Origin of the sequence: Pseudovibrio ascidiaceicola, assembly GCF_900114245.1 — a bacterium.
Taxonomy (GTDB): Bacteria; Pseudomonadota; Alphaproteobacteria; order Rhizobiales; family Stappiaceae; genus Pseudovibrio; species Pseudovibrio ascidiaceicola.
This window is the reverse complement of the sequence record NZ_FOSK01000005.1, coordinates 287,218-344,888: the sequence shown is the minus strand read 5'-3', so window position 1 is coordinate 344,888 and position 57,671 is coordinate 287,218. Positions and strand designations below refer to the sequence as shown.

43 protein-coding genes (2 of these 43 only partly in view) are annotated in these 57,671 nt (G+C 50.7%); 24 read left to right on the top strand and 19 right to left on the bottom strand.

Annotated features, from left to right (window positions below; all coding sequences use genetic code 11):
• From hmgA to BM231_RS11950, 4 genes are all read left to right on the top strand, one after another.
• Positions 1-455, top strand: partial view of a homogentisate 1,2-dioxygenase gene (gene hmgA / locus BM231_RS11965; RefSeq protein WP_093519617.1) — the 3' portion only. The gene continues 910 nt to the left of window position 1, outside the view; the window shows 455 of its 1,365 coding nt (coding positions 911-1,365); its start codon lies beyond the left edge, outside the window; its stop codon occupies positions 453-455.
• A 112-nt stretch (positions 456-567) separates the two neighbouring features.
• The gene (locus tag BM231_RS11960) at positions 568-2,094 is read left to right on the top strand and encodes a Fic family protein (RefSeq protein ID WP_093519615.1); all 1,527 of its coding nucleotides are present in this window, start codon (positions 568-570) and stop codon (positions 2,092-2,094) included.
• A gap of 322 nt (positions 2,095-2,416) precedes the next feature.
• Positions 2,417-9,979 (top strand): type I polyketide synthase, encoded by a 7,563-nt coding sequence (locus BM231_RS11955; RefSeq protein ID WP_093519613.1) that lies wholly within the window; start codon positions 2,417-2,419, stop codon positions 9,977-9,979.
• Positions 9,979-11,340 (top strand): aminotransferase class I/II-fold pyridoxal phosphate-dependent enzyme, encoded by a 1,362-nt coding sequence (locus BM231_RS11950; RefSeq protein WP_093519611.1) that lies wholly within the window; start codon positions 9,979-9,981, stop codon positions 11,338-11,340. Before BM231_RS11955 ends, BM231_RS11950 begins: the two co-directional genes overlap by 1 nt.
• 17 nt (positions 11,341-11,357) lie before the next feature.
• Here the strand turns inward: BM231_RS11950 and BM231_RS11945 are convergent, their stop codons facing one another.
• Positions 11,358-12,125, bottom strand: a complete 768-nt coding sequence (locus BM231_RS11945) for an SDR family NAD(P)-dependent oxidoreductase (RefSeq protein ID WP_093519750.1) — start codon at positions 12,123-12,125, stop codon at positions 11,358-11,360.
• Between the two features lie 244 nt (positions 12,126-12,369).
• Here BM231_RS11945 and BM231_RS11940 point away from each other — a divergent pair, with 244 nt between their 5' ends.
• From BM231_RS11940 to BM231_RS11910, 7 genes are all read left to right on the top strand, one after another.
• Positions 12,370-13,551 carry a polysaccharide biosynthesis/export family protein gene (locus BM231_RS11940; protein WP_093519609.1) on the top strand — a complete coding sequence of 394 codons (1,182 nt, stop codon included), beginning with the start codon at positions 12,370-12,372 and terminating at the stop codon, positions 13,549-13,551.
• A 175-nt stretch (positions 13,552-13,726) separates the two neighbouring features.
• Positions 13,727-15,100 (top strand): KpsE/RkpR family capsule polysaccharide export protein, encoded by a 1,374-nt coding sequence (locus BM231_RS11935; protein ID WP_093519607.1) that lies wholly within the window; start codon positions 13,727-13,729, stop codon positions 15,098-15,100.
• Positions 15,101-15,110: 10 nt separating this feature from the next.
• Positions 15,111-15,878 (top strand): ABC transporter permease, encoded by a 768-nt coding sequence (locus tag BM231_RS11930; protein WP_063310520.1) that lies wholly within the window; start codon positions 15,111-15,113, stop codon positions 15,876-15,878.
• A complete protein-coding gene (locus BM231_RS11925; RefSeq protein ID WP_063310521.1) occupies positions 15,878-16,534 on the top strand; it encodes an ABC transporter ATP-binding protein in 657 nt (218 codons plus the stop codon). Before BM231_RS11930 ends, BM231_RS11925 begins: the two co-directional genes overlap by 1 nt.
• A 16-nt stretch (positions 16,535-16,550) precedes the next feature.
• Positions 16,551-17,855 carry a capsule biosynthesis protein gene (locus BM231_RS11920; protein ID WP_093519605.1) on the top strand — a complete coding sequence of 435 codons (1,305 nt, stop codon included), beginning with the start codon at positions 16,551-16,553 and terminating at the stop codon, positions 17,853-17,855.
• Positions 17,852-19,150, top strand: a complete 1,299-nt coding sequence (locus BM231_RS11915; protein WP_093519603.1) for a capsular biosynthesis protein — start codon at positions 17,852-17,854, stop codon at positions 19,148-19,150. The genes BM231_RS11920 and BM231_RS11915 overlap by 4 nt, the downstream gene beginning before the upstream one ends.
• A 33-nt stretch (positions 19,151-19,183) precedes the next feature.
• Positions 19,184-19,930 carry a formyltransferase family protein gene (locus BM231_RS11910; protein ID WP_093519601.1) on the top strand — a complete coding sequence of 249 codons (747 nt, stop codon included), beginning with the start codon at positions 19,184-19,186 and terminating at the stop codon, positions 19,928-19,930.
• 24 nt (positions 19,931-19,954) lie between these two features.
• On the opposite strand, the gene BM231_RS11905 is transcribed toward BM231_RS11910, so the two are convergent.
• Both BM231_RS11905 and BM231_RS11900 read right to left on the bottom strand, forming a co-directional pair.
• The gene (locus BM231_RS11905) at positions 19,955-20,887 is read right to left on the bottom strand and encodes a DMT family transporter (RefSeq protein ID WP_093519599.1); all 933 of its coding nucleotides are present in this window, start codon (positions 20,885-20,887) and stop codon (positions 19,955-19,957) included.
• Positions 20,888-21,100: 213 nt separating this feature from the next.
• Entirely contained in the window at positions 21,101-21,370 is a 270-nt protein-coding gene (locus BM231_RS11900) for a DUF2798 domain-containing protein (RefSeq protein WP_093519597.1), read from the bottom strand.
• A gap of 257 nt (positions 21,371-21,627) precedes the next feature.
• Between BM231_RS11900 and BM231_RS11895 the strand changes: the two genes are divergently transcribed.
• The 4 genes from BM231_RS11895 to BM231_RS11880 all read left to right on the top strand — a co-directional run bounded on the left by BM231_RS11895 (position 21,628) and on the right by BM231_RS11880 (position 25,538).
• Positions 21,628-22,998, top strand: coding sequence for a cytochrome P450 (locus BM231_RS11895; protein WP_093519595.1), 1,371 nt, complete (start codon positions 21,628-21,630; stop codon positions 22,996-22,998).
• Between the two features lie 92 nt (positions 22,999-23,090).
• On the top strand, positions 23,091-23,603 hold the full coding sequence (locus BM231_RS11890) for a GNAT family N-acetyltransferase (RefSeq protein WP_093519593.1): 513 nt from the start codon (positions 23,091-23,093) through the stop codon (positions 23,601-23,603).
• Between the two features lie 190 nt (positions 23,604-23,793).
• Entirely contained in the window at positions 23,794-24,480 is a 687-nt protein-coding gene (locus BM231_RS11885) for an MOSC domain-containing protein (RefSeq protein WP_093519591.1), read from the top strand.
• A gap of 92 nt (positions 24,481-24,572) precedes the next feature.
• On the top strand, positions 24,573-25,538 hold the full coding sequence (locus BM231_RS11880; protein WP_093519589.1) for an ADP-ribosylglycohydrolase family protein: 966 nt from the start codon (positions 24,573-24,575) through the stop codon (positions 25,536-25,538).
• 20 nt (positions 25,539-25,558) lie between these two features.
• Here BM231_RS11880 and BM231_RS11875 read toward each other — a convergent pair whose 3' ends face one another.
• Positions 25,559-26,176: a GNAT family N-acetyltransferase gene (locus BM231_RS11875; RefSeq protein WP_093519587.1), complete on the bottom strand. Its 618-nt coding sequence runs from the start codon at positions 26,174-26,176 to the stop codon at positions 25,559-25,561.
• A gap of 311 nt (positions 26,177-26,487) precedes the next feature.
• Here BM231_RS11875 and BM231_RS11870 point away from each other — a divergent pair, with 311 nt between their 5' ends.
• The gene (locus tag BM231_RS11870) at positions 26,488-27,870 is read left to right on the top strand and encodes a flavin monoamine oxidase family protein (protein ID WP_093519748.1); all 1,383 of its coding nucleotides are present in this window, start codon (positions 26,488-26,490) and stop codon (positions 27,868-27,870) included.
• 106 nt (positions 27,871-27,976) lie between these two features.
• On the opposite strand, the gene BM231_RS11865 is transcribed toward BM231_RS11870, so the two are convergent.
• The 6 genes from BM231_RS11865 to BM231_RS11840 all read right to left on the bottom strand — a co-directional run bounded on the left by BM231_RS11865 (position 27,977) and on the right by BM231_RS11840 (position 36,587).
• On the bottom strand, positions 27,977-29,206 hold the full coding sequence (locus BM231_RS11865; protein ID WP_093519746.1) for an HAD family hydrolase: 1,230 nt from the start codon (positions 29,204-29,206) through the stop codon (positions 27,977-27,979).
• Positions 29,207-29,249: 43 nt separating this feature from the next.
• A complete protein-coding gene (locus BM231_RS11860; RefSeq protein ID WP_093519585.1) occupies positions 29,250-30,311 on the bottom strand; it encodes a LacI family DNA-binding transcriptional regulator in 1,062 nt (353 codons plus the stop codon).
• 5 nt (positions 30,312-30,316) lie between these two features.
• Complete coding sequence (locus BM231_RS11855; protein ID WP_093519583.1) at positions 30,317-32,419, bottom strand: ABC transporter ATP-binding protein; 2,103 nt, start codon at positions 32,417-32,419, stop codon at positions 30,317-30,319.
• An 11-nt stretch (positions 32,420-32,430) separates the two neighbouring features.
• Positions 32,431-33,555: an ABC transporter permease gene (locus BM231_RS11850; RefSeq protein WP_093519581.1), complete on the bottom strand. Its 1,125-nt coding sequence runs from the start codon at positions 33,553-33,555 to the stop codon at positions 32,431-32,433.
• Positions 33,555-34,559, bottom strand: coding sequence for an ABC transporter permease (locus tag BM231_RS11845; protein WP_167550295.1), 1,005 nt, complete (start codon positions 34,557-34,559; stop codon positions 33,555-33,557). Before BM231_RS11845 ends, BM231_RS11850 begins: the two co-directional genes overlap by 1 nt.
• A 72-nt stretch (positions 34,560-34,631) precedes the next feature.
• Positions 34,632-36,587, bottom strand: coding sequence for an ABC transporter substrate-binding protein (locus BM231_RS11840; RefSeq protein WP_093519579.1), 1,956 nt, complete (start codon positions 36,585-36,587; stop codon positions 34,632-34,634).
• A gap of 393 nt (positions 36,588-36,980) precedes the next feature.
• Between BM231_RS11840 and BM231_RS11835 the strand changes: the two genes are divergently transcribed.
• The 5 genes from BM231_RS11835 to BM231_RS11815 all read left to right on the top strand — a co-directional run bounded on the left by BM231_RS11835 (position 36,981) and on the right by BM231_RS11815 (position 44,830).
• Positions 36,981-38,009, top strand: coding sequence for a LacI family DNA-binding transcriptional regulator (locus tag BM231_RS11835; RefSeq protein ID WP_093519577.1), 1,029 nt, complete (start codon positions 36,981-36,983; stop codon positions 38,007-38,009).
• A gap of 11 nt (positions 38,010-38,020) precedes the next feature.
• Positions 38,021-40,528: a glycoside hydrolase family 95 protein gene (locus tag BM231_RS11830; protein ID WP_093519575.1), complete on the top strand. Its 2,508-nt coding sequence runs from the start codon at positions 38,021-38,023 to the stop codon at positions 40,526-40,528.
• A gap of 326 nt (positions 40,529-40,854) precedes the next feature.
• The gene (locus BM231_RS11825; protein ID WP_093519573.1) at positions 40,855-41,637 is read left to right on the top strand and encodes a ThuA domain-containing protein; all 783 of its coding nucleotides are present in this window, start codon (positions 40,855-40,857) and stop codon (positions 41,635-41,637) included.
• Positions 41,637-42,707 carry a Gfo/Idh/MocA family protein gene (locus BM231_RS11820; protein WP_093519571.1) on the top strand — a complete coding sequence of 357 codons (1,071 nt, stop codon included), beginning with the start codon at positions 41,637-41,639 and terminating at the stop codon, positions 42,705-42,707. Before BM231_RS11825 ends, BM231_RS11820 begins: the two co-directional genes overlap by 1 nt.
• 434 nt (positions 42,708-43,141) lie before the next feature.
• Positions 43,142-44,830, top strand: a complete 1,689-nt coding sequence (locus BM231_RS11815) for a putative bifunctional diguanylate cyclase/phosphodiesterase (RefSeq protein WP_093519569.1) — start codon at positions 43,142-43,144, stop codon at positions 44,828-44,830.
• On the opposite strand, the gene BM231_RS11810 is transcribed toward BM231_RS11815, so the two are convergent.
• Entirely contained in the window at positions 44,827-45,561 is a 735-nt protein-coding gene (locus BM231_RS11810; protein WP_093519567.1) for an MBL fold metallo-hydrolase, read from the bottom strand. The two genes, BM231_RS11815 and BM231_RS11810, sit on opposite strands and share 4 nt — an antisense overlap.
• Positions 45,562-45,644: 83 nt before the next feature.
• Positions 45,645-46,535, bottom strand: a complete 891-nt coding sequence (locus BM231_RS11805) for a DMT family transporter (protein ID WP_063310540.1) — start codon at positions 46,533-46,535, stop codon at positions 45,645-45,647.
• A 416-nt stretch (positions 46,536-46,951) separates the two neighbouring features.
• Between BM231_RS11805 and BM231_RS11800 the strand changes: the two genes are divergently transcribed.
• Both BM231_RS11800 and BM231_RS11795 read left to right on the top strand, forming a co-directional pair.
• On the top strand, positions 46,952-47,302 hold the full coding sequence (locus BM231_RS11800; protein ID WP_093519565.1) for an ArsR/SmtB family transcription factor: 351 nt from the start codon (positions 46,952-46,954) through the stop codon (positions 47,300-47,302).
• On the top strand, positions 47,286-47,747 hold the full coding sequence (locus tag BM231_RS11795; RefSeq protein WP_208860294.1) for an SRPBCC family protein: 462 nt from the start codon (positions 47,286-47,288) through the stop codon (positions 47,745-47,747). Before BM231_RS11800 ends, BM231_RS11795 begins: the two co-directional genes overlap by 17 nt.
• A 159-nt stretch (positions 47,748-47,906) precedes the next feature.
• Here the strand turns inward: BM231_RS11795 and BM231_RS11790 are convergent, their stop codons facing one another.
• Positions 47,907-48,806: an alpha/beta hydrolase family protein gene (locus tag BM231_RS11790; protein WP_093519561.1), complete on the bottom strand. Its 900-nt coding sequence runs from the start codon at positions 48,804-48,806 to the stop codon at positions 47,907-47,909.
• A gap of 181 nt (positions 48,807-48,987) precedes the next feature.
• Between BM231_RS11790 and BM231_RS11785 the strand changes: the two genes are divergently transcribed.
• Positions 48,988-50,607 (top strand): alkaline phosphatase family protein, encoded by a 1,620-nt coding sequence (locus BM231_RS11785; protein ID WP_093519559.1) that lies wholly within the window; start codon positions 48,988-48,990, stop codon positions 50,605-50,607.
• A gap of 34 nt (positions 50,608-50,641) precedes the next feature.
• On the opposite strand, the gene BM231_RS11780 is transcribed toward BM231_RS11785, so the two are convergent.
• From BM231_RS11780 to BM231_RS11755, 6 genes are all read right to left on the bottom strand, one after another.
• Positions 50,642-51,661 carry an alpha/beta hydrolase family protein gene (locus BM231_RS11780; protein WP_093519742.1) on the bottom strand — a complete coding sequence of 340 codons (1,020 nt, stop codon included), beginning with the start codon at positions 51,659-51,661 and terminating at the stop codon, positions 50,642-50,644.
• Positions 51,662-51,769: 108 nt separating this feature from the next.
• Positions 51,770-53,095 (bottom strand): methyl-accepting chemotaxis protein, encoded by a 1,326-nt coding sequence (locus BM231_RS11775; RefSeq protein WP_208860293.1) that lies wholly within the window; start codon positions 53,093-53,095, stop codon positions 51,770-51,772.
• Positions 53,073-53,597, bottom strand: a complete 525-nt coding sequence (locus BM231_RS11770) for a PAS domain-containing protein (RefSeq protein WP_057462945.1) — start codon at positions 53,595-53,597, stop codon at positions 53,073-53,075. Before BM231_RS11770 ends, BM231_RS11775 begins: the two co-directional genes overlap by 23 nt.
• Before the next feature lie 366 nt (positions 53,598-53,963).
• Positions 53,964-56,360 (bottom strand): methyl-accepting chemotaxis protein, encoded by a 2,397-nt coding sequence (locus tag BM231_RS11765; RefSeq protein WP_208860292.1) that lies wholly within the window; start codon positions 56,358-56,360, stop codon positions 53,964-53,966.
• 228 nt (positions 56,361-56,588) lie between these two features.
• On the bottom strand, positions 56,589-57,047 hold the full coding sequence (locus BM231_RS11760; protein ID WP_093519557.1) for an acyl-CoA thioesterase: 459 nt from the start codon (positions 57,045-57,047) through the stop codon (positions 56,589-56,591).
• A gap of 28 nt (positions 57,048-57,075) precedes the next feature.
• Positions 57,076-57,671, bottom strand: the 3' portion of a protein-coding gene (locus tag BM231_RS11755) for an iron-containing alcohol dehydrogenase (RefSeq protein WP_093519555.1). Its footprint extends 562 nt past the window's final position; the window shows 596 of its 1,158 coding nt (coding positions 563-1,158); its start codon lies beyond the right edge, outside the window; the stop codon is at positions 57,076-57,078.

The window sequence follows — 57,671 nt, the reverse complement described above, 5'->3', positions numbered from 1 at the left end:
GTTTCGACCACCCGGATCCATCAATCTTCACCGTCCTCACAGCCCCCACAGCGGAGGAAGGGACGGCCAACATCGACTTCGTGATTTTCCCACCTCGCTGGCTGCCACAGGAAGATACCTTCCGCCCACCGTGGTACCATAAAAACATCATGTCAGAATTGATGGGCAATATTTACGGTCAGTACGATGCTAAACCACATGGCTTTGTTCCCGGCGGCATCAGCCTCCACAACTGCATGTTGCCCCATGGTCCTGATCAGGAAGCTTTTGAGAAAGCCTCCCACAACGGCTGGGACCCAGTAAAACTGCAAGACACCATGAGCTTTATGTTCGAAACGCGCTTTCCGCAACAACTCACAGAATTTGCAGGCAAAGAGGCTCCACTACAAGACGATTATGTGGATTGCTGGTCAGGTTTAGAGCGTAAGTTTGATGGCACAGCTGGCCTGAAATAACGCTTTTTCAGGAATCCTGTCAGCTTTTCAGGATTCACGCTGAAAATGACAGGTATTCACAGAACGGGCTTACTGCGCTATATTTCGTGACAGTTTTTCATGGAGACGGCGCATGAATAAGCCTTTTTCACAGGCTGTAACAGTTTTTCACGAACGCTGGCTTCCTGTGCCCGCAACTCCAGCAGGCTATTCAGCACTTATTGATGCATACGACCTGAGAGTGCCGATCCCGCATATTCTATGTGCCATTGGAGACCGCCACAAGATCATAGAGCAAGACGGCTGGCGGATCTTCACACCTCGTCATGCACCAGAACCAAATTTACTAGGTCACCTCACCTTTGCCCTAAAAAACGAAGGGTTGGACCTTGCGGCATTGAAACGCCTGTTTCTTGCGTGTGGGCCAGAGCCTATCGAAGAGTTGGTAAAGTTACGCCCAACCGGTCGCTATACAAGACGCATCTGGTTTCTCTACGAATGGCTTTTGGGTGAGCAACTGAATTTACCAGATGTTGAAACTGGTGCGTATGTGGATGCGCTTGATACAACAAAGCAATTTGGCGGCAGTTCAACACCTTCACCGCGCCACCGCGTACGCAACAACTTGCCGGGCACACCTCAATTCTGCCCTCTCATCTTTCGCAATAAAGACCTGGAGGCTTTTCAGCAGGCCAAACTGCATGAAAAAGCGATGGATGCTGCGGCATCGGTCCCCAAAGACTTGCTCGCCCGCACAGCAGCCTTCCTGCTTCTCAAGGACAGCAAATCCAGCTTTGCCATTGAAGGCGAGCGCCCTGCCCATGACCGCATCCAACGTTGGGGCCGCGCCATTGCTGACGCCGGAAAAACACCACTGAGTATTGAGGAGTTTCTCCGCCTTCAGCGGGTTGTGATCGGCGATGACCGTTTCGTACATATGGGTTTACGAGAGGAAGGTGGCTTTGTCGGCATGCATGATCGCGAGACCCGCATGCCAGTACCGGACCATATCAGCGCTAAACCGGAAGACCTGAGAAGTCTGATGAATGGTATGATCGATTTTGCACAAGACTACGCCAAGCATCTGGATCCAGTTCTGGCTGCTGCTGTTCTCGCCTTCGGTTTTGTTTATGTGCACCCATTTGAAGATGGCAACGGAAGGTTGCATCGCTACCTCATCCACCACGCACTTGCACAACGCGGCTTTAACCCACCCGGCGTCGTCTTCCCGGTCTCCTCCGTCATTTTGGAGCGAATCGATACTTACAAACAGGTGCTGGAAGACTACTCCTCCCGCCTCCTTGGCAAGATTGACTGGCAACCCACTGCTCATGGCAACCTGACCGTGACAAACGAAACAGCTGACTTCTACCGATTCTTTGACGCCACCGCCCACGCAGAATTCCTCTACGCCTGTGTAAAACGTACGGTTGAACACGACTTACCGGAAGAAGCCCGCTTCTTACAAAACCACGACCGCTTTCAGCAAGAGCTAAACCAAGTCATAGACATGCCCGCCCGCCTTGCTGACCTACTCTTCCGATTCCTGAATCAAAATAACGGAAAACTCTCCCACCGAGCTAAAGTAAAAGAGTTCGCTGCGCTGACAGATGAAGAAACAAAGAGGATTGAGGAGATTTATAAACTTTCTTTTGAATAAAAACCCAAGAAAGCTTCCCTTCGGTTAAACGATGAAAATAAAATTCTCGCCAAATATAGAAAAGCTAAATTAAATTCATCTATAAAAAGAGCAACACAGAAAAAGCTGACAGTTCATTTTTTCATAAAATTCAACATAACCAAACTGACCACTTATTTAGAAGAAACGAAATCTCCTCCCCAATATTGAATGATATCAAAATATCTGTTGATGCGTTCTTTTTTGAAAGTACATTCGCGTCTAGGTTATATATGGAACTTTAAGTTTAAATACAGGCATCACAATTCTAGATGCTAACCCCTGTTTGAGTGAGTTTTGCTGCGTGTTGGAAATTGTAGGTCTATCAGTTCGTGTACCCGGAGCTTCCAACAAAGAAGCACTATGGCATCTGCTGAAATCAGGACAGAACAGCATTTCCGAAATTCCTTCTGATCGCTGGTCACACTTCAGATATCTGCATCCACGTACTTCAGAGGCAGGCAAGGCATATACTTTTAAAGCAGGTGTTCTCGACAATCTATGGGACTTTGATCCCACCGCTTTTGGCATTTCTCCGCGAGAAGCCGAGCAAATGGATCCTCAGCAACGTATCTTATTACAGCTCACTTGGGAAGCGATTGAAGACGCAGGCATCTCACCAGACACCATAGCCGGTGATCATGTAGGCGTCTATGTTGGGGCATCTGCGCTGGATTATGCCAACGAAAGCCTGTTCGATCCTAATGTAGCGACCGGTCACTTTATGACTGGCAATACACTTTCTATTATTTCAAACCGCCTTTCTTACATTTTCGACCTTAAAGGCCCAAGTTTTACTGTCGACACCGCTTGTTCGTCTTCTCTGGTTGCACTCCACGAAGCTTACCGTGCGTTAAACTCTGGCAGAATTGACTGCGCCATCGTCGCAGGTGTCAACGTACTTGCCAGCCCATTTCCCTTCGTAGGCTTCGCACAGGCAACTATGCTGTCTCCAGATGGGCAGTGCAAAGCCTTTGACGCGAATGGGAATGGTTATGTTCGCTCTGAAGGCGGCGTTGCACTTGTCATAAAAAGGAAAGATGCTCCACGCTGGAAAGGGCAGCGGTCTCATGCTGATATTGTTGCAGTCGACGTAAATTCAGATGGTCGTACCGTAGGCATGTCGCTTCCATCAGATGTAGAACAGGCAAACCTTCTCGATCGTGTCTACAAGGCACATGGAATCGACCCTAATCAGCTTGCATTTGTCGAAGCGCATGGCACCGGAACCCGTGTCGGCGATCCAGCAGAAGCCGGGTCAATCGGTCGTACTATTGCGCAGAAACGACGCGCACCGCTCCCAATTGGCTCAGTCAAAACCAATGTAGGTCATCTGGAACCAGCTTCAGGACTTGTCGGTCTGGCGAAGTCAGTACTAGCGCTTCAGAATGACCATTTCCCGGCAAGTCTTCACTTTAACGAACCGAACCCAGATATCGACTTCGACGCACTTAACATTCAAGTCGCAAGCGAAGGTGTGGAGCTGCCACGTGGGGAGAACCCAAGGTTTGCCGGGGTGAACTCATTTGGCTTTGGCGGAACGAATGCACACGTCATCCTCAAAGACCCAGAAATCAAGACAGATAATGTCGCACAACTCACTCAGCCGAAGGTCGCAAGCTCATTGTTCTTATCAGCGCCAACAAAGGAAGCGCTGGTTGAGCTTGCAAGCGGTTATGCGCGTGATGGGGTTCTGACAGAGCAAAGCAAACTGAAGATTTGTGCAGCAGCTTTTCATCGCAAACGAATTTTTCCGGAAAAAGCAGTGTTTTCTGGCACTGATGTTGAAGCTCTTAAAACGACCTTGTCTGACTTTGCATCTGGTCAGAAAAATGCAAACGTCATTTACTCCAATAAAGCAACAAGTCTGGGCAAGTGCGCCTTCGCGTTTTCTGGTAACGGGGCGCAATGGGCTGGAATGGGCCGAGACGCCTATGCTGCAAACCAAACCTTCAAAGTTGCTTTTGAGAAGGTTGATGAGCTCTTCACAAACCTTTCTGGTTGGTCCCTAAAAACCGAACTGTTCAGTGAGACACTTGAAGATGCTCTTAAAAAGACGAGCATTGCGCAGCCACTGTTGTTCGCAGTCCAGATTGCTCTTTGTCAGGCCCTTGAAGATTACGCATTAAAACCAGACATGGTTCTGGGTCACAGTATCGGCGAAGTTGCAGCAGCACATGTCGCGGGTGCTCTCACGTTGGACGCTGCTGTAGCGCTGGTCTATCACCGGTCAGCAGAACAGGAAGTCGTTGCAGGCCATGGGACCATGGCAGCGCTCGTCCTCCCCGCTGATGAAGCCCGACAGCTTGTCTCTAAAAGTGGATTTGACTCCCTTGAAGTCGCGGCAGAGAACAGTCCGAAATCTGTCAGCCTATCTGGCACAAAAGAAGACGTTGACGGGTTTGCAAAGTTTGCACGGGCCAATCATGTCGCCTTCAGAAAAGTTGCGCTGAATTACCCATTTCACAGCCAGCTTATTGAGCCCGTTGAGCATCCATTCCGTAACGCTGTCGGGACTGTGACCGCGACATCTACGCAGGTTCCATTTATTTCTACGGTTTCCGGCGCAATCTCAGATGGCAAGGATCTCAATGCGGACTATTGGTGGCGGAATCTTCGCAAGCCAGTATTGTTCTCCAAGGCCGTTGCGACAGCCCTTGATCTTGGTGCTGAAACGATTATTGAGATTGGTCCAAAGCCAATTCTGCAGAGCTACTTACGCCAGGTTGCTGCCGAAAAAGGCGGGAAAGGATCTGTTCTTTCCAGCCTTTCGAACGAACAACTTGGTGGGACAGATCCTGTTATCAACCTCGTCGCTCGTGCATTTATTGCTGGCATCAATGTTGATACGGATAAACTCTTTGGAAAGAACCCGGATGAGCTGGTTAATCTGGTCCCACTCCCATGGCAGAATAAAAGCTTCCGCTTTGAGAATAGCGACGAAGCCAATATGGGCATATTCAGGGGTGGAGATCATCCGCTTTTAGGTTGGCGTCCGAACGCTACCTATAACGTTTGGACCACTCATCTGGACCGCTTTACAGTTCCATTCTTGGAAGATCATGTCATCAACGGACAAATGATTTTTCCCGGCGCAGGCTATGTTGAAATGGCTCTTGCTGCCGGTTCCACTCTTTATGGAAGTAACGCAGTAGAGCTGCGGTCTATGGATATTTTGCAGGCACTCGTATTAAGCGACGAATATCTGACCGAAGTTCAAACCGAAATCTCTGAGGAAACAGGGACTGTTAAAATTTCCAGCCGTATGCGGCTGAGTGGGGATGATTGGACGCTGCATGCCGTAGGCAGAGTTGCAAAACTGGAAACTCCTGCACCAAACATTCAACTCAACTTTGAATCAGCGCAACTCATCAACACAGGTGAGGAGATTTACACGGCGGCACTCACATACGGACTTGAATTTGGGCCACGTTTCCAACGCACTCAAAACGTCTCTCAGGTAGATGCGGGTACATTTATCGTCCACCTGTCTGCACTTGAAGATGACGAGCAGGTTTCATCCTTCGGCATTCATCCAGCTGAACTTGATGGATGTTTCCATGGCCTGCTCTCCCTGTTCAGAGAGACAACATCCCAAAACAGTCGCCCAAAAGCCTATGTTCCAATTTTCTTTGATAAGGTTCGCCAGTATCAAACAGGCACATCTCCAGCATATGTTCGAATTCAGGTAAAGCGTGCCTCTGAACTCTCTATTTTGGCAGATTTCCAGATTTTCGATGAAGATGACAACGTCATTATTGCGATTTCCGGAGGCCGCTTCCGTGCAACCGAACTGGGTCGTAAAGATAACCCGTCTGACCTGATCTATCGCGTCGAAGCAGAACTGCAGCGGAACCCTGCAACCACAGTTGCTAAACTCAACCATAGCTTCCCGGCAATTGAAGACTACGTTGCTGAAAAGTTCCGTACTGTTGAAGATGAAGCTGAGCGTGAAGCGTATTTGCTACTCAATGCGGCAGCTCAACGAACAGCATTTGATATTATCTCAAAGTTTGCGGATGGCGAACAGACTGTTTCTGTTGAGGACTTACCAAATAATCATCGTCGGTATTTCGTCACTCTTTTGACGATCCTTCAGGAAGCCGGGGCCGCGACAGAATGTGGGATAAACCGCTTTGAATTGAACAGCGATTTTGAGCTTCCTGATTTCGATCTGCTGGTTGAGAGTGTACTGGAAGAAAGCCCGCAAGATATCGCTGCTGCAACCATTCTTGCAACCACACGCAAATTCGTTCTCGATAGCCTTGACCATGATAGTTTTCAGGACAACGGTTTCGAACATTCCAGTGCGATGCTCGAGCAATACTGGTACTCCTCTCCGGAAGCACAAATACGCAGCCAAAGCATCTCTGAATGGCTCAGAACCGCGCTTGGAAACTGGGACACAGACACACCGCTTCATGTACTGGATCTAAGCGGCTCAGGGCTGAATCTGGCAAAAGATATTCAGCAGATACTGCCTAGCCAAGTAACAAAGGTTTCGATCGCTGACAGCAATCACAAAAGCGCCGCGCGTTTGTCTGCCAGTGTTCTGGATGAGCCAAACATCGCTGTATTTGATACGAGCAATCTGGACAGTAACCACACTTGGGATGCCGCGTTAGAACAGGGACCATTCGATGTAATTGTATCATCCGGTCTTCTTCACGAAGCATGTCAGAGCGAGGCAAACCTTTTCGAAAAGCTCGGACAATCACTGACAGAAGGCGGTCAGTTCCTTGCGATGGAGCCACTTTCAGATGTTTTCCATGATGTTGCTTTTGGTTTGTCTGAAGACTGGTTTGCCGGCTCAATTTCCGACGAGTATCCAGTCGGTCCGCTGAAAACAAGCAATGACTGGCTGGATCAGTTTACCTCAACATCATTTAATGCTCCAATCGCAATTGAGGCACTCAAAGAAGGTGCATCAATTGTTTTGCTGAATGCGACTGCAAAACCTGTAGACGTAAGTCAGCAGCTTGATCCAACGGCCGATTTGCCTGAGAGCAAGGCTATGGTCATTCTGGCGGGTAATTCTAAGCTGGAACAGGAAATTGCGCAGGCCATTCAGAATGATGAACGCTTGTCCTCCTGCAACATCAAGGTTCTGGATGCGGATAGTGACCAGTTCGACCTCAATGAAGCGAATGGCTGGAAGTCCGCTCTTGCAGGTTCTGCCTTCCTTGATGCTGAGCTGAAGACCATCATTCACTTGTATGGTCTGGCCGAGGCAGGTGACGCACCTGTCGACCAGGTCATGAAGCGCTGTGCAACTTGTGTTGGCCTCGTAAAGGCTTATCCGGGCTTAGCTGGTCAACTCGCACTTGTTGCTCCAGGCGGCAGCGGTCATAACGCTGAGCAAGAAGCACCAGCCCAGAGTGCCGCATGGACTTTTGCACGTGTTCTTGGCAATGAAGCTCCTGAACTGACACCACTTGCCCTTGATGTTTGCATCGACAAAGGCGCCCAAGGCGTTGCCTCTGACATTTTGGAGGCTGTTTTCTACCAGAACATGGAGAATGAACTCCATCAGCCGCAAAAGAGCCGAGTGGTTTCGCGTGTTAAATCCGGGTTTGGCCAATCCACCTGGAAACCTGCAGAGAATGTTGAGCTGAACTTCTCAGAGGCAGGTTCCCTCAACCATTTAAACTGGCGTGGGCAGCAACGTATTGAGCCCTCTGAGGACCATGTTGAGATTAAAGTCGCCGCGACTGGTTTGAACTTCCGTGATGTTATGTGGACTTTGGGCATGCTTCCAGAAGAAGCGCTTGAAGATGGCTATGGTGGACCAAATCTCGGCTTGGAAATTTCAGGTACTGTTACACGTGTTGGCAAGAATGCCGGTGATCTGGCAGTTGGTGACAAAGTGGTTGCATTTACGTCTGGTGGATACTCTTCCTATGTAACCTGTCCAAAGTTTGCAGTGGCGAAACTTGACCAAAGTCAGGATCTTGTCTCTGCTGCGACTTACCCAGTTGCATTCCTGACCGCTTATTACTCGCTCATCCATCTTGGTGAACTCAAAGAAGATCAGTGGGTCCTTATCCACGGGGGCGCAGGTGGCGTTGGCCTTGCTGCACTGCAAATTGCAAAGCATATCGGCGCAAGAGTCATTGCAACCGCCGGGTCTGAAGAAAAACGAGAGATCCTCCGCCTGCTCGGCGCTGATCACATTCTTGATTCCCGCAGTTTGCAGTTCCCAGACAAAGTCATGGAACTCACCGATGGAAAAGGCGTACATTCAGTCTTGAACTCTCTTGCTGGCGAAGCGATGGAAGCAAGCATCAACATTGTACGCCCGTTTGGCCGCTTCCTTGAGCTTGGCAAACGAGACTATTATGCCAACACCAAGATCGGTTTGCGTCCGTTCCGTCGCAATGTTTCTTACTTCGGTATCGATCTGGATCAGATCCTGCTGCATGATAGTGATCTGGCACGCAAGCTCATTGAAGATGTCTTTGAGCTGATTAAGGACGGCACTTTCACACCATTGCCTCACCGCGTGTTTGAAGGGCGTAATGTGCAGGATGCCTTCCGGCTCATGCAACGGTCCGGACACATCGGCAAGATCCTGATTACCCCGCCAAAGCCTGAGGAAGTGAAGGTTCCGCAGGAACGCACCTCTCTCAAGTTCGCTCAGGATGGTCATCATGTGGTGATCGGTGGTCTTGGTGGCTTTGGCTTGGAAATCTGCCGCTGGTTGGCTGACAATGGTGCACGGCGCATTACACTGACAAGCCGGTCTGCAAAGGTGAGCGAGCAACACGAAAAGCTTTTTGAGGCCTTGGCAGAAAAAGGCGTAACTGTCTCCGCGGTGAGCTGCGATGTCACGGATAGAACAGCTGTTCACGGCTTGCTGAGCGAACTGCGCCAGTCCGCACCACTCAAGAGCATCACCCATGCTGCGATGGTGTTGGATGATGGCATTATCCAACAACTGGATGAAAAACGGTTCCGTAAAGTTCTGGAACCAAAAATTCAGGGCGCTAGTCTGCTGGATGAGTTAACCCGCCAGGACGAGCTGGACCAGTTTATCCTGTTTTCCTCAGCAACTACTCTCATCGGGAACCCAGGTCAATCTCATTACGTAGCCGCCAACGGATATCTTGAAGGACTTGCAAGAGCCCGACGGAAAGCTGGCAAGCCAGCAATTGCTGTCGGCTGGGGTGCAATCGGCGATGTGGGTTTCCTTGCCAGAAATGCTGAGGTCTCCGATAAACTGTCCAGGCATCTGGGCGAGGCAACCATTAAAGCTCGTGAAGGTCTGGATATCCTCAAGCTTGCCATGGAGCAGGATGATGGGTCTGCGCCAGGCGCTGTGGTTCATATTGGCCGTTTTGCATGGGCGGCAGCTCACCAGTCTCTATCATTGCTGAGCAAGCCTCTCTTCCGCGAAATCGTGGGACGAAGTGATACGGATGGAGACAGCGACGGTTCTACCGATATTCTGTCTCTCATTGAGGGCAAGTCGGATACAGAGGCCAAAGAGATTGTCGCTCATATCCTTGCCGGTGAAATTGGACGCATCCTCCGCCTTCCGGCAGAAGACATCTCTCATCAACGCCCACTTGCGGAGTTTGGAATGGATTCCTTGATGGGTCTGGAACTCAGAATGGGAATTCAAAAACGCTTCAATCTGGAGATTCCGCTGGTATCTATCTCAGGCGGAACGTGTTTGGATGACTTTGCTGCACAGATCCTACAAAAACTTCGCAAACGCGAGGGTGGAGAGGCTTCTGCTGAGGAGGGATCTCACAGCGTTCTTGCCAGCCAACACCTTTCCGATGATCTGGATGACGCTCAAAAATCAACTGTTCGCGAAATCCTCGATACTCATCAGGACAAAACTGCAAGACTTTTGAATTAATGGCCAAATCAGACAAGAAAAAACTAAGCAAAGATGATCGATTGAATGCTTTGAGCGCTGTCAGGCGCTCAAAGTCTGCGCTTCCAAAGCAAAAGGCTACAAAACCTCAAGCTGCTGAAGCAATCGCTCCCAAATTTGCAGACCTTCCGGGGTTTAAGGAAATTCGCCTTCAGAAGGCAGCAGCTGATCTGTTGCAGATCAACAATCCTTTTTTCCGTGCCCATGACGCACGTGCTGGGGCAACGACGCTGATTGACGGAGAAACTTATCTTAATTTCTCCTCCTACGATTATCTGGGTCTGAATGGGCACGAGAAGGTTCAGGAAGCTGCCAAAACAGCTGTCGACCACTATGGCATTTCAGCCAGTGCCAGCCGGGTTGTTGCTGGCGAGCGCGTGATTCATACTGAGCTGGAAGAGCTCATTGCTCGGATGCACGGCGTTGAAAGTTCTGTCGCTTTTGTCAGTGGCCATGCAACCAACGTCACCAGCATCGGCCAACTGATGCAGCCGGATGACTTGATCATTCACGACAGCTACATTCACAACAGCATCGTCACGGGAGCAAAGCTCTCCGGTGCTGTTCGCCAGTCCTTCCCTCATAACAATTTTGAGGCTCTGGAAAACATTCTGGAGCTCCGCGCCCATAAACATCCACGTACACTGATCGTGGTTGAAGGCGTTTACTCGATGGACGGAGACTATCCGGATCTTCCACGTCTGATTGAGATTAAAAAGAAATACGGTGCCTGGCTCATGGTCGATGAGGCGCACTCTATCGGCATTCTCGGAGAGACAGGCCGCGGCCTCGCCGAGCATTTTCAGGTTGACCCAAGAGATGTCGATATCTGGATGGGCACGTTTTCCAAAACATTGGCAGGGTGCGGCGGTTACATCGCAGGCTGTAGTGATTTGGTTGACTACCTCAAACTCACAGCTTCTGGCTTCGTGTTCAGTGTTGGTATTGCGCCCCCAATCGCAGCTGCGGTTTGTGAGGCCATCCGTTTGATGGAAGCAGAGCCTCACCGGGTACAGGCAGCACAGTCAAACGGGCAATATTTCCTTGAAAAGGCTCAGACCGCAGGTCTTGATACTGGTGTCAGTCAAGGCTGCGCGGTTGTCCCGATCATGATGGGCGACTCTTTGAAGGCAACTGTTTTGGCTGCGCGCCTGCTTGATCGTGGGCTCAATGTATTGCCAATTATCTATCCGGCAGTTCCAGAAAAATCAGCTCGTCTGCGCTTCTTCATCACCTCAGAACATACAGAAGAGCAACTGGATCAGGCGATCGAGCTGGTGAATGATGAAATAGCGAATTACGATAGTAATCCTATTTCAATTCAACAAGTTATGTCAGCCTAGTAAACAAGACGAATAAATCAGCGCTGATAATTGAAGCGCTGATTTGCCAACCGACGCAATTTCCACGGCAGCAGTTTCCCAATACGAATACTCAGAGCCAGCTGCCACGGGAACGCATAAAATGCCTTTTTCCGTGCAACTGCTTTTTTGATTGAAGCAGCAGCTTGCTCGGCTGTGTATTCATAAGGGCGCCAGCTTCTGAACTGATCGGCCATCGGCGTCAGAATATATCCCGGACAGATCACGGATACCGACACCCCCCACTTATAAAGGTGGTCCCGCATCGCTTCACCATACGCGATCACCCCCGCTTTTGAGGCCCCATAGGCAGGCCCATCAGATATCGGCTGCATTCCTGCCAAGGAGCTGATCAATGCAATTCGACCGCTTTTGCGCTGCTGCATATATGGTGCGACCGCTGTCAAAACATTGACAGCTCCCCCAAGATTCGTCGCAATCTGAGCATGTGCTGTCTCTGCCGTCTCGACGGCCCCATCAACCTCATGTGACCCCGTGATACCTGCATTAGAGATGACTAAATCCAGCGGAGTCTGTTGCTCCAACTCCTGAACCCAACTTTGAAGAGCCACCGCATCGCAAACATCAAGCGCTTTCCAGAACACCTGGCTCCCGCCTCGCTCAACCTCACGCACAGTCTCAAGCAACCGCTCCTCATTTCTCCCTGTAAGACAGAGAGTTACGCCTTCACCCGCGTAGGAAACAGCCAAAGCTCTTCCAAGACCGGAGCTTGCACCAGTGATGAGAATCGATCTAGCGATGGACATAAAAAAGGGGCTCCAAACAACACGAATTTCATTCGTTTTGGCAAACAGATAGTTAACGCGCAACTAAGTTTTCTAAGCACTCACACAGAGTATGACTTTCTCCAGAGAAAACAACAGGCCGTTGAACTTGTTTCGGACACTAAATTTGAATTCTATCTCAGATTGAGATATTAATCCCTCTATTAAGGCTGGATATTTTTGTCGTGCGTATTTTTGATCCGGCAGCAAAGTGGATAGAAGTTTTATGAAATTATTTCCCAATTCGACCCAGTTACGGTCGATCCAAGGATCTTCAGGTTTTTCTAAATCCCTCGCTGTCATTGCTCCCATTTTAGGCATTTTGTCCGGCTGCGCTGCATTGCCTTCTGCTGGTCCTGTATCTTCAGAAATCCAAGCGGCATCTTCTGAACGACGCACAGAACCTTTTGACTACCATCTAATCGATCTCGACGATTCGGTTGTATCAGTGCTTTCAGCTTATCAACCAAACGGGTTGTCAAAAGTCTTCACGGGTGGGAAATGGGCGCCAAAGCATATCGTTGGCGTTGGCGATACTGTTTCAGTCGTCGTCTGGGAACAAGGCAATGATCGGCTATTTACACCGAATGGACAAGCCGGGGGTGTCGAACTAGGCCCATTTATGGTGAACCAAAGTGGTGCAATTACAATACCATATGTAGGTAAGGTAAATGCACGCGGAAAATCTGTCGAGCGGCTACAAGAAGCGCTCCAGGTTGCGCTTGACCGCAAAGCAACCAATCCTCAAGTCATTGTTACACTGAAGCAAAATGCTAGCAGCTTGGTCACCGTGAATGGCGCAGTAAAGAAGCCTGGCCAATATCCATTAGATCTAAGCGGGAAACGCTTACTTGATGTGGTGGCAAACGCAGGCGGCAACGCTTCACCTGCGACTGAGAGCTACGTATCTATTTCACGCAACGGACGCCAAGCAAAGCAATTGCTCAGCACGGTTTTCCAGAGCAACGAGGAAAATGTTTATGTCCGTCCGGGAGATAGAATTTTCGTAACGCACGACCCTCAAACCTTCACAGCATTTGGTGCAGTCCCGAAAGTAGGAGAATATCCTATCCAGGCGTCGAATGTTTCACTCGTTGAAGCATTGGGTCGTATCGGCGGACTAGATCAGAACGCAGCAAATTCTCAGGGCCTCTTTGTCTTCCGTTATGAAGATCCTCAAGTGATCTCTCAACTCAAGTCTGAGTATGCTGGAGCAAGTTCAGGCAAGGTTCCTGTGATTTACCGCTTGAATATGAGAGATGCACGTTCCTACTTCAAAGGCCAACTTTTCTCTCTCCGTGATAAGGACGTAGTCTATGTTTCTAGCGCTTACGGCGCCGAGCTTAACAAGTTCATCAGAATCTTAAGCGGTACGTTAGCCATCGGTAAAACAGCAAGCACCTTCTAAATTTGAGGTTATCTGAACACATAAACGATCTAGCTATTGTTATGGAGCCAAAATGCACTTCTCAATTCGGCTAGCCGTGATATGATTCGATCAAACTTTGCTGTTTTCATTTTAAAAAGTTTGGCGCACGCTTCACGCGACGATTAGTTAACGATTAAAAAGGTGATGAACCGGCATGGAAAAAGGGACAACGGCAAAAGTTGCAGAAATCCGTCCTGCACCGCCGAAGGCTTCCAGCAACAAGTTACCTTCACAAGATTTAAATGCTACAAAAGCAGCAGTGCCTGCACCAAAGCCGAAGTCTCCTCTCAAAAAAGTCGCATCAGTTGTTGCGCTTCCAATTGAGAAGAAATGGCAGGAAGCAGACACAAGTGCAAAAAACCTTTTCAACCTGCGTGGTTTAAGACCTCAGCAGTTAAGACGAAAAATTCTGGCTCTTTCATTCGCACTTATGGTTCTTCTTCCGAGCCTTCTTGGAGCGACATATTTCCTATTAATTGCATCGGATCGTTATTCGTCGACAATTGGCTTCTCAGTGCGCGGAATGGACGGCTCATCTGCTGGGGGAGACTTCTTAGGAGCTTTAACTGGTTTAGCCAGCGTGGGTACCACAACCACTGACTCCTTTATCCTGATGGATTATCTGGAAGGTCGAGAAGTCGTTGAGCGTCTGTCCAAAGACGAAGGTATATTGAGTCATCTCAGCGAGGATAGTGTCGATTTCATCTATCGCCTTGATCAAAGTATGCCAATTGAAGAACTCGTCGAATATTGGCAGTCAATGATTACCACGAGCTTCGACAATACATCGAGTATCATCGAAGTAGAGGTCCAAGCATTTTCGCCAGAAATGACTGAACGTATTGCATCGCGTGTTCTCTCATACGGCTCTGAGCTTGTGAATACTCTTTCTCAAAACGCGCGCCGTGACGCCGTAAAATTTGCAGAAGAAGAAGTCCGTCGTGCGGAGTTGAGATTGAAAATGATACGTATGCGCATGAAGAATTTTCGTAGCGCAGAAAGTTCCATTGATCCGACCAAAAACGCTGAAGTACAAATTGAACTCATAGCAGGTCTCGAAAAGCAACTTCTGGACACAAGGTCACGTTTAGCCACACTTGTTGGGACAATCGACGAAAGCTCGCCAACAATCCGGCAGTTACGGAAGCAAGAAGAAGTTTTAATCAAGCAAATTTTGAACAAACGCGACGAAATCAGCGGAAGAAACCCAACGCCACTGCAGCAAGCAACTGAAGGGGCGGATCGCCTGTCTTCATTGTCTGCATTGTTAGCGAATTACGAAGAGTTAGTTGTAGAGCAGGAGTTTGCCCAACAGGCGTATACTGCTGCGCTTGCTGGCTTAGAGCGTTCTCGAGCTGAAGCAGATCGCCAACAAAGATATCTCGCTGTTTTCAAACCGCCTTCAAAGCCACAAGAAGCAATTTATCCAAGACGCTTGATCAATTCACTCATTCTATTTCTTGGGTTACTCGCCATCTGGGCACTTGTTACTGTTATAGCTTACTCAATCCGCGACCACTTGAAATAGTTTAGAGAGCATGGACGGCGTTATCACTACACAAGCACGGGTTATCGCTGCGTTAGTCCTTCGTGAAACAAGAACAGCGTTCGGCGATACTCAATTGGGGTATCTTTGGGCGATTGTTAATCCAGCTCTCAGCACGCTTGTTCTGGTGCTTATATTTTCAAGTATCGGAAAATCTCCAGCTTTTGGAACCAGCTTCGCGCTCTTCTTCGCGACAGGCATTTTGCCATTTCAAACATACTCAAAGCTCTCAAGCTCTCTCATGACAGCGATAAACGCAAGCCGTGGCCTACTGAGCTATCCACTTGTGAACGAAACTGATATTCTTATCTCTAAATACATCTTAATTGTGCTGACGTATCTCATGATTATTATTGTGTTTTTCACGATGATAATTTGGGGTGATGATGCGTCAACGCCGGTGCGGATTGAGCAGTGTGCGACGGCATTTTTGGTACTTAGCTTCCTTGGGCTGGGAGCAGGGACAACGAATGCTGTATTATTCAGACTTTGGCCAACCTGGAAGCAGTTAGAATCTATAATAAGTAAGCCACTTTTCTTTCTTTCTGGCATTTTTTATGTACCAAGTGACTTTCCAACCCATGTCGTTAAGTTGCTCGCGTGGAACCCTATTCTTCACGGAATAGAGTGGTTTCGAGAAGGCTACTATGGAAACTACGACAGTGTTGTTTTGAGTAAATCCTATCTTCTCACTTGCACTATAGTTCTTCTTTTATTTGGCTTGTTCGGAGAACGATTATATCGAAAGAAGTCAATCTAATGATAGAATTTCTAGATGTGCGGAAAACATACCGTCTTAAAGGTGTGACCAAGACCATATTAAGAGGCATCACCACACGTTTTCCTAGTGGGAGAAATGTTGGTATCCTTGGACATAATGGAGCTGGTAAGTCTACATTCATGCGCCTGATTGCGGGAGCGGAATTGCCTGATAGTGGTCGAATAAAACGCAATGTTAAAGTGTCCTGGCCACTTGGTTTCGGCGGCGGGTTTTCCGGGAATATGACTGGTATTGAAAACGTCCGTTTCGTTGCACGTATGTATGGTGAAGATACCGAACGGATGGTCGACTTCGTGGAAGAGTTTTCCGAGCTTGGACCGTCTATGACACTTCCGATACGGACATACTCAAGCGGAATGAAGGCACGTTTGGCGTTTGGTGTCAGTATGGCTGTGAATTTTGAATGTTATTTAATTGATGAAATTACAGCTGTGGGAGATGCGCGATTTAAGCGTAAGTGTGATGAGGTTTTTGAGACCAAACTTAAGCACGCGAACATCATTATGATCTCGCACTCCGAAGCCACGATCAAGAAACTCTGCGACTCAGCATGCCTGCTGCATGAAGGTGAGTTGACAATGTATGACTCTGTCGATGAAGCGCTTGCTCAGCATCGGGAAAATCAGCTTAAGTAGCTGAGTGATAGGCGCTATGACAGTTCGATCAGTTCTTATTTTACAGTCACATCCTTCTGCCTTTTGTCGGGCGCTTGTTGAAGAGTTTGAAGCCCATAACGTCAAGTATACCATTGTTAATTTTTCGCTCAGTGATTGGTATTTTCGCGTTGGGTTGGGTGCGCAAGCCTATTGGGGGCGGTTGAAGAACTGGCAAAGTAGGCTGGAGCGGTTGATTGATGAGAATGGCATCACGGACATTCTCTATTATGCAGATCGGCGGCCATACCATCGGATTGCGCATGATGTGGCGATGCAGCGGGGCATAAACACGTTTGCCTATGAATTTGGTTATATGCGTCCGGATTGGATTACCCTGGAGCGTGGTGGCATGGGGGTGTATTCGCACTTCCCGAATGACCCGGCAAAGATAAAACAAAGCGCAGCTAACTTACCAGAACTGAAACCAACCAGCCATTTTCCGCATGCGTTTTTGCAGGAAGCGACCAATGAAGTCATCTGCAACCTGATTCCAATCTTCTTCCCGTACCTGTTTCCGTTTTACCAGCGAGACCGCTACTATCATCCGTTGCGAGATTATTTCAGCTACATTCCACGTCTGATGCGCCAGAAACGGCTTGGACAAGAAGCGGACGAGGCGGTCAACACGCTAATCCAGGAGCAGGCCGAGTATTTTGTCGTCCCCATGCAGATGCAGGGCGATTATCAAATCAGGCACCACTCGCACTACAAGCACCTGTCGGGCTTCATTCGCGAGCTTTACAGTACGTTTTCCCAAAGTGCCTCAGCTGAGAGCAAGCTGGTGTTCAAACTGCACCCGTTTGACAACAACGTTGAGAACTGGCCGAAGGTCATTCGCGAAATTGCGGCAGAGTTCGGTTGCTTGGAGCGCACAATCATTATTGATGGTGGCAATCTAAATCAGTTGCTCAGGCACTCGCGCGGGTGCGTGCTGGTGAACAGCACGGTCGGCATGGAAGCGCTGAAGAGCGGTGTACCGGTGAAAGCCATGGGTATTGCTGTCTATGATATTGCCGGATTGACGGACCAGCGTTCTCTGGACGACTTTTGGAGGGAACCAGCTCTACCCGATGCTGACCTTTATCACGATCTGGAAAAGCTTATGGGGCATACCATTCAAGTGCATGGAAGCTTTTTCAATTCCGAAGGTCGCAAGATCGCGGCGCAAGAGTTTGTAAAGCGCATTCTGGAGGATGGCGTCAACGGACATGGTGCGTTTGTTGAAACGCCGCCGCGTCTGGAACAAGCGAAGGCTGCCGGCGTTCCTATCCCGGCAAATTGTTACTGGAGTGACAAATGACTTCAGAAAACAAGCGCTGCATTTTGCTACTGCAAGGTCCACTTTCCAAATACTATGCCCGTACCGCACACCACTTGGAAGAGCTGGGCGCAAAGACGCTTAAGGTGCATTTTTGCGGCAGCGACGTCCATGATTGGGAGCAGACAGAAACCATCCACTTTTCTGAGCCTGCTGAGAACTGGGCACTTTTTCTGGAAGCCCTGATTGTTGCGCATGGGGTCACGGATATCCTGCTTCATGGAGATCGGCGCTACTACCACAAAGTCGCCATCGGCGTTGCAAAACGGTTGGACGTCACCATCATTGCGACCGAGCTTGGCTATTTGCGTCCGGATTGGATGACTGTCGAGTATGGCGGCTGTTCTGCGCTTTCGCATTTCCCGCAGAACAAGCAGGAACTAATGGAGTTGGATACACAACAGGCGGAAGATACTTCCGCTGTGCTTTATCCTGGCAGCTATAAGCAGATTGTGCTGCAAGAGCTCGGTTTCACGCTTTATAACGCAGTTCATGCCCGTAAGTTTCCTCATTACCACAACCATCGCACAGAATCTCGTGTGCAGGTTTATGGCGGCTGGCTTAAAGCACGCCTACAGGCCAAAACTCGGAAGCAAGAGGCAGATGTCATTTGGGATCAGTTGCAGCAAAGCGGCACACCTTATTATCTCTTTGCCTTGCAGCTGAACGGGGATTTTCAGATCCGGGATCATTCTCCCTTTGCCAGCATCTATGAGGCAATTGAGAAGGTCATCGCCTCCTTTGCTAAGAATGCGCCTGAAAAGACACTGCTGCTGTTCAAGAGCCATCCACTGGAATATCGCTTCAAGGAATTGTCGCGAGCGATTGTTCAGGCCAGCCGTAAGCATGGTGTTGAGGAACGCACGCAGCTTATTCACGGGCAGACGATCAAAGCGCTTGCTGAACCATCCCTCGGGATGCTGACCATCAACAGTTCAGCAGGCATTGAGGCTCTTGAATATGGTGTGCCAACCTGCTGCATTTTGCCAACGATTTACGACATGGAAGGTCTGACGCATCAGGGCGACTGGGAGACATTTTGGCACTCAGCAACACCGCCGGAGCCAGATGTGTACCGTAAGTTTATTGATGCGCTAAAAACCACCATTCAGGTACGCGGATCACTATACAATGCAGCTGGTCTCGAAGCTGCAGCAAAGGGGACAGCAGAAAAGATCCTCTCCACCTCCTACGCAGAGCAACGCCTGAAACGAGTTGAACCGCCAAGGATGGAAAAAGCACGGAAAATGGGCGTTACCTACGACTACTTTATGTAGTTGACGACCACTTTATGCAATTGGGGAGTATGCATGCAGATCTGTCTTGTTTCCAACGCCAGCGTTTACACTGACGCTGCTTTACATTCATTGCTGGCGTATCCAGAAATCCAGATCTGTGGTCTTGTGAAGTGCACGGCGGTGGCGGGCAAGCGCAACGACTGGCGCGCATATAAGGACCTTTTTCTCCGTTCAGGTCCGCTTTATGCGGGGTATCTGGGCGCTGTAACAAAGCCAGCTTACCGGATGCCACATGTCCCCAAATGGAAGAGCATGCGGACCTGGGCTCGCAGCCTGCAATGTCCTGTTCTACCGACAAATGACGCCAGCGCGCCTCAGACCCTCGACTTTATCGAGTGCTGCAAGCCGGATTTGATCCTCACGGTTCATCTGGGGCAAATTTTAAATGCGGCATTTTACGAGCGTTTTGCTGACAAGACATACAACATTCATCCCGGTAAACTGCCGATCTACAAAGGGCCGGATCCGGTCTTTCATGCGATCTTAGAAAATGAGCAGGCTTTCACCCTCAGTCTGCATGAGAGCATTCAGAAAATTGACGCTGGCAAGGTGCTGGCAGAAACGACTGTGGTGCCGGAAAAGAGAACCCTTTTCCGCACCAATCTGGACCTTTTCCGAAAGACAGGGAAGCTCGTGGCCTCCCATTTTCTCGGCAAGAACGACTGCCCGCCGGCGCCGGATGACCGGGCTCCGCGGTATCGCAGCTGGCCCAGCAATGGTGATGTTCTGAGGTTTCTGGCCCGCGGCAACAGACTTTAATTCTCCAGCCGTGCGAACAAGGCATTAGTCCGCGCGCGCAGCCACTTCCTCTGAGGTCTCAGGTTCAGGCCCGGTTTCCTTCTCAGCCGCACGGATACGTTGGCGAGATAGCGAGAACAGGCCAGCACCCACCACGATGATCGCACCGAGAATGGTACTCCAGATTGGCAGGTCGGAGAACACGAGGAATCCGATCGGGATCGACCAGACCAGCTGAAGGTAGTTGAACGGCTGAATGTCGCTTGCCTGCGCCAGCGAAAGTGCCTTCATCAGCAGGAAGTGTGCGGACGTGCCCGTTGCGCAAATGCCAAGCAGCAGCGCCCATTCCACTTCATCAAACGCCATCATGTGTTGAGAGCCGATGATGGTGGAGAGAACTGTACCCACGATGCCAACATAAAGGAAAGACGTGAGCGCGCTGTCATCCTGGCTCGCAACCCGCGTAAACAGCTGGTACAGCGCGAAGCTGACCGAGGCAGCCAGCGCCACTACAGCGCCCCAACCACCGATATTGCCATCCGGCTGCAGCATCACCAGTAAGCCCGCCATACCGCAAAACATTGCCAGAATGCGGCGCCAGCCAACCGTCTCACCAAGGAAGAGAGCCGCAAGCCCTGTCACGATCAACGGATGAGCTTGAAAAATTGCGGTCACATCGGCCAGTCCAAGCATGCTGAAGGCGAAAGTGATCAGGCAAATTTCAGCAAACAGCAGAAGGCCGCGAACAATCTGAAGCACCGGACGTTTGGTGCGCACCACATTATAGAGCCCTTGTTCGCTGATCATGGCCCAGCCAACCGCAATCACCAGCAACACCCAGAAGCGAACCATCATGATGAACCAGACCGGATGGTCTGACACGAGCTGCTTGGTGATCGCATCCTGCATCGCAAAGATCAGCGTAGACAGGATCGTAAGCGCGATACCCATGTTTCGCTTGCTGAGGAACTGAGCCATTTTTTGTCCTTGTTAGCAGCACAAATCCGCTTACCGAGGCGAACCAGAAAGCGAATGCAAAGGGAGGAAATGTGCTGAAAAGAATTCTTGGATGCCAATCGACATCAATAATGCACGTATACGGTGATGCATCACAAAGCAAATGCAAAAAGCAAGGGACACTCCTTTTTGCATCACAGTTAGGTCAGGTAACCTGCTTTTCGAATGGCGGGCTCAGCAGCCCTCCGTCACTTCCTGAAGTTCGACAGGCTCATCACATACTTTTACAAGCTTCGACAGCAGGGCGATCACCAAGGGAAAGACCAGCGAGCTGATAACAACGGCAAGCGCGAAGGCAACAGAAAATGACTTGAACCACAGCGCCATAAAGTTTTCGACAAACCCGAGGTTCAGCACCAGCATGGCAAAAGACATCAAAATGCTCATGAAGAACGAAATACTGATACGCAACAGGTAGCCATAGGTTCGTGGGGAAACATTCATGCACTTATCTCTTTTTTATTTGAGGTCAAACTATATGAAATCAAGTCAAACTGTCAAGATGTCGTAGTGCATGGCAGTTATGCAGCGCCGGAGTTTTATCCTCTCACCAAAACCACCAGTAATTGCATTGTATTTTCAATATGATCCGAAGTTAATTTCAGCGAATTATTAAAGCCACGGAGACTACACTCGCGGATCGGGTCATTTCCCGCGAGGACCCTCGATGTGACCATCATGATGCAATCGAGTCAGGCTCTATGGATACAAACAACAGCTTATATCGCCCTCCGGCACCTCACCCATACACTGAAGGCACGGGGGACTTTGACGGCGTTGAAACAAACCTCCTTAAACACCTCCCAGAAGAACTTTACAAAGCAGATATCGTTGACATTTCCACGTCAGAGCAACCCAACTTCCTGATCAACGACCCAGACCTCATCTCCGTTATTTTTGAAGAGAAACCCGAGATCTTCGTTAAAGCTGAGGGGATGATTGAGTTGCTGCGCCCGTTGCTGGGCGATCATCCGATTGTGACGAGCAACAACCGGTGTGTGGACCAGCGAGATATGATCCGTCCCATCGGCACCATGCGCACCCAGCAGGTCAACTTTGAGCACATCCAGAATTCAATCAATCGGTTCGGGGACTATTGCGAAGAAATTCAAAATGAAAACCGGGTGATAGACTTGTCTTTGCTGCTCAGACGCCTGAATGCAGACATCGCTTACAGAATGTTGTTTTCAAATGAGCTGCCCACAGATGTGTTCAACGAGATCAATTCCCATGCCCGTGATTTCGAGACCCGCATCTCGCAGGTGATCCGTGAGACCGCAGAGCAAGGCGTAGCCTGGCAATTGCCCAAGTTACCGCAAACGGCCATGTATGCAGCCCAGCAATTGCGTTATCTGGTCAGTATGCTCATTGATGGCAACATCCAGCACAACAGCTTTTCCCATCACAGCTTCTTGCATAAGTTCCTCATCGCCCGCTCCCCAGAAACCAACATCCCCTTCACCCGCAAGCAAATCGTAGACCACGTCGCCACTATTCTGAACAGTCAGGAGTTGGCCGCTGCAGCTTTGATGTGGGCGTTTTTCGTTCTATCTCAATGTCCTGAGGCCAAACAAAAGATCCGCGAAGAGGTCTGCAAAGTGGGTGGGCATGATGACATCCAGTTTGAACAGCTTTCACGCCTCAGATACACCCGCAATGTCTTCCGCGAGATCCTACGGCTTTACCCGCCTATTCCGCACCTGACCCGTCGCGCCAGCAGACCAATCAAGCTGGGCAAACTAGCCTTGGAAGAAGGCGCACAAATTACTGTGTCTCCATGGATTGTGCATCGACATCAGCAATACTGGTTCAACCCGGACCGTTTTGATCCTGAACGCTACATGCGCAAAGACCAGCACATCATCATGAAGAGCTTCCTGCCCTTTGGTCGTGGCCTGCGCATGTGCACCGGGGCCAGCTCTGCCATTCTTCAGGGAACGCTCATTCTGGCCAGCCTCGTCAAAAAATTCGACATCGAAATCCTCAACGCCGACAAGGTGGAGCCAGAAGGCGTCCTGTTCCTTGCACCAACACGCCCCATCGTCTGCAAAGTCACGCCACTACGGAGTTAAGCCACATTTCAATATCATATCCGCTCGACGCCAGTCCTCAATCGGTGCTAGTGCATTGATCTGCTGATTTGGACCGACATGTGAGGGTGGTTATGTCTGTTGAGTTGAAGCCGATGACATTGGCCGATGTGCCTGTGCTGACAAACTTGTTTCAGCTCTACCTCTATGACATGTCCAAATACATGCACTGGCCGGTTTCTGCAGCGGGTGGGTTTGAGTTTGATGAGAACATCGTGCTTGCTTACTTCCACGAGGCGGGCCACCATCCCTATTTCATAATGCAGGCTGGTGAGATCGCAGGTTTTGCGCTGGTGCGACAGTATCCTTATGACGCCACGCTGATCGACATGGGCCAATTCTTCGTGCTTGGAAAGTTCACACGACTAGGATTGGGACAAGAGGCCCTGAAAGAATGCCTGAAGCTGCATCCGGGAGACTGGCAAGTTCGCGTGCTGCCCAAGAATACTGGAGCATTGGCATTCTGGACAAAGACAATCTCCGAGCTGACCAACGCAACCCACAGGACCTGTTCTGGCGACTATCAAGGAACAGAGATGACCTTCCTCCACTTCTCCAGCCAAAACGCTCTTGCCTCAAGCACGTAGCGAACGACAGACTGCTATCACCTGATCAGGTTCAATGATGCACGAAGAGCAAGTCAGCGAGGTAGGGCTTCCGTGTAGATCAGAACGACAACTGGTGTTGATATTCCAATGACAACCCAATCTTCGTCTTGACGTGATGTCCCTAAGATCTCGTTATATTGGCCTTTAAAACCCGAACACGGGGCTTACTTTGAAAATTCAGTCACTATGGCACTACCCGATCAAGTCACTGCTTGGAGAAGCGCTTAATAAACTCGACCTTAATGAAAGAGGTGTGGTTGGCGATAGGCATTTCGCGATTGCTGATGACCAAGGAAAATTTGGAAGTGGCAAGAACACGCGGCGTTTCAGACGTATTGACAACCTGTTATCATTGCGTGCTGTGTCCGATGATGGAGTTGTGTCAATTGGTTTTCCAGATGGGTGTCTCGTTGATGTTAATTCGGAAAAGATCAATCATGATCTCTCTGAATTTCTTGGACAACCAGTTACAGTCGTCCCAGAGCGAAGCATTCCACATTTTGACGATGGTCCGGTGCACTTGTTGCTTTCATCGGAAGTAGCAAGATTACAAAACCTTACTCCAAGCGCCCAAATTGACGAGCGCCGTTTCCGACCAAATATCATCTTAGATGCCCCGCAGCATATGACTGATGACGACTTAGTTGGCAGGATATTGAAAATAGGCGATGTACAGCTGGAAGTGACACATAAAACAGAGCGCTGCAGGATGGTAACCATCGCACAAGATGATCTGAAATTCGAGCCAGACATATTGAGACCGATTGCACGCGACTTCGATGTTAAGTTTGGCGTCTATGCTAAGGTTGTCCAGTCTGGTCCAGTTGCTGTCGGACAAAAGGTGCGCGTCACATAGCCCAACAGCGCACAAACTTCTGATTAGCCTAACCTGCGAGTTTTTGCTAGATGAAGCCAACAACAAGTATTTGATAATGAATGGAGAATTGTATGAGTCAGCAAGCGTTTAAGGCGCATAGCCTTCTTGGTGCATTTGTTGCGGACGCAGCCTCATTGGGGCTGCACTGGCTCTATGATGTTGACCGTATCCACCATGTTACGCAGGAACATGATGATTCAGCTGCTTTCGTGCCGCTGACCCCATCTTACTTTGAGGGCGTGCCAGCTTATTTTGCTCATGCCAACCGGCAGGACGGCCAGTTCACCCAATACGGTGAAAACCTTCATCTGGTGTTGAAGCATTTGCTGGCTCACGACAAGCACTTGAAGATGGATGAATTTCAGCAAGCCTTTGCCGCCCACTTCGGCGCTGGTGGCACCTATAACGGATACATCGACCGCCCAACACGGGGCACGCTGGAAAATATTGCAAATGAGAAGCTCACTCCCTCTGGCGTAGATGATGACCAGCTTCCTGCACTCTCCAAGATTCCAGCCGTGCTATTCGCCTATGAGCAGAGCGAGCAGATGCAGGATCAGGTTGAAGCAATTATCCGCTCCACCAACGATAATGAAGAGTCAGTTGCCTATGGCTTTCTCTTTGCCGATCTTCTGGACCGTGTTGCGAATGGCGAGGACTTGCAAAGCGCTCTGTCTGCCGCTGCAGATGCTGCACACCCTGACATTCAGGAAAAGCTCTTGGCTGCCCTTTCCGCATCGGAAACGGACTCCATCGCATACGGTGAGAGCACAGGCCGGGCGTGTCACCTTGGCATGGGTGTGCCGCTCAGCTTTCATATTCTCAAGAACACAGGTTCTTACCGCGAAGCGATTGAAGCCAATATTCTGGCAGGTGGAGACAGCGCTGGCCGCTCCATTCTGATCGGCACAGTTCTTGGCGCAATACATGGCTTAGATACGGACAAAGGCATTCCACTTTCATGGATTTTGAAGGTCCAAAACAATGCAGAACTCTGGCAGGAATGCTGCGATCTGGCAGGGTATAACGAGCGTTAGTCCTCAGCCTAGGTGGCTTATCAGCTCCATCGAACCTCGGGGATTCTAAGGTGGTCTGCGCGTTGAAGCACGTAGGCTACTCCTGAAACGAGAGAGCCATCAGGCAACTCACAAGCAAGCGGAGTTCGGGCATATTCCTTGAATCTCAAGTTTCGAGCAAGCCGGGCGCTACCTTCGTTCGGCTCAGCGTGTCCAGTGGTAACTAAACGTGCAAACAAGGCATCGAAGGCAACAATAACCATCGCGCTCACGGCTTCAGATCCGTAACCACGCCGTGCCCATTGAGAACGTATCCAGTAAGTTAGTCTGAACTGTCCACGTCGCCAGATTGGCAAGAGCTCTATGTAGCCAATGAATTTATCTTCACTAAAGATATAGAAAGGCAGCCGCTCTCTAAGTTCGAAAGATCGGATTTGCTCAGCCAGTTGATCTGTTTGCCAACTCTGGCTGGCTTCCTGGTCCCTGTCTCCCATCACCTCATGGAACCACGGCAATAGATCGTTGAAGCTCTCTGTTCGTGCTTCGGTGAGCTGTGCGGCTACGTCCAGAGCGGGTTTTAAAATCTGCAACCGGTTAGTCAGCACCTGTTCAGGCACAGGAATGGAAAGAGGGTCTACAAGACGTGCCTTAGGCAACATGGCTCTGACTCTTCAGTATAGAATGACTTAAGAACTATGCATGAAGGTTGCTTGGAAATGAAGAGATACTTCAACATCTGGCTCTTTCGAGAAAAAACAGCCTGGCAGAGATCATTCGGTGAGAGGCCTCAAGTGTGTTCAATATTTTATGCATGCTGCGCGTATTCGTATAAACGCAGTGTGTTTTTAGCCGTTTGAAAACGCCAAAACGCTTTCTCGGTTTGTTAGGGCTGTCCCTGAGTTTCCCTTGTGGGTGGCGATAAAACACCTCAAGGTTGCAGGCGCACCTCTTTCAAACCAAAGTGTTTCCAATGGTCTTTCGCCCCCGCAATAGCAGCCTAAACCGCAGGAATTTCCTTAAAACTTCAGCCTCTTCCGTCGTCGTTGCCGGCTTGTTTGATCTGAACCTCAACAAGCCAAACGTGTCATCCAGCGGTAAGACGGTGATCATCGTGGGCGCAGGCATTGCAGGCCTGACAGCCGCTCGTGATTTAATGGATTCAGGCTACACCGTGCTGGTGCTGGAAGCGAGCAACAAGATCGGCGGCCGCATTCGCACCAACCGGGCGCTCGGCGTTCCCATTGAGGAAGGCGCAGGCTGGATCCACGGACCTGATGACAATCCGATCATGAAACTGGCTGAACAGTCCGGCCAGAAAACCTTCGTCACAAAAGACTCGAACTTTGCCGTCTTCAACCACCAAGGCAAACAGCTTTCCCATCAGATGATTTCCGAAATGGGACAGGAGCATCGGCAGATGCTGGATCTGATTGGCTCCGGCATGAGCAAAGATATGCCCCTATCTGAAGCGCTGGAGCATATGGCACCAAAGATGTCTCGTGACCCGGTCTTCAAATGGATGACATCTGCTTACACCGAGTTTGATACGGGCAGTCCGGTCAACGAACTTTCTGCCATGTACTTCAACCAGGATGACATGTTCCATGGGGAGGATGTGGTTTTGGTAGACGGGTACGATAAGCTTTTGGAACCTCTCACCCATGGGATCGCAATACTCACCCGCAAACCTGTGCGCCGCATCGCGTACCATGATCGTGCGGGTGTCTTTGTTCAGACGGACAAAGAGATTTTTGAAAGTGATTTCGTGATTGTCACGGTACCGCTCGGTGTGCTCAAAGCGCAGGACATCGAGTTCATCCCACCCCTGCCCGAAATACATAGGAACGCAATTGAACGCGTTGGTATGGGAGACGTCACGAAAGTAGCGATGAAATTTGATGAGCTCCACTGGCCTGAAAACACTCAGTATTTTGGCTTAATGACGCAAACTCAGGGGCGCTGGAATTATTTCCTCAATCATAAGCCCTTTATCAACGCAAACGTACTCACCGCCCTCAGCTTTGGCAACTATTCCCGTATGATAGAGACCATGGATCACGACTATATGCTTGAAGATGCTATGAAAGCCGTGCGCACCATGTTTGGCCCGGACACGCCCGATCCCCGTCACTACATCGCAACCCGCTGGTCACAAGATCCTTACACCAAAGGTGCTTTTTCCTACGCCAAAGTTGGCTGTAATCCGTATGATTTCAATGTGTTATCCGAACCGATCGGTCGAAGCCTGACCTTGGCCGGAGAACACACAAGCTTCCAGTACCACGGGACCGTTCACGGCGCTCATTTAAGCGGAAAGAAAGCCGCAAAAGTAGCAATGGAAACAATGATGTAGCCGATACCTGTTTTCTGCCGGTCTTGAGCCAACACACTAAAAAAGCCGCAGGAGACCAATCCCACGGCTTCATCGCTTTCACAATTTCTTATTCTACTACAGCAGCTTACGCCTTAGCATCGATCTCTTCGAGTACATCCAGAAGCTGGTGCGGAAGGCCAATTGTGTAATCCGGCTCTTCATCCGCATTCGCCGGCTCTGTCGGATAGCGCGGTGTCCAGTTGATCCAGACAGATGTCATCCCTAAACGGTTGGCCCCTGCCACATCGCGCTCAAGGTTATTCCCCACCATGACACAGCCTGCATGGTCCGCTTCTTCCAGTCCCAGCAGCTTAACAGCTTCAAGGAACATACGCGGGTCAGGCTTGTAGCAACCAACTGCTTCAGAGATCGACCGTGCATCGAATTTATGCCAGAAATCCATAGCCTTATGGACGTTCTCGAAGCTCTCCACCAGACCATCTGCAACCAGTGCAACCATGTAGCCGCGCTCCTTGAGCCAGTCCACCAGCTTGTCCCCGCCCGGGATCGGCTCTGCAGAGAGCACTAATTCCCCCTCAACGAAAATCTGAGAACCTTCGTCGATCAAAGTATCCCCGCTATCGAGGAACACAGCCTTCACGCCCTTCGCCTCTTTTCGCAGCTGCGCCAAAACAGAGCGAACCCGAGACGGAACAGAAGCCTTCAGCTCTTCCCAAGGCATCATTTCAACCGAGCGCAGGTCGAAGGTTTGATCGAAGTAGAATGACGGCTTGAATGCTTTTGTTTCCATACACTTACGCGCCACATGGTGGTCATAAGGCTTCAGGTCGGCAAGTTCATTGGCAAACATATCTGGTACCAAAATAGTGCCAGAGCCCGCTCGCTCACCACAGCAAATGCAAGTCACCGCAAAGTTTGCCCGCAACGCTTCAGAACTCGCCGCAAAAGCGTGTTTTCCCGGTTCAGAATAAAGGGTTACCCGCCCCTCTTCCAGCGGCACCTGATGGTTCCAGGTGCTCAATTCCCCAGCACAGCCATGGGCGCTGCCTTCAACACGCACCACCTCACCCGCTTCGCTGAGATACACCCAGATGTGCTCCAGCTCATACAGGTGTTGGATATCCCAGTCCCACCAGATGGCATATTCGATTGCAAGTGCAGCGCCGTTTAGCTTTATTTTATGGGCACTTGAGACGGATATACCGTCCTGATCATAGAGCGTATATCCCAGTGCCGAAGGGAGGAAAGGTTCTTTGTCGTCAAACCGGATAACAGGCGCATGCTGCTTCACCAGCTCTGCAATATCTGCCGATGTTGCCTCAGAAAAAGACAGAGGGGCTGCGGAAATGTTCAATTGAAACTCCTTGTTCTTCTTGTCCTGCAAGAAAGTTGGCGCCTTACGCAGCACCTGTAGAAAGAGGAAGAGCCCCCTTGCGGGGATGGGAAACGGAACCCCGCTGTTTCAGCTCAACCGGCTTGACTTCATGCAGACGCTTACTGGAAGGATTACGTATCTTTTCAATGATATAGCGAGCTGCAGACGCTCCCATCTCGGCAATCGGCTGCTGGATGGTAGAGAGTTGCGGCGAGGTGATGCTGCTGATTGGGATACCATCGTACCCGAGGATGGAAATGTCCTCCGGCACGCGCATGCCACGATCAAAACATGCATGCATCGCACCAATGGCCGCGGTATCCGTAATGGCGAAAAGAGCGGTTATTTCAGGATGTTGGTCCAGCATCTCATTGGCTGTAGCATACCCCAAGTCATACCGCTTTCGCTCATTGGGCTCAGGCAGGTAGACTGATTTTTCAATCTGATACTCGCGGGCAACTTCCAGTATGCCACGCATACGCAAGTTGCCAACACTCTCGCGGCGGGGATCATGGTCGGCTTTGGTCGCAAGCACACCAATATGTTTATGCCCGAGCGCAACGAGGTATCGCATACCAATCCGGCCCCCCTCAGTATTATCGCAAACCACAAAGGATTCAGAGCGGCGCCCCGGCAGAATATCTACGTAGACCGTTGGAATATCGTTAGCTTGCAAGCGTTTAACGTTCTTCAGTGTTTCTGCTGCTGAGTTTGACGGCCGAACGATTGCACCTGCCACCTGCATCTCGATCATGGTCTGAGTGTACTTGCGCTCTCGCTCGGCTTCTCCCCGTGTGCAGCAAGAAAGAACCTTGAAGCCTTCGTCATGCAGCGTCTTCTCAATGGAGGCATAAAGCATGGTCGCAAACGGGGATTTCTGGTTCTCCAAGAACAGCGCGACCAAATTGGAATCCTGCCGGCGCAAAGCGGTTGCCAATCGGTTGGGACGATACCCCAACTCATCAATGACAGCCTGAATCTTTGCGCGGGTTTCATCCTTCACCCGCTCATCCTTGTTCAACACACGAGAGACGGTAGCCGTTGAAACGCCAGCCTTTTCTGCAACATCCCGAATACTTGCCATCAGTGCTACCCCGCCATCGCTTCGAGCTGGTCCACTGGCGTATTTTGCACCACATCAGGATGATGGCAAGCAAGCAGATGGTCTGTGCTGATCTCACCGAGCGCTGGATCAGAACTCTCACAAATACCTGAAGAATAACGACATCTAGGCGCGAACGGGCATCCCTTCGGCAAGTTGGCTGGGTCCGGCACATTGCCCTGCAGCCGGATGCGGGTATCATCCCCGTGGGCATTGGGTACTGGCTCCAGAATCGCACTCATCAACGCTTCTGTATAAGGATGCCTTGGCGTGTTGAAGATCGTCTCCGTATCCGCCAGTTCCACAATCCGGCCCGCATACATCACAGCAACGCGATCGCTGATATGCGCCACAACACTCAAGTCATGACTGATGAACAGGTAAGTGAGATTCAGCTCTTCCTGCAGATCTTTCAGCAGGTTGAGGATCTGCGCCTGCACGGAGACATCCAGCGCAGAAACCGCTTCATCAGCAATAATCACCTTCGGATACGGCGCCAAAGCACGTGCAATACCAATACGTTGGCGTTGGCCGCCGCTGAAGGCATGAGGGTAGCGTTTGAGAAACTCTTTCGAGAAGCCAATTTTATCCAGCACCTCAAGAACACGCCCTTCAATGTCCTTCCGGGTCTTCAGCTCCTGCCCAACTCGCAGCACTTCGGCGATGATATCATAAACCGCCATGCGAGGATTGAGCGAGGAGTTCGGATCCTGAAACACCATCCGAATATCCGCCCAGTAAGGTCGCAGCTGACTGTCGGTCTTACCGGTCAGCTCAACTTCTTCCTCATTTGGGCGGAACAACACCTTGCCCGTGGTCGCCTTATGCAACCCAATAATCGTCTGACCCAATGTGGACTTGCCACAACCAGATTCCCCAACAAGACCAAGGGTTTCACCACGCCAGATATTGAGCGACACATCATTCAACGAGCGCACTGTTCCGGTCTGGCGGTTGAAGAAACCTGAGCGGATCGGGAAATGTTTGCTCACGTTCTGCAGTTCAAGGATTGGTGCGGCTGTGCGGTTTACCGGGTTTGGGGCGTGCAGGCAGTCATCAACTTGGGAGGTCGACGCATGTAGTGGGACAAGATCTGCCTGTGCCCCAAACCCGTGACAGCGGACGCTTTGCACGTCACTGATCGCGGTGAGTTCTGGTAGTTTTTCGTTGCAAAGCCCGGTGACAAAGTGGTCACAGCGATCCTGAAACGGGCAGCCCTTTGGCCGGTTCTGCAAGCTTGGGACAACGCCGGGAATGGCATTCAAACGCGCGCGCCGTTTACCGTCCGTATGCGGCAGTGATGCTAAAAGCCCTTTGGTATAAGGATGTTGCGGGTTGGTGAGGATTTGCTCAACAGGCCCCTGCTCCACCACATTACCCAGATACATGATCACCACTTCGTCAGCGATATCTGCCACCACACCCAGATCATGAGTGATGAACAGCATGGACATGTTGCGGGTCTTTTGTAGATCACGCATCAAGTCCAGAATGATTGCCTGCGTGGTTACATCCAGCGCGGTGGTTGGCTCGTCTGCAATGAGAAGGCGCGGGTTACAAATTAGCGCCATAGCAATCATGGCACGCTGACGCATACCGCCGGACAGTTCAAAGGTGTAGCTGTCAAACCGATCTGCAGCAGAAGGAATGCCCACGAGCCGCAGCATCTCAATTGCCTGAAATTTGGCTTCATCGTTGCTCAGGTTCGTATGCCAGCGCAGCACTTCCACAATCTGGTTGCCAATGGTGTAGAGCGGAGACAGCGAGGTCATCGGCTCCTGATAGATCATTGAGATCTCATTGCCCTGAATGGCGCGAATGTGCTTGGCTTTAGCTGGTCCCTCCGCCAGATTTAACGGCTCACCAGACATCTGCGTGTAGTCGATCCTGCCACTTTCAATGGCTGCGTGATTGTCCAGAATACGCAGTAAGGCCTTTGCGGTGACGGACTTGCCGCAGCCGGACTCCCCCACCAGGCACACTGTTTTTCCTTCGGGAATGGAAAAACTAATGTTGTCCAGCGCGGTTACCTTCCCATCATCTCCTGAGAAGGAAACGCTGAGATCCGTGACGTTAATCATGGGTTTCATGGTTTCGATCCTCACTTGGAATAAGGGTCGGCAGCATCACGCAAGCCGTCACCGAAAAAGTTGAGTGCAAGCACTGCAATCACGACCATCACACCCGGCCAAAACAGCCATGGGGCATTGGCGATGGAATGGATGTTTTGTGCTTCCTGTAGAAGAACACCCCAGCTGACTACGGGTTGGCGCAAGCCAATACCCAAGAAGGACAGAGAGGTTTCAGCAACAATCATGCCCGGAATGGCAAGTGTCACCACCGCGATGATATGGCTGATGAAACTTGGCACCATATGGCCTACCAGAACGCGCGGAACAGAACATCCGTCCAAACGAGCGGCTTTTACGAAGTCCTCTGATTTGAGGGAGATAAACTTACCTCGCACCACGCGGGCCAGCCCTGTCCAACCAATGATCGACAAAATGACAGTGATCAGCAGATAAGTCTGCAAAGGCGGCGTATCTGGCGGAATAGCGGCAGCCAGACCAATCCAGAGCGGAATGCTTGGCAAAGATTGGAGGAACTCAACAACACGCTGCGTGACTGTATCCACCCAACCACCAAAGTAACCGGAAAGCCCGCCGATGAGCACCCCAAGCACGAGGCTGAGGGCAACGCCAACCAGACCAATGGTCATTGAAACACGGGTCCCGTGAATGGTGCGGCTCAACACATCGCGGCCAAGACGGTCTGCTCCCAGCAAGAACATGCGGTCACGTTTCTTGACCGGACCAAACAGGCGACGCTCAGCGGGAATAAAGCCAAACAGCTTGTAAGGTTTGCCTTTGACGAAAAAGCCCAGTTTCACCACACGGCGCGGGTCCTCAACAAATGTGCGGCGACCTGAGTTATAATCAATTTTGGAGCGGTACCCCAGCACATGAGGTTGGAAGACTGTGCCTTGTTTTGTCTCCAGCAACCAGTGAATACTCTGCGGCGGTGCGTAGGTATTGCGTACGCTGAAGTCATTTGGATCATGAGGCGCAAGAAACTCTACGAACACGGCGATCAGATAGATCAGCAGCGTGATAATACCACCCAGCATGCCGAGTTTATGTTTGCGGAACCGGCGCCACATCAGGCGCCACTGGCCCTCATAAGCGCGTGAACTTGTTAGTGCACCAGCGAAATCAGTAGCGCTCATCATAGCCCCCCATTGTTGAACTGACGGCGGATACGCGGATCAAGCCAGGCGAGTAGAATGTCAGAAAACAACGTTCCAATCACAGTCAGGAAACTGAGGAACATGATTAGGGCAGCTGCCAGATACATATCTTCCTGACGCAAAGCATCAAACAGCAGCGGACCCGTGGTTTGCAAACCAAGCACGATGGAAACAATGGTGGAGCCAGACACGATCTGCACAAACAGCTCGTTGAGGCTGGAAACGAATGGGTTCAACGCATGACGAACCGGATACTTGGTGAGCACCCAATGTTCCGGCATGCCTTTGGCGCGGGCGGTGACCACATAAGGACGGTGTAACTCATCCAAAAGGTTCGCGCGGATCGTACGGATCACGCTTGCAGTGCCTGCAGTCCCTAAAACGATCATAGGAATCCAGATATGAGCCATTAGGTCACCGACACGGGCGAAGGACCACGGCGCGTTGACGTAATCCGGAGAGAACAGCCCACCAACATTTTGGCCAAAATAGCGAAAAGAAACATACATCAGCACTAGCGCCAGCAGGAAGTTTGGCACAGCAAGGCCGATAAAACCGAGGAAGGTGGCGACATAATCACCAAGAGAATATTTGCGAACAGCGGAGAAAATACCAACAGGAATGGCAACAGTCCAAATGAAAACCATAGAGCACAGCGAGAGCAGAGTCGTCATACCCAAGCGGTCCCAGATCAACTCTTCAACCGGCAGCTCATAACTAAAAGAGCGTCCAAGATCTCCATGGACAACCATTTTCCAGATCCAATCGAAGTATTGGGCCAGAACGGATTTATCCAATCCATATATTTTCCGCAGACCTTCGGCTTCAGCGGCGGTGATGTAATCTCCATCCAGCGATGCTTCCAAAACCAATCGGTCAATATAGTCTCCGGGTGGCAGCGTGATCACCAAAAACGCGACGAGTGAAATCGCGAGCAAGGTTGGGATCATCAGCAGGACCCGTTTGACAACAAACATTCCCATTTAAAGCAGATATCCTAGTTGCAAGGCTCTGCCCCTCCACGCGAGGAGGGGCAGTTTGGTTCAGGCGATCGATTACTTCTTGGAAGGATCGATGTAGAAGCTGGAGAAGTTCACAGGTGCAGGACCCGGATACAGCCAGCCTTCCAACAGTGTGTCAGGCACATTACGCAGCTTGTTGCTGATGGAGCGGAAACCACCGCCCGGCAACGCAATGCCCATGGACAGGAAGTTGTCTGCAGAAAGCTGCATGAACTCTTCCATCAGCGCCGTTTGCTCATCACCCACCTTGGTTGGCACCAGATCAGTAATTTCGTACATGCGCTTCACGCCTGCTGGCGGCTCGGTTGGTACAACGCCCTCACGAACGGTTGCGTTGGCATCCTTTTTCAGGTCATGCCATGCATCCCAGCCTTCCCAGTTGCCATGCTCTTTGAAGTTGGTCAGGCGCTCAAGGTTCACCAGTGGGAACTGGCCGCAGCCATTTTCACCCACCCAGATGGTGATCTCTTTGTCAGCACGACCCAGTGTTGCCATGTGGATCTCATCACTGGCCACGCTCACCACAACCTCAAGACCCTGCTCCTGCCAGTCTTTCGCGATGATCTGCATCATATCCACCCAGTCCGGGCGGAAGCCTTCGTTCACATGAACAATGAACTTGAATGGCTTGCCATCAGGGCCGACACGCTTGCCATCTGGGCCCATCGGTAAGATCTTATCGAGATGTTCCGCGGCCAGATCAGGATCGAACTCAGTATACTGGCGCGCCAGCTGATCGTTGTAATACGGCGATTCAGGACGCGGGCTGACCTGATATGGCTCCCCCTGCCCGAGATACACTGCATCAATGATCAGGTCGCGGTCCATGGCAAGTGACAGACCAATACGGAAGTCTTTGCTCTGGAACACCTGCGCCTTGACCGGGTCAGGGTGGTTCATAGCAAACATGAACTGAGCATTGTTGTAGTTACAGCTGTTTGCCGTCACGAGGCGGTATTCACCGCGCTCTTTGTTGTCGAAGAAAACAGAGCGGTTTGGCGGCGTTGAAATGTTGCGCGGAGAGATGTCGATCTCGCCCTGTACGGTTTTCAGCAGCGCAACTTCCGGATCTTTCGCCAGTACCCATGTGCGCTTGTCGATATAAGGCAGCTGGTTGCAGGAGCTGTCGACTTTCCAGTAATACGGGTTGCGCTCAAAGGTGAACCGCTCTTTGCCAAGAACCACTTCCATCGGACGCCATGCAAGCATGGTTGGGCGATCAGGGTCGTTGTGCTCGGCGTTTTTGCCGTAGGTGCCGATGCGGCCCAGCCACCATTTGCCGAAGTCAGCCTCCCCCGCATCTGCCATCATCTTGGCAACGCCGTCGGGATTCAGGTCTTTCATGAAGTCTTTAACGTAGTGCTCAGCAAACTGAACTACGCGTTGACCATATGGGGATGCCATATCCAGCATGAAGACACCGTTTGGCTGGCTCCAGGAGAACCGCACTGTTGTGTCGTCCAGCGCTTCAACCTTCGCTTCTTCGCCATTGACGATGAACATCTTGCGAGGCCCCTTCGGGTTGATCTCGCGGTTGGTTTCAATGTGGTCCCACCAGAACTGGATGTCCTTGGCAGAAAACGGCTTGCCGTCAGACCATTTCAGGCCTTCGCGCAGTTTGAAGGTGTAGGTGGTCGCATCCGCAGAGATGTCCCAGCTCTCAGCGATGTTGGGCAGGACCTCAGAGCCATCCGGGCTCCAGCGTACAAGTGGGTCGTATCCGTAACGACGGTAATCACCGATACGCGAACCGGCATAAACGTCGGTCATCTCACCGCCATAGGTGCCAATGCCCTCAATCCCGTCAACAACGAGTGGATTAACCGGCAAGCGCTCGGCAACAGTTGGCAGACCCGACATCTGGTCCAGAAGTGGGGCCTGATTATATGCTGAACATTGATTGGCAGAAGCTGCTGCTGTGGCTGCCACAAGGGCCAGCGCGCTCACTGCTCCGCCGAAAACCATTTGCCGACTACGTTTCAAACTCATTGCAAAATTCCTCCGCAAGCTTTGTGTAAAGACTACCAGCAATTGGAATCACTGTAATCCTTTTCACTTTTTTGCTTCTACACATGACACTCATATGACGAATCGGCGTCTTATATTGAAGCTTGCCAGCAGGTCTCCTCCCATACCGACACCCCTAGGTGATCTATATTATTCGCAGAATTGCAACAGTTGTGAGTTTCAATTTCACTTGTTACGCCCCGAAAATTAGTATAAACCCATAAATCGCAGCCATGAAATATCAAAGTGTAACGTTTACATGTTTTTGGTTGTATTTTTACATGACTGTTTTATGAAACTCTGATTCATAGAGACCCGTTCCCACGCTCTTATGAGTGTTACATAATAATATATTTTCGCGAGGACTTTTTTGGCATGACAGATATTCGTCGTGTAGCTGAGGTAGCAGGCGTATCCACGGCCACGGTGTCGCGGGTCGTCAACAACACCGGCCCAGTGAATGCCAAAACCCGAGAAAAAGTTCAGCAAGCCATCCTTGAGTTGGATTATCGGCCCAACAAGCTGGCCAGCAGTTTGCGGCAAAAAGAAACTCGCATCGTCGGTATTCTGCAGACTGATCACAGCACACACTTCAGTTCAATTTTCGCAGATGCTGCCGAAGACACGCTCTTCAATCATGGCTTCACTACGATCATGAGCAACACCTACGGTGAGCGGGCAATGGAAAAGGAGCAGATTGAGTTTCTGCTCGACATGCGCGTTGGCGGTATTCTGCTGCGACCATTTAAAGACACCTCGCACATCCCTTCTCTTATCCATCGTCTTGAAAAAGCGAATGTGGCCTGCGTTCTGGTGGAAAGTTATCCCGTCGATCCGTTGCAGTTTCACGCCAACCTCAACAATGTGCAGGGTGGACACATCGCCATTCAGCATCTGCTTGAGTTGGGTCACCGCTCCATCGGCATGTTGTTGCCGTTTGAACCGTGGCATACGGAAGGCCCGCATGACTTGCGCCTGGCAGCCGTTCAGCGCGCAATTGCAAAGTTTCCAGAGCCCGTTGAGCTTCACATCAGACGGGACAATGCGAAAGATCAGGTCGCCTTTGGATTTGAAGCCACACGTGCTCTGCTAAAGGCTTCACCCGGCATCAAGGCCATCTTCGGGACAACAGACCTGCTCGCTGCCGGGGCTCTTCATGCAGCGCAGGAGATGAACCTCTCCGTCCCCTCAGACCTTTCGATCATTGGATATGACGACAGCTATGTCGCCTCCTCCATGCATCCCCGCCTGACTACGGTTTCCCAACCCATTGATGCCCTCGGTGAAGCAACTGGAAAACTGCTGCTTTCCGCCATTGAAGACCCCACAATCCCACCTCGCTCCATTTCCATTTCCAACATTTTGAAGGTTCGAGACAGCTCCGGACCCGCCCGTACTTCCTAGGACATTTCATCATGATTACAGATTTCTTTCCAAATGCCGATCCCGCTCATACGCTCTGGTACGATACATCCGCCGCTCACTGGAACGAGGCCTTGCCACTCGGAAATGGTCACCTCGGCGCAATGGTCTATGGCAACCCGTTAAACGCCCGCATTCACCTCAACGAAGATACGCTTTATTCGGGTGAACCAACGCGTATTTACCCCGTTCCAGAAATTGCGGATCAAATTGACCATGCTGAAAAGCTTTTGAGAGACGGAAAACTCTTTGAGGCGCAAGAGTTCGTGCGTAAGAACTGGACGGGACGACAAGGTCAAGCTTACCAACCAGTCGGCAATCTGTTCATCACGATGGCAGACCAAGGCGAAGTATCCAACTATCACCGCGCATTGGATATCCGTCATTCATTACATCATGAGAGTTATGAGCAAGCCGGTGTGAAGTACGAGCGCACCAGCTTTGCCAGCTATCCGGATAATGTCATTGTCGTTCGCCTGACAACCGACAAGCCGGGCACACTCTCCTTCAGCCTGCGCTATGACAGCCCGCACCCAACATGCCGCGCGACGCTTGAAGCTGATAACACCCGTCTGCACCTTCGCGGACAAGCGCCAGCCTTTACCAGCAGCCGAGTGATTGAGCGCATTGAGCATGATCAGGAGCAGTACCGAAACCCTGAGATCTTTGGCACCGATGGCAAACTTAGACCCTTTGCTGAGAATGAGCAGGACGGACATCGGGGCGGTATCGTTTATAGCGAAGATGGCTTGGGAGAAGGCACGTACTTTGAAGCAGGCCTTGCTGTTAAGTTAGAGGGAGGGAATATTCGCCCGGAACGCGGTGAACTGAATGTTGAAGGCGCGACAGCTGTTACCCTTCGCATTGCCATGGCAACAAGCTTCAACGGGCCAGACAAAAGCCCAAGCCGCGAAGGAAAAGATCCTACACCGATCGTGAAAAGCACTTTGGAAAAAGCAAGCTCTGCCTCCTATGAAGATATGCTGCAAAAACACACAGATGATGTGTTGAAGCTGTTTGATCGCGTATCGCTTAAACTAGGCAATGGCGACGTTCCGAACTTGCCGACCAGCACGCGGTTGGAGCAGTTTCAGGACAAAGGCGACCCAGCGCTCGCTGCGTTGCAGTTCCAGTATGGCCGCTATTTGTTGATCGCATCATCTCGCGCTGGCAGTCAGCCACCGAACCTGCAAGGCATCTGGAACAACCTGCGCCGCCCTCAGTGGTCCTCCAATTACACGATGAACATCAATCTGGAGATGAACTACTGGCCAGCTGAAATCACAGGACTTTCCGAACTGCATGAGCCACTGTTCATGCTTATTGAGGAACTGGCAGTCTCAGGAGCTCGTACGGCCAAAACAATGTTTAATGCTCCTGGATGGTGCGCGTTCCACAACACCACCATCTGGCGTGACAGTGTGCCCTCTCCTTGTGACCCAGCCTCCGCGTTCTGGCCCATGGCAGCGGGATGGTTGCTCTCTCATATGTGGGAGCACTTTCTTTACACTAACAACACAGAATTCCTGAAGAATCGCGCTTATCCGCTGATGAAGTCGGCCGCTGCGTTTTACGAGTGGTGGCTCTGTGAGAACAAGAATGGCTACCTGGTACCCAAAGTCAGTACCAGTCCGGAGAACCGATATCTCGACGAAGATGGGCACGTCATCACAGTCGATCAGGGCAGTACCATGGACTGTGCGATCATCCGTGAGACCTTCAACAATACCGCTGCAGCGGCCCGACTTCTGGGACTAGATGAAGTTCTTGCAGAAATCCTGGAGACGAAGGCTGCCCGGTTGCTACCTTACCAGATCGGAGCTCAAGGTCAGGTGCAGGAATGGTCTCAGGATTTCAAAGAGTTCCTACCAACACACCGCCACTTGTCTCACCTCTATGGCTTATTCCCTTGTGACCAGATCGGTAAAGACACACCAGAGTTGCTGAGAGCTTCCGTACGCTCACTTGAGATCCGCGGAGGTCTGGCAACCGGCTGGAGTATGGGCTGGAAGATCTGCCTCTGGGCCCGTGTTGGTGATGGAGATCATGCCTACAAGATCATCCATAACATGTTCAACCGCGTGGAGAATGAAGCACCGAAGAGTGAAGATGGCGGCCTTTATGGCAACCTCATGATCGCTCATCCGCCATTTCAGATCGACGGTAATTTTGGTTACACGCGCGGCGTTGCTGAAATGCTGATGAACACGACCCACAACGGCATTGAACTCTTGCCTGCTTTGCCAAGCGTGTGGCCGAAAGGGGAAGTTCGCGGTCTGCGTGGCCGTGGCGGTTTCGAGGTCGATCTTGTCTGGGAAGATAACAAACCAACTCTGGCCCAAATCACCAGCCATCGTGGGGGTAATCTGACTGTGCTTTGTAAGGCCTCTTTTAAGGGGTCAACCTTTGATCAGACCCTACAACTTTATGTGGCGACACAAAAAACTATCGCGGGAGAAACGTTGGCACTGGCCTTTGACGAGGCCTTACTGGTCTCCTAGTCCGTAAAATCTGCTAGAAAATGAGATAACTAATTGTAGAATTCGAGTGAGAACTTTGCGTTACTTAGACGGATTCTACAGTTCGCAGTAAATCGGTTGCACTGCAACAAATGTTTCGGTGAATTTCTTGATATTTCATTGGCATTTCATACCAAGGTTGAAGCAGAGTTGAAGTCAACCGCGTTCTGCGGTCCCAAGACGCGATAGCATCGCACCTAAAAAAATGAACAAGTCCGCAGTCTTTCTCGCAATGGGGAAGGCCCTTTCCATATCTCCGTTTTGTCTGGTCCTCAGGCAAGACACTCCACATCTATCGGAATACGCCAATGATTAAGACCATTGTCTGGGGCGAAAACGTCCACGAGCAAAAGAACAAAGTTGTTGCCGACATCTATCCTGATGGGATGCACAATCACATTGCTGCTGCTTTGAACAATGATCCAGAAATTTCTGCAACCTCTGCAACTTTGCAAGATCCAGAGCACGGCCTGACCGAGGAACGTCTTGCAGACACAGATGTTCTGATCTGGTGGGGCCATGCAGCGCACGGAGACGTTTCCGACGAAATCGTTGAACGTGTATGTGAACGTGTCTGGTCTGGCATGGGCATGATCTTCCTGCACTCTGCGCACTTTGCAAAACCGTTCAAGCGCCTGATGGGTGCACCTTGTAACCTGACATGGCGCGAAGCTGGCGAGCGTGAACGTCTTTGGGTTACATCCCGCAACCACCCAATCACTGCTGGCATTCCAGACAGCTTTGAGCTTGAAAACGAAGAAATGTATGGCGAGCCATTTGGTGTGCCGGAGCCTCTTGAAACTGTCTTCATCAGCTGGTTCCAGGGCGGGGAAGTCTTCCGTTCCGGCCTGACTTACAAGCGCGGCGCGGGCAACATCTTCTATTTCCGCCCAGGCCATGAGACATACCCGACATACCACAACGAAACCGTACAGCGCGTTATCGCCAACGGCGTAAAGTGGGCCTACAACCCGCAACCACGTGTGGCAGACCCGAACGCGGCGCCAAACGTGCCAGTAGATGAAGCGCCAGAGAAAATTGAAGAACGCGGACCACGCCTTCATGAAGCAGGTGAGGAAGGGTTTCGTTGATGCGTCTCGTTATTGTAGGAACCGGAGGCATGGCAAATAGCCATGCCAACAAATTTGGTGAAATTGATGGTGTTGAGATCGTTGGCGGTGTTGATCGCAATGAAGAACGCCTGACTGCCTTCTGCGATGAACATAACATCGCTAAACGCTTCACCTCACTGGAAGACGCTCTTGCGTGGGGCGAGTTTGATGCAGTGACAAACGTCACGCCTGATGCTGTCCATCACCCAACCACAATGCCGCTTCTGGCAGGTGGCAAGCACGTCTTCTGCGAAAAGCCATTGGCAAGCAATTTTGCCGATGCTGACGAAATGGCGACTGCAGCCGAAAAGGCCGGCCTGATCAACATGGTCAACCTGTCTTATCGCGACGTGTCCGCGTTGCAAAAAGCGCATGAACTGATTGCAGCTGGTGAAATTGGGGAAATCCGCCATTTCGAGGCCTCTTACCTGCAAAGTTGGCTGACACAGCCTGCATGGGGGCATTGGGACAAGGAAGAGAAATGGCTTTGGCGCCTTTCTGAAGCGCACGGGTCACTGGGTGTTTTGGGAGACGTTGGCATTCACATTCTCGACTTTGCCGGGTTTGCGATTGGCGCGCCGTACCAGTCTATCTCTTGTCACCTGAAGACCTTTGATAAAGCACCGGGCAATCAGATTGGAGAGTACAAACTGGATGCCAATGACAGCTTCACCATGATGGCCGAAACCACATCAGGCGCAGTCGGTGTTGTTCATGCCAGCCGTTTTGCCTCTGGCCATATGAACGACCTGCATCTTCAGGTTCACGGCACAAAAGGCGGCATCAAGGTCACCAACACAGGTGGTCTGGGTGAACTGTTCGTTTGCTCCGGTCCAAACCTTGAGAGGGCCGAATGGGAGCAGATTGAGCTAGCGCCAACGCCAAACAACTACCGCAAGTTTGCGGAAGCCGTGCAATCTGGTGTGAATGGCCACCCAACCTTCCGCCATGCAGCGAATCTTCAGCAAGTGCTCGACCTCGCCGTTGAAAGCAGCACGGCTGGTGGACGTCGGGATATCCCGATATCTGCGCAGCTGCAGGACGCATAATCAACAAAAGGAGAGCAAATGCTCTCCTTTTTTGATCTACAATCTACCCTTGTATACTCTGTGAAACATATGAATAATAATTAGAACTAAAGCTCTATTTATAAATGTAGTGGTAAATATTCTTTTCCAAATTCTCAAAGAGGCATCGACACGATGTTGAATGTAAATTCTATTTCAATCCAAGTGCTCTATAAGACTTGATGTTGCGCAAAAGTGCGGTGAGCAGTACTGATGCATAAATAAAATTTATAATATAAATACACACCAATACTTACATATACTTTGGTGTTTAGATTTCATTATTCCTAAACGAAACATTAAAGACAATTATAACTAAATCTTTCCCTTAATTATCTGCAGTGAAGCATTGCGATTGTCTTTGAGTTTAATTATTCAGTGCATGCAATTTTATTTCGAGTCTAGCCGAGGATCTTGTGTCTGTACCTCCTGAGCTTCTGTCAGTTGCAGTAGAGCAATGTTCTGAAACCATCATGGTTGCAGATCATGAAGGTACAATTGTCTATGTGAATTCTCAGTTTGAAAAAGCAACCGGATACTCCGCAGAACACGCTGTTGGCCGTAATCTGGACTTTCTGCGCTCCGGCAAAACGCCTCCAGAAACCTTTGATCATCTCTGGACCACTTTGGGTGATGGCAAGCCGTGGGAAGGTGAGTTCATAAACCGTCGCAAGGATGGCTCCGAATACGTTGAGCATTCCAAGATTTCTCCGGTTGAGTGGCAAGGCGGCAACGCGAACAAGAAGTACTATCTGGCGATCAAAAAAGACATCACGGCCAAAAAGGAAAGCGAAGAGGAACTTTCCAAGCTCGCTTACACGGATGCTCTGACTGGACTGCCAAACCGCGCGCATTTTCTGCAAGAATTGGAAAGAGCTGTCGCGACAACCAAAGATGGTTCAAATCAATGCGCTGTCATTTATATGGATCTGGATCGCTTTAAAGAGATCAATGATACACTGGGGCATGACGCCGGCGATCAGTTTCTTGTGCAAGCTGCAAAGCGCTTTGAGAGCGTATTGCCCGAGAATGCCCTGCTCTCCCGTCTTGGCGGCGACGAGTTTGTTATTCTGCTGCGAGATACGTCCAACGCAGAAGCGGAAATGACTGTTCATCGTCTGGAAACAGCAATGGTCGCCCCAATTGATCTGGGCGAGCAATCTCCAATTTTATCTGCAAGTATCGGCGTGGCTGTAAGCCAGCTGGCAGGTGCCTCCAGCGGCACCATGCTCAAGCAAGCCGACATTGCCATGTACCATTCCAAATACAACAATCTCGGCTTCAGCTTCTATACCTGCCAGATGGAAGAGGCCGTCGTACGCAAGGTGCTGATTTCCGAGAAGCTCACAACTGCGATTGAGGAAGGCAACCTGCGCCTCAAATACCAGCCAATTGTAGAGTTGAAAAACGACAAGCTTTACGGCGTTGAAGCTTTGATGCGTTGGGAAGACCCAGACCTTGGTCCGATCTCGCCTTCTGAGTTCATTCCAATTGCCGAATGTCAGAACATGATCGACGATATCTCAGACTGGCTCTTCCGCGAAACAGCCTGCCAATACCGTCGGTGGGTTGCTGAAGGGTTCGAGTTTTCGGGCCGCATCGCGATCAACCTTTCAGAGCGAGAGCTGGCAAAGCCAAATCGCGTGGTCGAAATCCTCGCTCTACTGCAGAGCCTTGAAGTCCCGCCAGAAATCTATGAGATCGAGCTGAGTGAATCCGCATTCATCAATGAAGCAGGCCATACTCAAGCCAACCTGGATGCGCTTGCCAATGCAGGCATGATCATCGCTATTGATGACTTTGGCACCGGCCACTCTGCGCTTTGGCAACTGCGCACGCAAAAGCTGGACAAGCTCAAGATTGACCATAGCTTTGTGCAGAAAATGGAAGCAGATCAGGCCACACGAGATATTGTTGAAGCGATCACCGCAATGGCCAGCCTGCTCGACCTGAAGGTTATTGCCGAAGGCGTAGAGAACCTGACGCAAGTTGATCTGCTCAAAGATATCAAATGCTGCTATGCACAAGGCTATCATTTCGCCAAGCCACTGACGGCAAAAATCTTTGCAGCTGACTGGCTTGGAAAGGCTCAGGCAGTCGCCTAAGCCTTCAGCTTCGAGAGCTCGAACTCACGACCATCTTCACCCAGAGAAAACTCCGAGTAATCCTTGATGGCTTCAGCTACAGCAGGCCTGGACGCATCATCAATGTGGTACAGCACCCAGCGACTGCCTGCTTTTCGCGGCAAGTCTTTTACATCTGCCCAAGACCCATGCCCGTTTGCAGCAGTCATGTACTCGCACTCGATAAAGGCGAGATCTGCCTGCGCAGCAAGTTGTTCACCTTCTGGAGACAACAGGCCATCGCCTGAGTAAAACAGCGTTACAGCTTCCCCCTTCAGCTGCAGGCTGCGGTTTGGCACTGAGTGATTGCTTGCGGTGGTATTTGCATTCCATGGGCCAACCACTGCTAAATCCTCAGAATCTTGCCAGTGAAGGTCAAAGCCGAGGTCTCTTTCCGGCCAGTATGCAAATTCCATGAGGCGATACAAAGCCTGATGCTGAGAGGCCTGACGAAAGATGGTCAACGGCTTCGAACGCTTGAACGACTTCATGTAATTGAGCAGCGTTGTTAAACCAAGGCAATGGTCAGGATGGCAATGCGAGATGTAAATGCAGCTGATGTCTTCAGCCGTCATACCATTTGCAAACAATGCCTGGGGCACAGTTGGACCGCAATCGATGAGCAGCTTGAACTCACCTTCTGAGATCAGCAAAGATGAGTTCGTTTTTTGCGGATCGTACGCATCGCCACAACCAAGCATTTTCACATGCATAATGTTCCCCCTCGCAGTGATCCCCCAGTTTTAAAGCAGAGAGTTTTAACAATCAAAGCATTATGCAGAAGCTGATGGTTGATCTATGCAGCTCGTCCCAAGACTTTTTCCCGGTGCCACATATAAATGGCCGATCCAAAAATGACGGCGGCACCAACAAGTGTCAGTCCATCAGGAAACTCGCCAAAGAACATCAAGCCAATCAGCATCGCCCAAATGAGGCTGCTGTAACTGAAGGGCGCGATGGTTGAAGCCTCCCCAAAGGAAAACGCCTTCACAATGGCGTAATGCCCAAAACCAGAAACCGCCCCAATCAACGCCAGCAGAGCCCAGCCTTCCAAATCAGGCGCCTGCCAGAAAAATGGCGTAAAGAGAGAGGTGACCACAGCCCCCAGCAGAGCAGTATGAAACAGCACAGTGGACGGATTATCAAACTTGCTCGCGTACCGCGCCACGATATGACCTGCAGAATAAACCACAATTGTTGCCACAGCGATCAGCGCACCTAGATCAAGAACACCAGCACCCGGCTTCACAATCAACAGAGCTCCAATGAACGCCACGAGGATGGAAGCCCAACGCCGCATTCCAACCTGCTCACCCAGAATTGGAACAGACATGGCCGTCACCATCATAGGAGAGAGCAGCGCAATAGCGTGGAGCGTTGCGACGGGGATCAGTTGAGCAGCTGCAACCGAGCCGATTGTCATAACCAAAACAAGAATTGCACGCAGATAAACCACTGACCCGTTGTTGGGGGCGATCATTGTTTTTACGCGAGGCGCCAAGAAGACCAGCATGAACAGCAGATGGAAAAACATCCGCCCCCAGACCACCTGCAGCACTGGATATGACAGAGACAAATACTTGCCTACACTGTCAACAATCACGAACATAAACATGGCTGCTACCATCCAGAGGATGCCAAATTTAACGTTCCCCTGAGCTGGGGCCTGCGAAACCATCTCACTCATAACTGGCCTGCGTATTCCGGAAGTGTGCCGTAGTGCCCGCGGAAATTGGCCAGCGGGTGACACATCATTTGATTTTGAGGGAAGGTGCTGAAACTCATGCCTAAACACCAAGGAATAGATTGCCACCTATCGCAGTTCCTCTCGGTTTTCTATGAGTTTCTGCTTCTGAATGTTGAAGAAATTACAGCGTTTGGCAGATCTATTTTTTGCGCATTAATTGTTACTATTTATTGCCAGAGTGACGCGTAGATATATTTGTAAATTACTCAGCCTGTGAGCAACTTTCTTCGCCAAGAGCTCCCATAGCCCCCTTTCTCTCTCTACCACGCGCAAATCCGTGAAAAATGAATCACGAGCAAAGATTGACGCACTGCAATTTTTCATTTAACAATTAGGTTAATTAAAGAGATGGTGAAATGAATACACAAACCAACTTTCCGGAAGTTTTTGGAGCTTTGGCCGACCCGACGAGGTTTGCCATTGTTGAGCGACTTCTCAATGAAGGAGACTTGCCAGTCGGACAACTGGCTGAACCCTTCAAGATGTCTGCTCCGGCCATATCCCGGCATCTTAAGCTGCTCGAAAGCGCTGGCCTCATCGAACGACGCATCGAAAAGCAATGGAGGGTGTGTGCATTGAAGAAAGAACGTTTTGCAGACCTACATCAATGGATAGAGCGTTACCGAGCCTTCTGGAACACCAGTTTCGATCGATTGGAAACGTTACTCGACAATCAGCAAGGGGAAGACAATGACAGTAGCCGATAGCATGACACAGGAAGAAACCACACTGCGCATCACACGGGACTTCAAAGCTTCTCCCGAAAAAGTCTTTGATGCCTGGACGAATCCAGAGATGCTCGTGCAGTGGTGGGGCCCTGAAGGCATGGCCACCCCGGAATGCGAAATGGATGTGCGCACCGGTGGCAAATGGAAAACCACCATGACATCCTCCAAGGAAGGCGGAGCTTATACGGTTTCGGGCATCTACAAGGTTCTGGACCGTCCCAGTCGGCTTTGCTTCACATGGGGCTGGACCAATGACGGCGTCCGCGGGCACGAGACTGACGTTGAGGTGACCTTCGAAGCTATCGAGAATGGCACCCGGATGACCATGGTACAAAGAGTATTCGCCGACCCCGAGCAGACCAAAAACCACGACCAAGGTTGGAGCAGCAGCTTCAACGACCTGCAACGTTTCGTCGAAGCTTAAGAAACCGTCCCAGACCACGTCTGCTGTCATCTGGCTCACGAAAATCAATGCGTAAGGAAGCATTACAGCGCAAAACTTAGCGGAACACCGGCAAAATTATACTGAAAGTTCTTCAGTGGCGGTCAGCTGCCTATTGTAAGCGGCTGACCGAGTTCTGCTTTAAAGCTGCGCGTCAAACCATTCTAAGATAGCCGGAACGACGTGTTCATCAATCATCTGCGGACCTTCAAACGCACTCCAAACATGATCAGTATCGAGCACGATGAGTTTTTCTTCACCATCATGATAAGCCATCCACGCCTCACCAATTGCTGGCTGTGGTGTGATCAGGGCATCCTTAAGACCCATCATCACAAGTAATGGCCCGTCGTAGTGCGCCACTGCTGCCAATGGACTGGTGACAGGCATCTCTTGATAGAACTTAGCTTTCAGTGTGGTCTCGACACCCCATGGCAAGCTTCCAGTGATCGGCGTCTCGGGATCAGCAGCCATGGCTTTGTTCACCAAGTCCATCCCGAAGAGTCCGGTAAAAGTCACCAACGGATTGGTCGCTGGCGCCATCAATACAACAGTGTCGACATCTGGTCGTGCAGCAGCTGCATGGCTGGCAACAAGTCCACCCTGGCTCCATCCAATCAACGCAATCTTGGTGCCTTTGAATTGCTCTTGGGCACGTATCCAGTCAATGGTTGTGACGGCATCCTTAATCTGCCCGGAGAATGTTGTATCCTCCCACTCTCCATCACTTTCGCCTGAGCCTCGAAAATCAATACGCAGCGATGAAACACCGCTTTCGGCCAGCAAGCGTGCCATGCGGGAGAAGACACCTTCTTCTGTTTCCTTCACCGGCAGCTCGTCACGCGTTCCGGTGAAACCATGCAGCAAAATTGCGAGTGGTGCGTTTTCTTGTGCTGCAGTCTCCAAGGTACCGACCACACTCTGGTTATCGACAGGAATGGAAACAACACGTTCTTCAGCACCTGCGGTTTGCATCATAGACAAGTTGATTAAGCCAAGCATCCCAACACTTGATGCGATAAATTTCTTCGCCAAATACATTTCAACAATCTCCCCCAAAATCATTAAATCAAAAAACACGCAATAGTATAACCAGCAAAATTTGCTCAGCAATGATTGAAAATCTCAACGCCATTTAGGTCAGGTAAAACACGGGGTTCCTCTTGCTAATCCCGCGACAAATAAGGGAGTATGACCACAGCAAACGGGGGAGGTGTTTGAGATGTCTAACGGGCGCAATGTGCTCTGGATCATGTGTGATCAATTACGGTTTGATTATCTGAGCTGTTACGGTCACCCGCATCTGCACACTCCACATATCGACAAGCTTGCGGAACGGGGCGTTCGGTTTAACCGCGCTTATGTTCAATCTCCTATTTGTGGCCCGTCTCGGATGAGTTTCTATACAGGGCGTTATGTGCGGTCCCATGGAAGCACATGGAATGGCATTCCGCTTCGTGTCGGAGAGCCGACACTCGGGGATCATTTGCAAGACATCGGCGTTCGCAACGTGTTGGTCGGTAAGACCCATATGCGTGCTGACTCTGACGGCATGGCCCGCCTCGGTATTTCTCCGGAAAGCTTTATTGGTGCCCGCGTTGCTGAATGCGGGTTTGAAGTGTTTGAGCGAGATGACGGTCTTCACCCTGACGGGCCCTACTCTCCCAATCCGCACTACGACAGTTACCTCCAAGCCAAAGGATACCACGGCCCCAACCAATGGGAGCAATGGGCGAACTCCGCTGAAAGCGATGATGGAGAAATCCTCTCAGGCTGGTTGCTGGGACATGCTGACAAACCGGCCCGGGTTCAGGCTGAACATGCCGAAACTCCCTACATGATTCAGCGGTTTAAGGACTTTGTTGCCGTTGCCGGTGATGAGCCATGGTGTGTGCATCTTTCTCTCATCAAACCTCATTGGCCCTATATCGTCCCTGCCCCCTACCATGACATGTATGGAGCAGATGATGTTCTGCCCGTCGTTCGCTCAGATGACGAGAAGCAAAATCCTCATCCTGTGTTTGAAGCCTTTATGGGTGAGCGCGTTTCCAAGGCGTTCTCCAATGATGAAACGCGAGCCAAAGTCATTCCTGCTTACATGGGCCTGATCAAACAGATCGACGATGAAATCGGTAAGCTCATGGCATTTCTCGACGAAAAGGGCCTGACAGACACCACCATGATAGTGTTCACCTCCGACCATGGGGATTACTTGGGGGATCATTGGATGGGCGAGAAGGAGCTCTTCCACGAACCATCCGTCAAAATTCCGCTGATCGTTGTTGATCCAAGAGCAGAGGCTGATACCACTCGAGGTACTGTCAGCGATGAGCTGGTCGAAGCAATCGATCTGGCTCCGACATTTGTCGAGTTCTGTGGTGGCACTCCAAAACCGAACGTGTTGGAAGGCCGCTCACTCCTACCTTTGCTAGAAGCTATCGAGCCTGTTCAGTGGCGTGAGTTTGCGATTAGTGAATACGACTATTCCATGCGCAATGCGCGGATGGACCTTGGACTGCCGGTTGCAGATTGCCGCCTTGCGATGATCATGGACAAACGCTGGAAGTTCATCCATGCAGAAGGTTTCCGCCCCATGCTCTTTGATCTTGAAGAAGACCCACAAGAGTTGAATGACCTTGGCGCTAATCCCTCATTCGCTGCAGAACGAGAGCGTATGAGCGAGGCGTTGTTTGCCTGGTATCGGAAGCACCACACCCGTATTACGATGACAGACGAGCAAATCATGGCGAACGCAGGTAAGGAGCTTCAGGCGGGTATTCTCATCGGCTATACTGATGAGGAGGAACTGGAAGAGGCCAGGCGCGAGCAAGGCCTCCTCTGATTGCATAGAGAGGGAGCTTCACAGCTCTCTCCGTTTACAGCTTCAAAAAGCGTGCGATCTCTTCGAGAATATCGGCATGTATCTGTGCTCGATTGGTTCCTTCAGGATCATCACATACCGGATCATCTTTTTCAGCTGCCAGCACGGCAGGACCTTCCGGCTTGCATTCCGCCAGAAATGTGAAGTGGTGTCCGGGTTTGACGACAGCGTGTGAGGCGTTTTCCAACTTCCCCACCAAGTTACTTCCCTCTTCTCCGACATCAGCAGCTTTCCAGAGGTTCTCTTCACCAATGTTCAGCAGCAGAACGGGCTGTGAAACGTCCGCGAGGCTCTGCTCAGCAATGCCATATGTGAAGCCGGGGTCGACAGCGATAACCGCTGAGACACGATTGTCGCGGGCACCTTTTGAAAAGCCAGAGGGCATCCTGGCAAAATCAACGCCACCCTTGGAGAGAAAGACACAGTCCGCTTGTCCCTTGCCAAGGCCGTTGCAGTACTCGTTGTAACGCTCTCCACCGAACCGCAAGCCAGCCAAATTCAATGCAGTCGCCCCTCCCAAAGAGAACCCCAGAGAAGTGATACGGTCTTCATCAATATAGACCGCAAAAGCCGGATCATTCAGAAGCTCATCCAGTGCGGCTGTCAAATCCTGCGCCCGCTCGTTCAAGCGCATGGACCGGCGAGGAGAGGAATCGCCAGAGGTGCTGCCCGGGTGGTTGACTGCAAGGACCATTGCACCTTTCAGTGCCAATCCTGATGACAGCCATGAAAGCCCATCCATGTTACCACCAGAACCATGCGAGAGCACAATAAGTGGATGCTTGCCGTCTTTGATCGCCGCACCGATATAGGCGGAGGTTCCCTTAAAGACCGCATTGTCACCAATCACATTACGGTAGGTTGGTGTTTCGATCGGATACCAGACAGATGCCGCAACAGCAGAGCTGCGATGAGAAGCCGGTACGGTGAGGCGGTCATATCCCGCAATCTGCTGCTCTGCCAAAGCAGCCGTGCAGGTCATTGCCAAGAGAGTTCCAAGAACCAGAGTTTTCATGTCGCTATCCTTAAAGTTGAGATAGCCACTTGGTATGAAGCTCAGCCCTTGAGAGCGTCCTGAAACACGAATTAGGTCTCCCATATCGTGTTTCAGGACAAAGGGGTATTAAGTGCGCATCTCACTGTTGCTCAGCGGGCCCTCGCGCAGTTCAGAGATGTACTCGGTCACAGCGGAAGACAGCGACGCAATCTGTTGGTTCATCTCAACCGCAGATCCAATAACGTTCTCGGCAGCATTTTCCGTTTCATTCGCATAGGTCGAAACATCTGCCACATTACTGGCCACAAGCCGGGTACCAGAATAAGCCTCGGCAATGTTCTGGGCGATCTCAGTGGTCGCTTCGGCTTGCTGTCTTGCGGAGAGCGAAATTGAATCCGTGACGCTCTCAATCTTGGAAATGGATTCTGCAACCTGCTTAAACGAGACAACTGTTTCCGCGGTGGCTGACTGGATGGCCTCAATCTGGCCAGAGATTTGACCGATCGCATCAGAGGTCTGGCCTGCCAGATCCTTTACCTCACCTGCCACGACAGCAAATCCTTTGCCGGTTTCCCCTGCCCGCGCAGCTTCAATCGTCGCATTGAGTGCCAGCAAGTGAGTCTGTTCTGCAATGGAGCTGATGAGTTCCACAACATCGCCGATGGTTTCGGCGGCGGCGCTCAAGCTGCTGATCTTGGTTTCGCCAGCTTCAACTTCCTGAACTGCAGTTCTGGTAACATCAGCGGTAAACTTCACCTGATTACCGATCTCGGCGGCAGAGGCAGAAAGCTCCTCAACAGCAGCAGATACTGTTTGCACGTTTGCGGATGTTTCCTCAGAGGCCACAGTCACTGCAGATGCGCGTTGAAGGGTCAGGTCTGCCGACTGTTCCATCTGCTGCGCGTTGTCGCTCATGTTCTGGCCAGAGCTGGAAAGCAGATCTGTCGCATTTCGGGTCAACTGTTCAAAGGCATCAGTTTGACCAGAAAAATCGCAGATCCGGTTTTGCACCTTTGCGATCGCCTCGTTCACCTGAGTTGCATAGACCAGAAACGAGCCTTGTAGTCCGCGCGTGACAACGCGGCGGTAATACTTGTTCGCAGACAAAGCGTGGGTGGACGCCACCATTTCGCGAATAAAGGAATCCGTCTTGTCGGTGGAGTAGTTCACACTCGCAAGAAGGTCCTTCAACTCTCCATGATCCATTCCTACAAGAGTGCGAGCCTCCAAATCACCGCATGCTTGAGAGGTTGCGACCTCAGTCACGTGTTTCAGCACGCGCCGTACTTTGAGCACGTAAAACAGAGAGAGCACCGCTGCGATGCCTGCCAGACCAGAGAGGATTGAAAGCAGACTGCTCTCCCCTCCCATGCCCAGAAGCGTAATAGCAATGCAGGTTGCAGCCGTCAGGCAACTTAGGAAGACACTCTTAGAGAGTGAGGATAAATTCATCATAGGTCACCCGATTATCGGAGAGGTAGTTCGCCAAAAATTCAGAGCTGTTGTGTTGCCCGTCTTTCCGGCTCTTCGGAGCCTGCTCCATCTCAATGAGCTGCTGGTAGAACGGGATGATCGCGTCATTGAGGATCTTTCGTTCTGGCACTCTGCGTGTTGAATGATATCCGATGATCTTTCCTGCATTGTCGAAGGTGGGAGTGACATGGGCGAACACCCAATAGAACTCACCGCCCCGGCAAAGGTTCTTTACATACGCAAAGACCTCATGTCCGTCCGCAATCCGCTTCCAAAGAAGTTCAAAGACGCACCGAGGCATGTCTGGATGACGAATAATGCTGTGTGGCTGACCTATTAGCTCTTTATAGGAGTATCCGGCAATCTCGCAAAAGATCTCATTACAGTACGTAATGCGGCCCTTTAAGTCAGTCTTGCTAACAATGATGTCTGCCTCACTGAATGTTTTTTCAGTATCGGACAGATGTGCACCCGGCGACATAGCTGCCTCTATGTTTTTCTATTTCGTTACTTAAGTGAATAAAATTCAAGCAGACAGAATATGTATTTCATAAATTGACGAGCAGTTAATTTAAAAAACGATTATTATTAATTCACCAAGTCATTCTATAGTATATTCAGCATGCATATGTTATTCTATACATATATATCAGAGTTTTGTATTTATCTTTGCGGCACAACAAAGACAAAATACTTACGTGTAATTCTATAAATTCGAATTATTACAACTCTAAAATACTATTTCTCCTAGAAATGTTTAACTGAAATCATCTTGCTTAATCAGAACAAAATAAAAGGCAGCTTAGAATATCTAAGCTGCCTCTCAATTTTTAAAATTTTGAGTGTGTTAGCCGACTTTCGCGACCGCAGTCAGGAAGTCATCAACTTCTCTGCCAAGCGCGCGCGTACTTTCAGTCACCTCTGTAGAGGCTGTCAGCACACGTGAGGACGCGGTATTGGTTTCACTCACTGCATCAGAGACCAACGTCATATTCTCGTTTACGCTGGATGTTCCAACAGCAGCTTCCTGCACGTTGCGGCTAATCTCAGTTGTCGCAGCCCCCTGCTGCTCAACAGCCGTCGCAATTGCAGAGGTAAATGCGGTAACCTCATCCATTGTATGCGAGATGCCCTCGATGGAGGATACAGCATCTGTTGTAGAGTTCTGAATCGCAGAAATCTGGGAGCTGATTTCCTCTGTAGCTTTGGACGTCTGGTTGGCAAGTTCCTTCACCTCAGCCGCAACGACTGCGAATCCCTTACCAGCTTCCCCAGCACGCGCTGCTTCAATCGTCGCATTCAGAGCCAGCAAGTTGGTCTGCTCGGCAATCGCCTGGATCAGCCCGACAACTTCACCAATCTTGACTGTGGCATCGGCCAGCTCATTGATGCGGTCATTGGAAACATGCGCACTCTCAGTTGCTTTGGCAACAACGGAGGTTGTTGCACTCACCTGACGTGCAATTTCCTCAATGGAGCTGCTCAGCTCTTCAGCTGCGGCAGAAACCATCTGCACGTTGTTTGCAGCATCAGTTGAAGAGGCCGCTGCCCGCTCTGTCTGATCAGAGGTACCGCGAGCAAGGTCAGCCATCACGCTGGCTGTCTCACCCATCTCACCCATGCTGTCATTCACGGAGGTCAGCAGGTTGGCGGCGGTGTTTCGGAAGTCAGTGATCAGCTGCTCAACTTCGCGCTGCTTCTCCGCATCCTTTTCAGCAACATGCGCCTGCTCTTCGCGTAAACGTGCACGTTCCAGTGCGTTGTCGCGGAAGACCTGAACCGTGCGGCTCATATCGCCAATTTCGTCTTTACGCTTTACGCCAGCAATCTCAACATCAGTATCGCCATTTGCCAGGCGCTCCATGATACCAGTCAGACGCTTAGTCGGACGAGTGATGGCAAGAGACAGACCCAATGCAATCAACGCACCAAGTGCAAGACCAACAGCAACGGTTGTCGCAATCAGGTTGGTTGCTAGATCACCAGCCGCGCTCGCATTCTCAGCTTCAGATGCCGCAATATCAATGATCTGGCCCTGAACGGTTTCAGACTGCTCAGTGAGCTTCGTCACAAGGCTGGCAAGTTCTTTCTTACCATTTGCCATTGAGCCGAAACCAGACCGGATCGCAGCGATTTCTTTGATGGCATCTTTAGAGGCCTTCACGCCGCCTTCGATGTCTTTCACACCCGTTTTAAACTCGCGGCCTGCTGCACCGAGCTGATCAATCTCCTTGGAGACTTCCTCAGACTTCACACCAGAACCTGCGCGCAGGAAGGAAAGAGAAGACGAGCTCACAGCCAGTGTCTGGCGTGTGATGTTGGAAACTGAGGCCAGTGCTGCATCAACCTGCTGCTTACGATCAACCGCTTCAGCCTGCTTCCTGTTCGCATCATCAATAGAGCGATAAGTAAAGCCGATGACCAGCTGAGCCGTTTCGCCGAGCACGTCAATGCTTGCAGTGATGTCTTGGCGCAGCGAATACATCTCGGAGAAATCCGTAGAGTCGCGCAGGGCTTTCAGTTTATCAACCAGCGTATCTGAGACACCCGCCAGACTTTGAAGAACCTTTGCATCCAGATGTGACAGCTGGATTTTCTGCAGTTTCTTGATCTCACGGCGCGCTTTCGCAGCGCTGAGCAACGTTTTGCGCAGTGCGCCTTCTTCAGAGCTTGTAGTCGCCTTCACGAAGAAGTAGCGCATGTTCAGAGCCTGGCTCTGAATAGTCGCAACAAGACGGCCCGCTTTGTCAGCTTCTTTCAACTGCTCTTTGGCCAGCTTGTCCTGCTCAGTCGCCGAGGCCGCAATCTTTGAGATGTCAGCCTGAACCTTTTTGCCAATCATCTGAAGATTGACAACAGCAGACATCATCTTGGCAACTTGTGATTCCTGAATATCGGTCGACATGCGAACGCGGCTGAACAGGCCTTTCAGAGCCCGCACATTTTCGTGGGTCTCTTCAAAGGCAGTGCCATCTTTGCCATCTGCAACAACCTGCTCATGAAGAGCTTCCAAATCTGCACCCAGCAGGTTCAGCTCATCAGCCGCGGCGGTTGCATCATACTTGCTCAAGCTGCGCAGATAAGTTTCGCGCGCTGATGTCGTATCATGCAGGCCCTGCATTAAACGCATGGTTGCATTTGTCATCTCTGTTTGCTTGGTGAGCTGAGAGATAGAAAAGATTCCGATCCCACCAGCTGCAGCGGAAAGCAAGAGTACAATAATGAAGCCACCACCGATTTTCATCGACAGCTGCAAATTCGTAAATAGCTGGAGGACCCGCCTCATGACCCGATTTCTCCCGAATAGAAGTCATTGCCCATGACTTGGCGGCATCCTAAGCTTGTAAATCTCAACCAGTGGTTAACCCGTGGGTATTTAAGGCATTAATTGAGTAATTTCTGAAAGTTTTATCGTTTTATGCGCTCATCATCTATTTATTATAAGTGCAATTAATCATTACATTTTTAACAATTAAGAATCAGCAACCTGTAGTAGAAGCGCTTCAAGTGCAGTACGCAGATTGCCGGAGAGCGTTTGCGGCCTGCGTGTCGCACGATCTACGTACACATGCGTAAAAAATCCTTGTGCCGCAGCAGTCTCAGCATCTTGTGCAAATAAAGCCAGTTCGTATCGCACAGAGCTGTTGCCCACGTGCCCGACACGCAGCCCAATATCGATCTTGTCCGGGTAGGCGATCTCAGAGAAGTACTGGCAGCCAGATTCCACAACCAGCCCGATCTCCTCCCCCTCATGAATGTTGAGAGCATCGTTCTCAATGAGATAGGCGTTCACAGCACTATCAAAGTAACTGTAGTAGACCGCATTGTTGATGTGCCCATAAACATCATTGTCTTCCCAACGGGTCTGAACATTACTGAAGAACGTGTATTGCGCGCGAGTGTGTGCAGCCGGTTTTTTGGGTTTGCTCATCGTCTATGGTCTCCGCTTCAATCCGTTCTCAAAGAGCCTGCTGGTAGATCTTCAAGGCGCTATCCTCGTCCACCTCACGTGGATTATTCACCAGCAACCGCGTTTGCTTCATCGCTTCACTGGCCAGCTTCACAACGTCTTGCTCACCAATGCCCACTTCACGAAGCGTTGTTTCAACGCCCAGAACTTTCGAAAGCTCCGCCAACCGGTCCGCAAACACGCCGCCTCGACTATCGGCCGGAATCTCTGCGAGCTCCGGGAACACCAACGGAGCTAACTCAGCATAAGCCTGCGCACAGGTTGGCAAGTTGAACCGCATCACGTGCGGCAAAACCAACGCATTGGAAACTCCGTGCGGTACATGGAAGATGCCACCAATCGGATAAGCCAGCGCATGAACAGCCGCCACCGGAGAGTTGGCAAACGCCTGCCCCGCCAACATGGAACCAAGCAGCATGTTGGAACGCGCCTCTTTATCCTGCGGCGTGTTCACGGCCTTTTCGATGTTCGCTCCAAGCAACCGCAGGGCTTCTTGTGCCAGTACTTTGGACACCGGGTTGTTGTTTGCAGATGTCGACGTGTAGGCCTCAATTGCATGCACCATCGCGTCAATGCCAGTTGCAG

Coding starts and splice junctions, on each gene's coding strand:
- BM231_RS11960 (WP_093519615.1), top strand. CDS start 568: ATGAATAAGCCTTTTTCACAGGCTGTAACAGTTTTTCACGAACGCTGG.
- BM231_RS11950 (WP_093519611.1), top strand. CDS start 9,979: ATGGCCAAATCAGACAAGAAAAAACTAAGCAAAGATGATCGATTGAAT.
- BM231_RS11945 (WP_093519750.1), bottom strand. CDS start 12,125: ATGTCCATCGCTAGATCGATTCTCATCACTGGTGCAAGCTCCGGTCTT.
- BM231_RS11940 (WP_093519609.1), top strand. CDS start 12,370: ATGAAATTATTTCCCAATTCGACCCAGTTACGGTCGATCCAAGGATCT.
- BM231_RS11935 (WP_093519607.1), top strand. CDS start 13,727: ATGGAAAAAGGGACAACGGCAAAAGTTGCAGAAATCCGTCCTGCACCG.
- BM231_RS11930 (WP_063310520.1), top strand. CDS start 15,111: ATGGACGGCGTTATCACTACACAAGCACGGGTTATCGCTGCGTTAGTC.
- BM231_RS11925 (WP_063310521.1), top strand. CDS start 15,878: ATGATAGAATTTCTAGATGTGCGGAAAACATACCGTCTTAAAGGTGTG.
- BM231_RS11920 (WP_093519605.1), top strand. CDS start 16,551: ATGACAGTTCGATCAGTTCTTATTTTACAGTCACATCCTTCTGCCTTT.
- BM231_RS11915 (WP_093519603.1), top strand. CDS start 17,852: ATGACTTCAGAAAACAAGCGCTGCATTTTGCTACTGCAAGGTCCACTT.
- BM231_RS11910 (WP_093519601.1), top strand. CDS start 19,184: ATGCAGATCTGTCTTGTTTCCAACGCCAGCGTTTACACTGACGCTGCT.
- BM231_RS11905 (WP_093519599.1), bottom strand. CDS start 20,887: ATGGCTCAGTTCCTCAGCAAGCGAAACATGGGTATCGCGCTTACGATC.
- BM231_RS11900 (WP_093519597.1), bottom strand. CDS start 21,370: ATGAATGTTTCCCCACGAACCTATGGCTACCTGTTGCGTATCAGTATT.
- BM231_RS11895 (WP_093519595.1), top strand. CDS start 21,628: ATGGATACAAACAACAGCTTATATCGCCCTCCGGCACCTCACCCATAC.
- BM231_RS11890 (WP_093519593.1), top strand. CDS start 23,091: ATGTCTGTTGAGTTGAAGCCGATGACATTGGCCGATGTGCCTGTGCTG.
- BM231_RS11880 (WP_093519589.1), top strand. CDS start 24,573: ATGAGTCAGCAAGCGTTTAAGGCGCATAGCCTTCTTGGTGCATTTGTT.
- BM231_RS11875 (WP_093519587.1), bottom strand. CDS start 26,176: ATGTTGCCTAAGGCACGTCTTGTAGACCCTCTTTCCATTCCTGTGCCT.
- BM231_RS11870 (WP_093519748.1), top strand. CDS start 26,488: ATGGTCTTTCGCCCCCGCAATAGCAGCCTAAACCGCAGGAATTTCCTT.
- BM231_RS11860 (WP_093519585.1), bottom strand. CDS start 30,311: ATGGCAAGTATTCGGGATGTTGCAGAAAAGGCTGGCGTTTCAACGGCT.
- BM231_RS11855 (WP_093519583.1), bottom strand. CDS start 32,419: ATGAAACCCATGATTAACGTCACGGATCTCAGCGTTTCCTTCTCAGGA.
- BM231_RS11850 (WP_093519581.1), bottom strand. CDS start 33,555: ATGAGCGCTACTGATTTCGCTGGTGCACTAACAAGTTCACGCGCTTAT.
- BM231_RS11845 (WP_167550295.1), bottom strand. CDS start 34,559: ATGGGAATGTTTGTTGTCAAACGGGTCCTGCTGATGATCCCAACCTTG.
- BM231_RS11840 (WP_093519579.1), bottom strand. CDS start 36,587: ATGAGTTTGAAACGTAGTCGGCAAATGGTTTTCGGCGGAGCAGTGAGC.
- BM231_RS11835 (WP_093519577.1), top strand. CDS start 36,981: ATGACAGATATTCGTCGTGTAGCTGAGGTAGCAGGCGTATCCACGGCC.
- BM231_RS11830 (WP_093519575.1), top strand. CDS start 38,021: ATGATTACAGATTTCTTTCCAAATGCCGATCCCGCTCATACGCTCTGG.
- BM231_RS11825 (WP_093519573.1), top strand. CDS start 40,855: ATGATTAAGACCATTGTCTGGGGCGAAAACGTCCACGAGCAAAAGAAC.
- BM231_RS11820 (WP_093519571.1), top strand. CDS start 41,637: ATGCGTCTCGTTATTGTAGGAACCGGAGGCATGGCAAATAGCCATGCC.
- BM231_RS11810 (WP_093519567.1), bottom strand. CDS start 45,561: ATGCATGTGAAAATGCTTGGTTGTGGCGATGCGTACGATCCGCAAAAA.
- BM231_RS11805 (WP_063310540.1), bottom strand. CDS start 46,535: ATGAGTGAGATGGTTTCGCAGGCCCCAGCTCAGGGGAACGTTAAATTT.
- BM231_RS11800 (WP_093519565.1), top strand. CDS start 46,952: ATGAATACACAAACCAACTTTCCGGAAGTTTTTGGAGCTTTGGCCGAC.
- BM231_RS11795 (WP_208860294.1), top strand. CDS start 47,286: ATGACAGTAGCCGATAGCATGACACAGGAAGAAACCACACTGCGCATC.
- BM231_RS11790 (WP_093519561.1), bottom strand. CDS start 48,806: ATGTATTTGGCGAAGAAATTTATCGCATCAAGTGTTGGGATGCTTGGC.
- BM231_RS11785 (WP_093519559.1), top strand. CDS start 48,988: ATGTCTAACGGGCGCAATGTGCTCTGGATCATGTGTGATCAATTACGG.
- BM231_RS11780 (WP_093519742.1), bottom strand. CDS start 51,661: ATGAAAACTCTGGTTCTTGGAACTCTCTTGGCAATGACCTGCACGGCT.
- BM231_RS11775 (WP_208860293.1), bottom strand. CDS start 53,095: ATGAATTTATCCTCACTCTCTAAGAGTGTCTTCCTAAGTTGCCTGACG.
- BM231_RS11770 (WP_057462945.1), bottom strand. CDS start 53,597: ATGTCGCCGGGTGCACATCTGTCCGATACTGAAAAAACATTCAGTGAG.
- BM231_RS11765 (WP_208860292.1), bottom strand. CDS start 56,360: ATGAAAATCGGTGGTGGCTTCATTATTGTACTCTTGCTTTCCGCTGCA.
- BM231_RS11760 (WP_093519557.1), bottom strand. CDS start 57,047: ATGAGCAAACCCAAAAAACCGGCTGCACACACTCGCGCGCAATACACG.